The following is a 56,250-nucleotide window of genomic DNA, read 5'->3' on the forward strand; positions in this document are numbered from 1 at the left end:
AAACCCGGGGCGGTTCAGGTCTAATCTCGGTCCAGAGGCTAGGAAGTATAGTCCAATATTAACTAGAAGAACCCGGTCTAGTGACCATATCGAAGCCGGATAGGTTCGAAATCAAACTGCCACTTTTGATAAGTTCTATCTACATTGTCAGTCGTTAACGACTGGTCAGAAGGCAACGTCATCGTAGCTTTCCTCAGCGCCTATGACCTTATCGAAAACGGCGAGATCCTCGTCGTTTAGGCCTTTGTGCGAGCCTAAGACGTCGAGATAGACGAAGGTCGTTTCGTAACTTTTGTGCCCTAGGTATTTTTGCACTTTTCTTAGGGGGTCTCCGAAGACGCTTTGTAAATTTCCGGTGTTGACGCCCCCTTGATCTTCTCGACTTCGCGACTCGCCTCGGAGGCTGATAACGTCCTCCTTATCAGCGAACTGAGAAGGTATACCGCACTGGTGTGCCGCAATGTCTTCGGCGTCGCTTTGACCCCGGAACGCGCCTCGGCGCGACGAAAGACATCCCCCCATCCGATCGTGCCTATTGGAAGCCCTTCCTGGTTCAACCAGAAATGGCCAGGATCCTCGACGTATTTACCGCTTTCGATCGCTCGGGCGACCTGATCCTCTCGAAGTAAATCGCTGTACAAGCGCATACTGTCGACGGCTGTCTTAGAGATCCGAACCTGTCGACCCTTGTATCCTTTTGCGGCATTGGGGCTGACGTCGTAAGAGATGCTGCGACTTGGCGTATCACGAACGGCTTGACGCGTAGGCAGTTGCGCGATTCTGTACTCGTTGCCTTCTGTTAGCCGTGCTGCGGTGGTCAGGAGGAAGTTGGCGAACGCGACATTGCGCAGCCCGTACCGACCAAACGCGAGGCCGACATCCCTAAACCGCTCGAATTGCTTTAGCGTAATCAAATCGGGGTCTTCACGCGACGACTGGGCGCCCCTGTTGTACCCAGCCAAGGCAGGCGAGCTGCATGGGTTGTCGGTTCGGTACCCCTCAAGAATGACGGCGTCGAAGAGGGACTTCAGTGCCGATGCTTCGCTGTTCCATGAGATCGGTTCTATGCCTGATCCCATCCGGACGCGTTTGTAGCGAGCGAGGTCCGTCGACTTCACTGACTCAAAATCAAGGCCTTGCTCGCTGAGGAAGCGGATCAGGCGGACTGCATGCCGCCCGTAGCTAGACATGGTGGTGCGCCCGGATGTCTGGCCGGAGAACGTCCGCAACACGCCGGTTAGATAGGTGTCGATCGTCCCGTCGTTAGCAAGGATGAACGGCACGCGATCATCCACGCCAGCGGTGACCAATGCGCGCCTAGCTGTCGCCCGGAATGTTGAGCGCCAAGCGTCATCAAATCGCTTTCCGAGAACATGCTCAGGAAGGTCGAGATCCAGAAGCTCGAATCGGGTGAAAACAAGGTCCACGTGGCAGTTTCCGATGAGACACCGCAAGCTGCCACGCATTTTAGAGCACCGTCAAGGATCCACTTATCATTGCAATACGGTCCGTCTCGCACAATGAGACATTTACAAACTCTTTTACTGACAGGCGAGGCACTCGTCATAATCGGTCGTTTCGCCCAGATCGAACTTGGGCTTCTCGATCGTGTTGTCGGCCTCCACGCCGCCAGCAAAGCCGGCGCGCTGCACGCTCTTGGAGCGCAGATAATAGAGCGACTTGATGCCCAGTTCCCACGCGCGGAAGTGAAGCATCAGCAGATCCCACTTCTCGACGTCCGCCGGGATGAACAGGTTCAGCGACTGGGCCTGGTCTATATAAGGCGAACGATCGCCGGCCAGTTCCAGCAGCCAGCGCTGGTCGATCTCGAAGCTGGTCTTGAAGCAATCCTTCTCTTCCTGGCTGAGGAAGTCGAGGTGCTGCACGCTGCCGCCATGCTCGAGGATCGAGTTCCAGACGCTGTCCGCGTTCTTGCTCTTCTCGTTGAGCAGCTTCTCCAGATACGGGTTCTTCACCGCGAAGCTGCCGGACAGCGTCTTGTGGGTGTAGATGTTGGCCGGGATCGGCTCGATGCAGGCGGACGTGCCACCGCAGATGATCGAGATCGACGCGGTCGGCGCGATCGCCATCTTGCAGCTGAACCGCTCCATCACGCCCATGTCGGCCGCATCGGGGCAGGGGCCACGCTCGGCCGCCAGCGTCATCGATGCCTGGTTCACCTGCGCATTGATGTGCTTGAAGATGCGCAGGTTCCAGCTCTTCGCCATCGCGCCTTCCATCGGCAGGCCGCGTGCCTGGAGGAAGGAGTGGAAGCCCATGACGCCAAGGCCGACCGAGCGCTCACGCGCCGCGGAGTAAGCCGCACGCTCCATGCCCGGCTCATGCCGGTCGATATAATCCTGCAGCACATTGTCGAGGAAGCGCATCACGTCCTCGATGAACTGCTTGTCGTCCTTCCACTGGTCCCACGTCTCCAGGTTGAGCGAGGAGAGGCAGCAGACCGCGGTGCGATCATTGCCGAGATGGTCGCGGCCCGTCGGCAGCGTGATCTCGCTGCACAGGTTCGAGGTGGAGACCTTCAGGCCCAGGTCGCGGTGATGCTTGGGCATGTTCTTGTTCACGTGATCGGCGAACACGATGTACGGCTCGCCGGTCGCCAAGCGAGTCTCGACCAGCTTCTGGAACAGGCTGCGCGCATCGACCTTGCCGCGGACGGTGCCATCCTTGGGGGACTTCAGCTCCCATTCGCCGCCGTCGCGCACCGCTTCCATGAACGCGTCGGGGATCAGCACGCCGTGGTGCAGGTTCAGCGCCTTGCGGTTGAAATCGCCCGAGGGCTTACGGATCTCGAGGAACTCCTCGATCTCCGGGTGCGACACGTCGAGATAGCAGGCGGCCGAGCCGCGGCGCAGCGAACCCTGGCTGATCGCCAGCGTCAGGCTGTCCATCACGCGCACGAAGGGGATGATGCCGCTGGTCTTGCCGTTGAGGCCGACCGGCTCACCGATGCCGCGCACATTGCCCCAATAGGTGCCGATGCCGCCGCCGCGCGACGCGAGCCAGACATTCTCGTTCCAGGTGTCGACGATGCCGTTCAGGCTGTCGGGCACGGAATTGAGGTAGCAGCTGATCGGCAGCCCGCGCCCGGTGCCGCCGTTCGACAGCACGGGCGTCGCCGGCATGAACCACAGGCGGCTGATGTAATCGTAGATGCGCTGCGCATGCGCGGCATCATCGGCGTAGGCGCTCGCGACGCGCACGAAGAGATCCTGATAGGATTCGCCCGGCAACAGGTAGCGATCCTGCAGCGTGTCCTTGCCGAAATCGGTCAACAGCGCATCGCGCGAATGATCGACCTCGATCGGGTACGGCTTGCGCAACGCACCCTTGGTCGCGCTCGCTTCCGCTGCGCCCGTGCCCTCGGCACTTGCTACTAAGGTGTCGGTTGCCATGTTCGCCTCGTTCGCGTCTCTAAAATCCATCGCCGCCGTTCCCCCAGTTGAGCTCGTCCGAATCGGAGGCGAGCCATCATGCTACACCCGAACGCGCTTCACTAAGAACAAAAAGGGATCAATGTGGGTGCCTCGCCCGCATGTCCGTTCCCTTCAGCGGCAGAGCGGCCGCTATCTGTTCTACCAGCACTAGCGCCCGCCGTAGCAGTCTACCCCCACAGATTGTGGCAGAGCGCGCGAAGAGGCAAGGGGGAAGGTGGTCTCGAAGCGGCCATTTGAGTGCCGCTCCGTCGCCTCGCCATGCGGCGACGCGTGGACTTCCGCGGGGTTCGCGAATTGCAAGGCTGAAGGTCGCGAGGGAAAAATTTTCCCGGGCTTGTGGCGCGGCGCCGGACATGCGGCCGGGGCGGGTCTAACGCGCCGCTCGCGCTCCCGAGCAGCGCAGAACTGCGGCGCTCAGCCTGCCTTGCGCAGCGTGCGCGGCTGCGCCGGCGACAGGCGCTCCATGTCGAAATGGCGGGCGAATTCCAGCCCGGCGCGGTCCTCGTCGACCCAGCGGATCACGGCGGGGAACATCTCCTCCTCGACCAGCTCGATCCGCACCTCGGCGCCGACCGCCTCTTCCGGAAAGTCGACGCCGTCGATCATCACCCCGGTCGCCGACAGGTTGCGGATCCGCACCTCACCGGTGTCGCTGCCGACCTCGAGCCGCGCCGATCGCAGCACGGTAGACCGCGCGGCGCGGCTGACGCGATGGCCAACCGCAAGCGCTGCGCCGTCCTGTTCGCGGAACAGCGCCAGCATCTCAGCGGCGCGGCCGGGGCGGCCATAGACGAAGCCCTGGATGTGGCTGCAGCCAAGGTCTCGGATCAGCGCGATCTCGTCCTGCTGCTCGACGCCCTCGGCGGTGGTTTCCATCCCCAGCGTCTCTGCCAGAGTCACGATCGCGCGGATGATCGCCGCGTTGCGGTTACCGGCCTGGATCGCACCGCGCACGAAGCTCTGGTCGATCTTGATCTTGTCGAATGGCGCCTTCTTCAGATAGCCGAGCGAGGAATAGCCGGTGCCGAAATCGTCGAGCGCCAGGCGAACCCCGATCCCCTTCAGCGCCCGGAACATGTGGCTGGAGGAGGAATCGTCGGTCAGGAAGACGCTTTCGGTGATTTCCAGCTCCAGTCGGCTGGCGGCGAGACCGGCGGAGGCAATCGCGCTGGTGACGATCGCCGGCAGCGCGGGATTGGCGAACTGGATCGCCGAGACGTTGACGGCGATGCGGACCGGGTCGGGCCATTGCGCCGCTTCCGCGCAGGCGGTGCGCAGGACCCACTCGCCGATCGCCTCAATCATCCCGCATTCCTCCGCGATCGGGATGAAGTCGGCCGGGCTGACCGCGCCGCGGATCGGATGCACCCAACGCAGCAGCGCTTCATAGCCGACCACGCGCTCGCTGCTGGTTGAAACGACGGGCTGATAGACAAGGTGGAATTCGTCGTTGGCGAGCGCCTGGCGAAGGTCGTCCTCCAGCCGCTTGCGGTTCTGCGCGCCGGCCAGCATCTCCTCGCGGAAGAAGCGTGAAACGCCGCGGCCGTCCGCCTTGGCGGCGTAGAGCGCGAGGTCGGCATTGCGGATCAACGTCTCGCTGTCATTGCCATGTTCGGGCGCGATGGCGATGCCGATCGAACAGCCGATCGACACTGACGAGCCGCCCAGGAAATAGGGCTGCGACAAGGCGGCGATGATCTGCTGCGCCAGCGCGCCCAGACGTTCGCGATTGCCCTCGCGCGGCAGGACGACCTGAAACTCGTCGCCGCCCAGGCGCCCGACGAGGCCCGCGTCGCCGACGCTCTGCTGCAGCCGATGGGCGACCTGTTTCAGCAGTTCGTCGCCCATCTGGTGGCCGAGCGTGTCGTTCACCGCCTTGAACCGGTCGAGGTCGAGCAGCAGCAGCGCGTTGGTGCTGCGTGCGCCCGTGACTGGCGCCAGCGTCTGATCGAGCGACAGGCGCATCCGCTGGCGATTGGCGAGGCCGGTCAGGCTGTCGAACAGTGCCAGCCGCGTGATCTCCGCATCGGCACGACGCTTTTCGGTGAGGTCGGAGCCGAAGCCGATGAAGCCGTGGAATCGGCCAAGATCGTCCAGCAGCGGCCGGCCGGAGATCGACCACCATCGGTCGCCGCCCGCCTCGAACGCGGGGCGCACCGAATAATCGGAGAAGCTGGTGCGCGCCGACAGGTGAAAGGTCAGCGTCCGCTCGGTATCCGCCATGGTCGAATCGACGCGGAAAACCTCCACCAGCCGCTGGCCCAGCGGCATGAAGCCAAGCGTCTGCAACTCGTTGACCAGCTTGCCGCTGAGGTGAACCAGGCAGCCATAACGGTCGGTCTGCCAGAACCAGCCCGTGCTGTGGCTTTCATATTCCGCGATCAGCCGGACCGCGAGGACTCGGTCACGCTCCTCCTGCTCGCGCGTGCCCAGCGCCCGATGATCGCGCCGCGCCATGCGCAACACGCCGGCCAGCAACAAGGTGGCGAGCACGATCGCGGCGGCCGACGCTGCGCCCAGTCCCGCGTTCACCGGCACCAGCATCGCCAGCGTGAGCGCCAGGGCGAGCGAGGCGACGCGCACAGAATGAAGCACAATCGCCGCCATGATGATCGCGCCGAAGCAGGTGACGAAGGCGGTGACCTGAAGCGATCCGCCGGGCAGATGCTGTATCACCGCAAGCTGCAGCGACAGCGCCGCGGACAGTAAAGCGACCAGAGTCGTCAGGATCGTCACGCGGCGATGCGGCGGCAGCGCCCGGGCGGCGGGGAGGGCAAGCAATCCCCAGATCATCAGCGGCAGGACCGCGAGCAGCGGCAGCAGCCCCACGGTGCGCGCAGTGGGCGTGCCGCTCAGGCCAAGCGCCAGCGCCAGCCCGGCCGTACCCAGCAGCAGCACCGCGGCAACGACGGGCCACAAGGCGGCGACGTCATTGAGCCGTTTTTCGGTCGCCTCGTTGATCGCGTCATGGCCGGTGGCGACAAGCCCCAGCGCCTCAGCGAGGCGGGGCTGCTCCGGCGCGAGCGGGCGCGGTGTACGGCGTACGAATCCCATTCCGCCGACCCTAGGGGGAGAGGATTGGCAAAACGTTTATGGCTTGTGGTGCCCGCACGCCCCGTTGCGCGGCGCATTCTGAGGCCATAGTGCAGCGCGTCATGACCACGACGATCCGCGCCGCAGACCTGATCGAGAGCGTTGCCGATGCGCTCCAGTTCATCAGTTACTATCACCCGATGGATTACATCCGCGCCTTGGGCGACGCCTATGAGGCGGAGCAGGGCCCTGCCGCGAAGGACGCGATCGCGCAGATCCTGACCAACAGCCGCATGTGCGCGGAAGGCCACCGGCCGATCTGCCAGGACACCGGCATCGTCAACGTGTTCGTCAAATGGGGCATGGACTGCCGCATCGACGACACCAATCGCTCGATGCAGGAAATCGTCGATGAGGGCGTGCGCCGGGCATATCTGAACCCGGAGAACAAGCTGCGCGCCTCCGTCCTCGCCGATCCCGCCTTCACCCGCCGCAACACCAAGGACAACACGCCCTGCGTGCTCCACGTCGAGATGGTGCCGGGCAGCAAGGTTTCGGTCGACGTCGCGGCCAAGGGCGGCGGCAGCGAAAACAAGTCCAAGTTCAAGATGATGAACCCCAGCGACTCGATCGTCGACTGGGTGCTGGAGATGCTGCCGCAGATGGGCGCCGGCTGGTGCCCTCCGGGCATGCTCGGCATCGGCATCGGCGGCACGGCGGAGCATTGCGTGCTCCTCGCCAAGAAGGCGCTGATGGAGCCGATCGATATGGGCCCGCTGAAGGCACGCGGCCCGAAGAATGATATCGAGGCGCTGCGCATCGAGATCTTCGACAAGGTCAATGCGCTGGGCATCGGTGCGCAGGGCCTCGGCGGGCTGTCGACCATCCTCGACGTGAAGATCATGGACGCGCCGTGCCATGCCGCGGGCAAGCCGGTGGCGATGATCCCGAACTGCGCCGCCACCCGCCACGCGCATTTCACGCTCGACGGCAGCGGCCCGGCATATCTCGAGACGCCGAAACTCGACGAATGGCCCAAGGTCAACTGGACGCCGGACAAGGCCGCGATCCGCGTCGATCTCGATACGCTGACGCCCGAGATGGTCCGCTCGTGGAAGCAGGGCGATCGCCTGCTCCTGAACGGCAAGATGCTGACCGGGCGTGACGCCGCGCACAAGCGGATCAAGGACATGCTCGACGCCGGCGAGGAGCTGCCGGTCGAGTTCAAGGGCCGCGTGATCTATTACGTCGGCCCGGTCGATCCGGTCGGCGAGGAAGTGGTCGGCCCGGCCGGCCCCACGACCGCCACGCGGATGGACAAGTTCACGCGCATGATGCTCGACCAGGGCCTGCTCGCGATGGTCGGTAAGGCCGAGCGCGGGCCGGCGGCGACCGATGCGATCAAGGACGCCCAGAGCGCCTATCTGATGGCGGTCGGCGGTGCGGCCTATCTCGTCGCGCGCGCGATCAAGGGATCGAAGGTGGTCGGCTTCGAGGATCTCGGGATGGAGGCGATCTACGAGTTCGAGGTGGAGGACTTCCCGGTCACCGTCGCGGTCGACAGCGAAGGCAACAACGTCCACCAGCTCGCCCCACTCGTGTGGCGCGAGAAGATCGCCCGCGAGGGCCTGCTCCAGCCGGCATAAGGACGCAGCAGCTACAGGAGACGGCGTCATGAGCACGCGGCATCTGGTCGATCCCGAACTGTTGCCGCTGCTCGACCTGTGGCCGGCCGTGACCATGTCGGCGGAGGTGCTGGAGCAGGCGCGCAGCTGGCCCGCCCCGCCGCAGGCCGCTGACGATGACGGCGTGGTGATGGAGCGGATCAGCGTGCCCGGCCCGGCCGGCGCACCCGATCTCGGTCTCGTCATCTTCCGCCCGGCCGAGCCGGTGCCGAATGCCGGCGGCATCTGCCACATGCACGGCGGCGGCTTCGTGCTCGGCGCGCCGGAGGGCAGCGCCGCGCGGCTGCGCCCGATGGTCGCCGCGCTTGGCTGCGTCATCGTCTCAGTCGATTATCGCCTCGCGCCGGAGACGCCGTTCCCCGGCCCGATCGAGGATTGCTACGCCGGCCTCGCCTGGACCTTCGCCAATGCCGCGCGCCTCCGCATCGATCCGGCGCGGATCGGCGTGATGGGCGAAAGCGCCGGCGGTGGGCTGGCAGCCGCGCTGGCGCTGCTCGCCCGCGACCGCTGCGACTATCGCCTCGCCTTCCAGCACTTGCTTTATCCGATGATCGACGATCGCACCGGCGTGATCGAAGGCGACCCGCTGACCGGCGAGTTCATCTGGAGCCGCGAGAGCAACCGCTTTGGCTGGCAGGCGATGCTTGGCCAAGCGCCGGGCGGGGAGGGCGTCTCACCCTATGCCGCCGCGGCGCGCGCGGAGGACCTCACCGGCCTGCCGCCCACCTATATCGCGACGGGGAGCCTCGATCTCTTCCGCGACGAGAACATCGCCTACGCCCAGCGCCTCCTTGCCGCCGGCGTGCCGACCGAATTCCACATCTGGCCCGGCGCCATCCACGGCTTCGACGGCGCCCCCGACGCAGCGATCACGCGCGAGGCGAACCAGTCCCGAATTGCCGCGCTGCGTCGGGTGTTAAAACGCTAACTTCCGGGCCTCGGCACCGACCGTGAAGGTCCGCTTCGGGGTGGTTAGCTGCCCGTCCGCTTTGGACGGTCCTTGGCCATCCCGCCGCAAGGCGCAGCGTCGTTCTGTCTTCCTGCTTGGACGACGAGCCGGATGCTTCGGCCGCCCACATTGACCGAGGGCAGCACAGATACCTTCTTGGCGCTGTCGAACCGAAGCGCGAGCGTTGAAGCGTTCAGCCAATGAAGGTCGACGCCGTAGGCACATTCACTGCGCGTCGCCCCGTATAGGGTTCCTGCGGAGACCGGCCGTTCGCCTTGGTGATCGGCAGGGTGTAGTTCGACCACATAGCCGAACGAAGTTGTCGCGCCTCCGTTTGTTTCCAAGAGGATCGCGTGGGTGCGCCGATCAGGTGAGTTGGCCCAAGCGACCTCCTCGCGCGACGGCTGTCCGAAAAGCCCACCGCAGCCGCTAAGGATCATGGCAATGAGGACAGCAGCGCTTCGCATCATCAGGAACCTATCGGTTCGTCCAGCGGCAGCAAGTGGGCGCTTCCTGCCGGTCCGCTTTCACGAGCGGTGACGGTTATCAAGCATTGCAGCAACTGATCGGTACGCACCAGTCGCGCCGAACCACTTCGCCGCTTCGGGCTTGTCCCAACCTCGCGGCTGCCGCACAGATCGGCGGATGGTTTCCATGACATGGCGGCGCCCGGGGCGGCGGCGGAGTGACGCGCGGGGCGTGGCCTGATGCTCGTCCTGGCCGGCATCGCGATCATCGCGCTCGGCTTCCTGCTGCGCTTCAATCCGATGCTGGTGATTGCTGCCTCCGCGCTCGTCACGGGGCTAGCCGCGGGGATCGATCCGGTCGCCATCCTCGCCGCGTTCGGCAAGGCGTTCAACGACACGCGCTACGTCACCGCCATCTATATCGTGCTTCCCGTCATCGGCCTGCTTGAACGCAATGGCCTGCAGGCGCGCGCGCGTTCGCTGGTGGGCGGGCTGAAGGGGCTGACGACCGGAAGGCTGCTGATGGCCTATCTCGCCTTCCGCCAGATCACCGCCGCGCTTGGCCTTACCTCCGTCGCCGGGCCCGCGCAGACCGTCCGCCCGCTGATCGCCCCGATGGCGGAGGCGGCGGCGGGGGAGGCGCATGATCCCGAAAAGGTGAAGGCCATGGCCGCCGCGACCGACAATATCGGGCTGTTCTTCGGCGAGGATATCTTCATCGCGATCGGATCGATCCTGCTGATGAAGGGCGTGCTGGAAGGCTACGGCATCTTCGTCGAGCCGCTGCACATGTCCGTCTGGGCGATCCCCACCGCGATTGCCGCCTTCGCCATCCACGGCACGCGGTTGTGGCTGCTCGATCGAAAGGCGCGGCGCGCATGATCGGGCTGAACTTCGTCTATCTCGTCGCCGGGCTGACGTTCCTCGCCTTTGCGATCCTCTCGTTAAGCGAGCGGCGCTGGGCCAATACCGGCTTCTACGCGCTGGTGGCGACGAGCTTCCTCGTCGGCGACTGGCTGGGCGACATTGGCAATGGCGTGCTCGTCCTCGCGCTGGTGGCGATCGCCGCGAGCGGGCGGATGAAGCGGCGCGTACCGGCGGGGGAGCCAGCAGCGCGTGGCGCGATGGTGTTCGTGCCCGCATTGGTGATCCCGGCGACCGCGCTGATCGGCACCTTCGTCTTCAAGCAATTCCCGGCGGTGTTCGACGGCAAGCAGGCGACACTGGTGGCGCTGGCGGCAGGCGTGCTGCTGGCGCTGGCGCTTTGCTACGCTTGGCTCCGGCCCGCCCCCGCCGAGCCGTTCCGCGCTGGCCGTGCATTGATGGACGATATCGGCTGGGCCGCGGTGCTGCCGCAGATGCTGGCGAGCCTCGGCGCGGTGTTCGCGCTGGCGGGCGTCGGTGAGGTGGTCGGCCGGCTGGTCGGCGTCGCCATCCCCACCGGCAGCGTGCTCGGCGCGGTGCTTGCCTTCGGGCTTGGCATGGCGCTGTTCACGATGGTGATGGGCAATGCCTTCGCGGCCTTCCCGGTGATGGCGGCGGCGGTGGGCATTCCGCTGCTGGTGCAGGCCTATGGCGCGGATCCCGCGCCGGTCGCGGCGGTTGGCATGCTGGCGGGCTTCTGCGGCACGCTGATGACGCCGATGGCGGCGAACTTCAATCTCGTCCCCGCCGCGCTTCTTGAGCTGAAGGATCGCAACGGCGTGATCCGCGCGCAGGTGCCCACAGCGCTGTCGCTGCTCGTGTTCAATGTGCTTTTGTTGTGGTGGATCGTTGCATGACCCTGACGCCCGATGTCGCCGCCGGCTTCGCCCGGCTCACGCTGGGCCATGTCGGGCAGCGTTATCCCTTCAAGCTCGATCAGGTGCTGACTGGGCCGGAGGATCTGCGCGAACCGCATGAGATTCACCCGATCTTCCACGGCAGCTTCGATTGGCACAGCTGCGTCCATGGCTGGTGGCAGCTGCTGACGATCGCTCGGCTGTTTCCCGATCTGCCGGAGGTGGCGGAGGTCCGCCGCCGCGCGGACGAAATGCTGGTGCCCCACAAGGTGGCCGGCGAACTGGCGGTGCTCACGCGGCCCTACGCAGCCGGGTTCGAACGGCCGTACGGCTGGGCCTGGGCGCTGGCGCTGCACGGCGAAGCGGTGCGGCATGACGCCGCCTGGGGCGCGGCGCTGGAGCCGCTGGCGCGTGCCTTTGCCGAGCGGTTTCACCAGCACCTGCCCAAGCTCACCTATCCGATCCGCATCGGCACCCATTTCAACACCGCCTTCGCGCTGACGCTCGCGCGCGATTGGGCGCTCGACCATGATCCCGCGCTGGTGACGCTGATCGACATGCGCGCCCGCGACTGGTTCGGCGAGGATCGCGGCTGCCAGGCATGGGAGCCGGGCGGGGACGAGTTCCTGTCCTCGGCCCTTTGCGAGGCATTGCTGATGAGCCGCGTGCTGGGTGACGGCTTCGCCGGCTGGTTCGATGTCTTCCTGCCGGATGCCGTCGCCGGTCGCCCGCAGAGCCTGTTCACGCCGGCCATGGTTTCGGATCGCAGCGACGGGAAGATCGCGCATCTCGACGGGCTCAATCTCAGCCGCGCCTGGTGCTGGCGCTCGATCGCCGCCGCGCTGCCGGCTCATCCCATCGCGCCGGTGGCGCGCGCCGCGGCGGACGATCATCTTGCCGCCAGCCTGCCGCACCTTGCCGACGATTACATGGGCACGCACTGGTTGGCGACATTCGCGCTTCTCGCACTCACTGTTTGAAAGGGGCTGGCGCCAAGGCGCCGCTCGTGCGAACCCGATCTTCGAATCGTTGTAAGCGGGAGAGGGAAATGGCGCTGAAGACGCGCGTCACCGAGATGCTCGGGATCGAGAAGCCGATCATCCAGGCGGCGATGGGCTGGATCGCGCGGTCACACCTGTCGTCGGCCGTGTCGAACGCCGGCGGCATGGGGATCATCGAGACGTCGTCGGGTGAGCTCGATGCTGTGCGCGACGAGATCCTCAAGATGCGGCAGCTGACCGACAAGCCGTTCGGCGTGAACGTCGCCCAGGCGTTCGTCCGCGATCCGGGCATCATCCAGTTCGTGATCGATCAGGGCATCCGCTTCGTCACCACCTCCGCCGGGGACCCGATGAAATATACCGCCATGCTGAAGGCGGCGGGACTCACCGTGTTCCACGTCGTGCCCAACCTCGCCGGTGCGCTCCGCGCGGTCGAGGCCGGCGTCGACGGCCTGATCGTAGAGGGTGGCGAGGGCGGCGGGTTCAAGAACCCGAAGGACGTTTCCACCATGGTGCTGGTGCCGCAGGTGGTCGAGGCCGTCGACGTGCCGGTCGTCGCCGCGGGTGGGATCATGGACGGGCGCACCATGGCAGCGGCGTTCGCGCTGGGCGCGGAGGGCGTGCTGATGGGCACGCGCATCCTCTCCTCCGCCGAAAGCCCGGTGCACGAAAATTGGAAGACGGCGATCGTCGAGGCGGATTCCACCGACACCGTGTTCCTCAACCGCAGCGGCCCGGGCCCAGCGCTCCGCGCATTGCGTACCGAGCGCACGACCCGGATCGAGAAGGAAGGGACGCCCAACATCTTCGGCGAGTTCGCCGACACCCAGGCGGTCTATTTCGGCGGCGACCTGGAGGCGGGCATCGCGCTCACCGGCCAAGTGGCGGGCCGCATCCGCGAGGTGAAGCCGGTCGCGCAGATCTTCGACGAGACGATGGCGGAATATGAAGCGACGGTCGCGCGCCTGCCGCGGTCCGCGTGAGGGGAGAGGAAGAATGAGCGAAGACGTAACCTATGAAGTGTCCGAAGGCGTCGCCACGCTGACGCTGAACCGCCCGGAGCGGATGAACACCATCTCCGGCCCGATGCTGGACGAACTCACCCGCTTGCTGGTGAAGGCGGGCGAGGATCGCGTGGTGCGGGTGATCGTGCTGACCGGCACGGGGCGCGCCTTCTGCGCTGGGCTCGATCTCAACGCGGCATCGAAGGGGGAGGGGATCGGTTCATCGTCGGCCACCTTCGGCGCGACGATCGACCTCCGCAACACGCCGCCGACCGTGCTCCACGCGCTCGACAAGCCGGTGATCGCCGCGCTCAACGGCTCGGCCGCCGGCTATGGTATGGACCTGGCGCTCGGCTGCGACATCCGCGTCATGGCGTCGGAGGCAAAGCTCGCCGCGGCGTTCGTGAAGCGCGGTGTCCTCCCCGAATCGGGCGGCACCTGGTTCCTGCCGCGCATGATCGGCTGGGCCAAGGCGGCTGAGATCGTCTTTACCGGCCGCACGCTGTCGGCGGAGGATTGCCTCAAGGAGCGGCTCGTCAACGAAGTCGTGCCGGCCGATCAGGTCGCCACGCGCGCGCGCGAGCTGGCGCTGGAGATCGCCGCCAACGCGCCGATGGCGGTGCAGGGCGCCAAGCGACTGATGCGCATGGGGATGGAGGAAACCTTCGATACCCATGTGCAGCACGTATATCTGCAGCTGCTGCCGCTGTTCCAGAGCCAGGATTTCCGCGAGGGCATGGCAAGCTTCCTCGAAAAGCGTCCGGCAAAGTTCACCGGCAAGTAACGCCCCGGGCGCGGCGCCGCGGTCATCATCCCGCGGCGCCGATCGCCCGCATTAACGATGATGATTGATCGATCGCTTACCATCGGCGGGCACGAGCGCCCGTATGCGCCACGATCGTTCCTTCCATCGCACCACGCGCCGCGCCGCCAAGCCGATTTCCTTCTGGCCCGCGCCGCGCCGACGGCGGAAGCTGCCGTTTGCGGCCGCACTTGTCCTCGCGATCGCCACTGGCCTTGCCACCGGCGTCTGGTTCGTTCCCGAGCCCGGCACGCCGGCCACCGCTAACACATCAGCGATTCGCCACTTTTCGCTCTGCCATCGCGGCGGCGGCGAGAATTGCGTCGTGGATGGGGACACCATCTGGATCGGCGGCGAAAAGGTGCGCCTTGCCGATATCGACACACCCGAAACGCACCCGCCTCGCTGCGCCCAGGAGGCGGCGCTCGGCGATCAGGCGACACGACGATTGCAGGAACTGCTCAACGCCGGCCCCGTCACGCTGGCTGACGCCGATCGCCCGACCGATCGTTACGGCCGCCGGCTGGCGATCGTCACGCGTGACGGCCAGTCGCTGGGCGATACGCTGATCGCCGAGGGGCTGGCGCGCCCGTGGGAAGGACGCCGCCGCCCCTGGTGCAGCTGATTGGCTGCGTCCAGAGGCTCAGCCGCGCAGCCGCTCGTGGTGGCGGATCACTTCGTCGATGATGAAGCGCAGGAACTTCTCGCTGAATTCGGGGTCCAGCTCGGCCTCCTCCGCCAGCGCGCGGAGTCGTGCGATCTGCGCTTCCTCGCGACCCGGATCAGCCGGGGGCAGCCCCGCCTCCGCCTTGTGACGACCCACCGCTTGCGTCACCTTGAACCGCTCGGCGAGCAGGCAGACGAGCGCCGCATCGATATTGTCGATGCTTTTACGATAACCTCTCAGCACTTCGTCCGTCATTCGCGCCCTCCCATGGCGTTCCCCGCAGTTGCGGCCTTGCCCGCGCGTCCGTAGAGGCTGTCGCAGATGAGCGCCACCGTCCAACGCCTTGCCGGCACCCAGCCGTCGCTAGACCCGATGATTCACCTCGTCGCGGATGACATGCTTCGCGTGAATGACGCGATCCGCAACCGGATGACGTCAGAGATCCCGTTGATCCCCGAACTTGCCGGTCATTTGATCGCCGGTGGGGGCAAACGGATGCGCCCGATGCTGACGCTCGCGAGCGCGCGGCTCGTCGGCTATTCGGGAAGCAGGCATCACGGGCTCGCCGCCGCGGTTGAGTTCATCCACACCGCCACGCTGCTGCACGACGATGTCGTCGACGGCTCCGACCTTCGCCGGGGCAAGCGCACGGCCAATACGATCTGGGGCAATCCGGCGAGCGTGCTGGTGGGCGATTTCCTGTTCTCCCGCTCGTTCGAGCTGATGGTGGAATCGGGCAGCCTGCGCGCGCTGAAGATCCTGTCCAACGCCAGCGCCGTGATCGCCGAGGGTGAGGTCAATCAGCTGACCGCCGCACGCCGCGTCGATCTCGCCGAGGACCGTTATCTCGAGATCATCAACGCCAAGACGGCGGCGCTGTTCGCCGCGGCCTGCCGTATCGCCGCAGTCGTCGCTGATCGGCCCGAAGCGGAGGAAACGGCGCTCGACGCTTATGGCCGCAACCTTGGCATCGCGTTCCAGCTGGTCGACGACGCGATCGACTATACGTCGGACGCGGGGACGATGGGCAAGGACGCGGGCGACGATTTCCGCGAGGGCAAGATGACCCTGCCGGTCATCCTCGCCTATGCCCGCGGCGATGCGGAGCAGCGCGCCTTCTGGAAGGACGCGGTGGAGGGGCGCCGCGACAGCGACGAGGATTTCGCCCAGGCGATCGCGCTGGTCCAGTCGAGCCACTCGGTGGCCGACACCATGGCGCGCGCCCGCCATTACGGGCAGCAGGCGATCGACGCGATCGCCCCGTTCCCGGCCGGCGCGGCGAAGGACGCGATGATCGAGGCGGTCGAATTCGCGGTGGCGCGCGCCTATTGATCGATGGCGTCGGCGGGGTCAGCGCCCCGCTGGCGATCAGACCGACCCGTGCGGCTCCAGCACGCAGGGGTTCTCCCCGGTTTCGACCTGCAACGTCGCATGGCCGATGTTGAACCGATCGTGCAGCATGTCCTGTGCCTCCGCGAGGAAGGTGTCGCCCGGATGACCGGCGGGCATCAGCAGATGCGCGGTCAGGACCGGCTCAGTCGTCGACATGGGCCAGATATGCAGGTCATGCACCTGGGACACGCCCGGCAGTTCGGCCAGCGCGGCCTGTACCCGATCATAATCGATCGCGCGCGGCACCGCGGCGAGGCTCATCTCCACCGTCTCGCGCAGCAGCCCCCAGGTCTGCCAGAAGATCAGCGCTGCGATGACGATGCTGACGATCGGATCGATCCAGCCGAAGCCGGACAGCCAGATGCCGATCCCCGCGACCACCACGCCGGCCGATACCGCCGCATCGGCGAGCATGTGGAGATAGGCGCCGCGAATGTTGACGTCGCCCTTGCGCCCGCGCGCAAACAGCCAGGCGGTCAGGCCATTGATCAGGATGCCGACCGCCGCCACCGCCGAAACCGTCAGGCCCGGCACCGGGGCGGGATCGGCAAAGCGCTGCGCCGCCTCCAGCACGATCGCGCCAAGCGCGACGAGCAGCAGCAATGCGTTGGCGAGGGCGGCGAGGATCGTCGATCCCTTCAAGCCATAGGTGAATCGCTTCGACGGCGGGGTGCGGGCCAGCGCCGCGCCCCCCCAGGCCACGGCCAGGCCGAGAACATCCGACAGATTATGCCCGGCGTCCGCCAGCAGCGCGACTGAGCCCGTCCACAGCCCGGCGCCCGCCTCCGCCACGACATAGACCAGGTTGAGCCCGATCCCGATCGCGAACGCCCGGTCCCAGGAGGCGGGAGGGGCGGGGTGATGATGGTGACCATGGCCATGAGCGTGCCCGTGGTCATGAGCGTGCCCATGCCCATGCCCATGCCCATGCCCATGCCCATCATCATGAGAGCCAGCGGCGGCGGAGCCGTGGCCGCGCGTGTGTGCGTGGCCGTGATGATGCGCGTGACCCATGGTGCCAATCTAGCAGTGGCTCCCGGACGTGACCAGAACAGGCGCAGTGCACGATTGCCCACGCCGCCTTAACATATAGGCTGTACAGCCAACGCGATGCTTCGTGTCCTGACCCTGTCCAGCCTCTTCCCCGATGAGACGCGCCCCAATTTCGGCGTCTTCGTGGAACGCCAGACGTTGGGGCTGGCCGCCGCAGAGGATGTGACGGTGCGGGTCGTCGCGCCGGTCGGCCTGCCGCCGTGGCCGCTGCGCCGCCATCGACATTATCGCGCACCGGCGTCGCTTCCGCGCGCGGAGACGTGGAAGGGCCTGCACGTCGTGCGGCCACGTTTCACGACTTGGCCGGGAACGAAGGGTCGCTTCCATGTCGCGGCGTTAATACGCGCGCTGGCGCCTTTGCTCGACGACATGCGGCGCGACTTCCCGTTCGACGTGATCGATGCTTCCTTCTTCTTCCCCGACGGGCCTGCCGCGCTCGCGATGGGGCGGCGGTATGACGTGCCCGTGTCGATCAAGGCGCGCGGCGCGGACATTCACTTCTGGGGGACTCAGCCTGCCACCCGCGCTTCGGTGCTGGCCGCCGGGCAGGGGACGGACGGGCTGCTCGCGGTATCTGGCGCGATGCGCGACGACATGGTCGCGCTCGGCATGCCGGGGGACCGGATCCGCGTGCATCATACCGGGGTTGATCTCGAACGGTTTGCGCCGGTCGACCGGGCAGCGGCGAAGGCAAGCATCGGCGTCGATGGGCCGCTCATCATCTCGGTCGGCGCGCTGATCCCGCGCAAGGGGCATGACATCGTCGTGGAGGCGATGCAGCATGTGCCGGGCGCAACGCTGTTGATCGCCGGGTCGGGGCCGGAGCATGCCGCGCTCGAGGAGGTCGCCCGCCACGCGGGTGTTGCCGCTCGCGTGCGCCTGCTGGGATCGGTGCCGCACGCCGATCTGCCCGCGCTGATCGCGGCGGCGGACGTCATGGCGCTCGCTTCTTCGTCGGAAGGATTGGCCAATGCCTGGGTGGAGGCGCTGGCCTGCGGTACGCCGATCGTGATCACGGCCGCCGGCGGCGCGGGTGAGGTGGTGACGGCCGCCAGCGCCGGGCGGGTCGTCGCGCGAACGCCGGCGGCATTTGCGGAAGGGATCAACGATCTTCTCGCCGCATCCCTGCCAGCGGACGAGGTGCGCGCTCATGCGGCGCGGTTCACATGGGCGGCGAACACGGCTGCATTGCGCGATCACCTGCTGCGGCTGGTGGCAAAGCGGCGCGAGCAGGCGGGCTGACGGGCGAGCCAAAAGAAAAGCCGCGGCGCCCCCCGACGCCGCGGCCTCTTTCCCCACGAATGGGAAGCGTCAGGCGACCTTGGCGGGCACCTCGTCCAGTTCGCGCAGCACGTAGCCGCGGCCCCAGACGGTTTCGATGTAATTTTCGCCCTCGCACGCCATGCTGAGCTTTTTGCGCAGCTTGCAGATGAAGACGTCGATGATCTTGAGTTCGGGCTCGTCCATGCCGCCATAGAGATGGTTGAGGAACATCTCCTTGGTCAGCGTCGTGCCCTTGCGGAGCGACAGCAGCTCCAGCATCGCATATTCCTTGCCCGTCAGGTGGACGCGCGCGCCGTCGACCTCGACGGTCTTGGCATCGAGGTTCACCGACAGCTTGCCGGTCTTGATCACCGACTGCGAATGGCCCTTGGAGCGGCGGATCACGGCATGGATTCGCGCCACCAGTTCCTCGCGGTGGAACGGCTTGGTCACATAGTCATCCGCACCGAAGCCGAAGCTGCGGATCTTGGAATCCATCTCGTTCACGCCCGACAGGATCAGCACCGGCGTCGACACCCGCGCCACGCGCAGTTTTTTCAGCACGTCGTAGCCGTGCATGTCCGGCAGGTTCAGGTCGAGCAGGATGATGTCGTAATCGTAGAGCTTTCCGAGGTCCAAACCCTCTTCGCCCAGATCCGTAGAATAGACGTTGAAGCCTTCCGCAGAAAGCATCAGGTCGATGGCCTTGGCGGTCGTCGGCTCGTCCTCGATCAACAGCACGCGCATACGTCAGTCCCCCGTTTGCGAGCGTGTGGCTGAGCGACACACCCCAAGCGATCCATTAACCATTCAACATCTGAACGCAAAAGGTAAATAAGACATTAATCCAGCTTTTCCGGCGAGTCGCGTTCATTGCCGGCTGAATCGAACAAGGTGCGATGCCGGCTGCGGGGGATGTCCTCGCCCAGTGTGTCGCGCAGATAGAGGCTGCGGATCAACGTATAGATCACGACCAGCAGCGCGGCCGAAAAGAACAGGCCGAACAATCCGAACACCGCCCCGATCGCCAGCACCGAGAACAAGGTAATCGCCGGAGGGATGGCCACCACGCGGCTGGTGACAAAGGGGGTGATGAAGTTGGTCTGGATCACCCGCACTGCGGCAAAGACACCCAGTGCCCAAAGCACATGGCTGACCGACTGGGTCGCCGCCAGGCCGAGCGCCGGGATCATCGCCGCCACCGGGCCGACATAGGGGATAAACTCGCTCAGCCCCGACAACAGCCCCAGCGCCGCGGCGGACGGCACCTCCAGCCACCACAGGCCGAGCCCGACGAGCACCCCCATGCTCGTCATCTGGATCAGTTGCGCGCGCAGCCACAGGCGCAGCGTCGATGCCGTGTCGCCCAGCGCGTCCTCCACGACGGCGCGCTTGGAGGGCGGCATCAGCAGCAGAAAGCCGCGCTCGTACACCTTGGGATCGACCGCGAAGAAGATCGCGCCGACCAGGACCAGGAGCGCGTTGATCGCCAGTTGGCCCGCCCCTTCGGCAAGGCCACCGATGTCCTGCGCCACGCGGCTGCCCGCAAAGGCGGCGCGCACCGCGTCCACCACCTTGGCTCCGACTGGCGAAATCGACAGCTGATCACCGATCTCGTCCAGGATGCCGGGCAGGCGGGTCACCAGCACGTTGACCTGCGTGCGGAACTCCACCCCGAACAGCCAGCCCAGAAAGACGATCAGCGCCAGCACGGTGAGGATCGCAGCGACCAGGGCGGGCCGGGCCGGTACGCGTAGCCGTTCATTGTAGATCTCGGCGATCGCGTGAATGACGATCGCGCCGAGGACCGATCCAAAGGCGAGGATCAGCAGATCCCCGATGAAGTACAGCGTGGCTGCCAGCGCTATGACGCCAAGCGTCAGGAACAGGCGGCGAATGAAACGCGCGTCGTCGTCATCGGGGGATAGCCGGCTCATGCACTGCAAAGTCTGGCAGCAGCGGCCCGGTTCCGCCAGCCGGCCCGATTGGTCAGCGGCGACCGCCCGGCTGCACCTTGGGTTCGCTGGCAAGCCATTGCGCGAGCGACAGTTCGCTGGTGGGGCGAGTCTCGGCGCTCATCCCGTTTTCCATCATCTCCAGCGCCCAATGCGCGCGCTTCTCATGCTGCGAGGCGACCGCGTTGCGCGGAACCCACAGGTCATATTCGCGCATGTGCGCGTCGGCGGCGGTGAAAAGGACGCAGATATCCGCCGCCACGCCGATCAGGACGAGCCGCGACACGCCCAGCCGCGGCAGCAGGGCGGGCAGCGTGGTGGCGTAAAAGCCGGAGGATTCGGGCTTGATGACGAAGTAATCGTCGGGTTGCGGCCTCAACTGGTCGAGCAGGTCGCCGCCCTTGCTGTCCGCGACATGCGCGATCAGTTGATGCGGTTCATCGTGCCAGCGGCCATAATTGTCATTGACGAAGATGACGGGGACCTTTGCTTCGGCCGCCTGGCGTCTAAGCGAGGTAACCGGTTCCATCATTGCGGCAACAGCGTGCTTCAGGGCGTCTCCGCCATTGAAATCAAAGGTATTCAGTAGGTCGATGGCCAGGATGGCGGCGTTGCTGCTCATGTCGTTCACCGTAACCGCGGTACCATGGCGAACAACGATATAGATCAGGATAAGTTGATTTTATCTGCAGCGATCACGCGCGGATCTCCCAAAAGGAAAACGCCCGGATCGTTTCCGATCCGGGCGCCTGCGTGACGATTGCTCGTCAGCCCCCTTGTGCTACCGCCCGCGCGCCTCAACTGGGAGGCGGGGCAGAAAGCTTCCCCGAACCACGGCCTTTGCCTGTGTGCCAGTGGCTCGTTGCTACGTGCTCCTTGGTGGCGCGTCCACGAAAATGAACCGCAGCTAAACAGATTGATCGGGGCGTGTGATGATTCCGCAACAGCAACATTGCCAGTGCCGGCCCGCGCCGATACAGCGCGCGACATGATCCTGTCGCGCTACGAACGAATGATCGCGCGGCGCTATCTGCTTCCCGGGCGCGGTGAACGCTTCATTGTCCTCGTGGCTGGGTTCAGCCTCGGCGCGGTGATGCTGGGTGTCGCGGCGCTCGTGATCGTGATGAGCGTCATGAATGGCTTTCGGGCCGAACTTTTCGACAAGATTGTCGGCTTGAACGGCCATGCGGTGGTGCAGGGCGTCGGCGGGCGGCTGACCGACTGGCGGGAGGTCATCCGGGAGGCTGATGCGACCCCGGGTATCGTCAGCGCCGTGCCGCTGGTCGAGCAGCCGTTGATGTCGACCTATAACGGGCGCGTGGAGGCGGTCCTGGTACGCGGGATGCGCGTTCAGGACATCCGCTCCAACACGACGATCGGCAGCAAGGTCATCACCGGTACGCTCAGCTCGCTCACGCCTGGTGCGGGGCGCGTCGCGATCGGGTCGCGGCTGGCGGAATCGCTCGGCGCCACGGTGGGGTCGGAGATCACGCTGATCAACCCGGCGGGCCAGACGACCCCGTTCGGCACCGTGCCGCGCTACGTCAATTACACTGTGTCGGCGGTGTTCGAGATCGGCGTGTACGATTTCGACAAGGCCTATGTGATCATGCCGATGGAGGATGCGCAGACGCTGCTGCTGCTCGGCGACGCGGTGGGGATGATCGAGCTGGAGACGGTGGACGCCGATCGGGTCGGGCAGATCCTGGCGCCGCTGGCGGAGAAGGTCAGCCGTTTTGCCGTGATCAGCGACTGGCGCCAGATGAATGCCCAATTGTTCGAGGCGCTGGCGGTGGAGCGGATCGCGATGTTCGTGGTGCTGTGCATCATCATCCTGGTCGCGGCGTTCAACATCGCTTCCTCGCTGATCATGCTGGTGCGCGCGAAGACCCGCGACATCGCCATCCTGCGCACGATGGGCGCGACACGCGGCGCGATGATGCGCATCTTCATGACCGTGGGCGTGACGATTGGTGCGCTTGGCATCATCGCGGGCCTGATCCTGGGCGCGTTGTTCCTGTTCTATCGTCAGGCGGTGGTGAACTTCGTGCAGTTCGTCACGGGCCAGGAATTGTGGGATCCATCGATCCGCTACCTCACCGAATTGCCGTCAAAGCCCGACCCGGTGGAGATTGTCGCCATCGTGCTGATCACGGCGCTGATGACGCTGCTTGCCACCGTCTATCCGGCTTACAAGGCGGCAAGCACCGATCCTGTCCAGGTGCTGCGTTATGAGTGATGGGCCGATGACCGCCGTCCTGCAAACCGAGGGGCTGTCGCGCAGCTTCACCCAGGGCGGTGAGACGATCGAGGTGCTTCGCGGCGTCAACCTGGCGGTCGCGCCGGGGGAGATCGTCGCGCTGCTCGGGCCCTCCGGTTCGGGCAAGTCCACGCTGCTGCAGGCGGTCGGACTGCTCGAGGGTGGCTTCGACGGGTCGATCCGCATTGCCGGCGAGGAGGCCGCACGGCTCGACGCCAACGGGCGCACGCAGGTGCGGCGCGACCGGCTGGGCTTCGTCTACCAGTTTCATCACCTGCTGCCCGATTTCAACGCGGTTGAGAATGTCGTCCTGCCGCAGCTGATCCATGGTGCCACGACGGAGGCTGCGAACGATCGTGCCGCTGCGCTGCTCACTGCGCTGGGGCTCGGCCACCGCCTGACGCACCGCCCCAGCCAATTGTCGGGCGGCGAGCAGCAGCGCGTCGCGGTGGCGCGCGCGCTGGCCAACCGCCCGGCGCTGATCCTCGCTGACGAGCCGACCGGCAATCTCGACGAACATACCGCCGATCGCGTGCTGGGCGAATTCCTGCGGCTGGTGCGCGAGGAAGGATCGGCGGCGCTGATTGCGACCCATAATGAACGGCTGGCCGGCCGGATGGACCGTGTCGTGCGGCTGCACGAAGGGGTGATCGAGCCTGCTTGAGTCGCGCCGTATTGAGAGACGCTGCCCGGGCAAACCGGCGGTGAACAGGGAGTGGGGCTGATGACTGCGATCACCGATTTCGAGGTGAAGACCGCTGAGGGCGGCATGGCGTCGCTGGCCGATTACCGTGGCAAGGTGCTGCTGATCGTCAACACGGCCTCCAAATGCGGCTTCACCCCGCAATATGAGGGGCTGGAGGCGCTGCATCGCGACTATGCGGCGCGCGGGTTCGAGGTGCTGGCCTTTCCCTGCAACCAGTTCGGCGCGCAGGAGCCGGGCGATGCCGCGGAGATCGCGAACTTCTGCTCACTCACCTATGACGTGACCTTCCCCGTGTTCGCGAAGATCGAGGTCAACGGCCCCAACGCCGATCCCCTGTTCGAGCGGCTGAAGGCGGAGGCGCCCGGCGTGCTCGGCTCCAAGGCGATCAAGTGGAATTTCACCAAGTTCCTGGTCGATCGCGATGGGGCGGTGGTGCATCGTTATGCGCCCACCACCAAGCCGGAGGACATCCGGCGCGATATCGAGAAGCTGCTCTGACGCGGCGCTCCGCTCGGCTCTTCACCCGGGAAAGGTGAAGGCCGATGCGTTGCTGCGATGATCGATGCCGGCCATGATCGCGGTGATCCCGCCGAGCAGGAAGCTGATCCCCAGGATGAACCCGGGCAGCGTCAGCGCCGACATGGGTACCGTCGCCACGATCAGCATGGCCAGCAGGATGTTGACGATCCCCAGCGCGATCATCAGCCAGCGTTGCCGCCGCACGCGAACGCCGAACACGATCTCCATCACACCGCGCACCATCAGCCAGGCGGCGACCACCACGGTCAGTGAAATGGCGCCCGTCAGCGGCTGCACCACCATGATCCCGCCTGCGACAAGCGACAGCAGGCCCAGCAGGATCGAATAGACCCGGCTGTCCGATCCCGTGCCGCGTATGCCGGCGATCAGCGAGAACACGCCCGATACGATGAAGGCGAAGGCGATCACCATCGTCGCGGCGAGTGTCGCCGGGAAGGGCCAGACAAGGGCGGAAATGCCAAGCAGGGTCGACACCACGCCATAGGCGACGAGCCAGCCCCAGCCGCCCCCCACTCTGCCAGTGTTGCCAAGGAACGTTTCGCGTTGCCGAGTGTCGGTCATGGCTGGATGCTCCTGATCCTGCGCGTCGATGAAAGCGCACAGTGCCATCTGCGGTTCCGCTGGTCGAATCAGGACAATTACGGTAGCCTCAGGCGATGCCGCATTCCGGGTTCGTTCCGCTTCGCATCTTCTCCTCCTACACCATGCTCGACGGGGCGATCGAGCCGAAGGAAATTGCCAAGCGGGCCGCCAAGCGCGGCTTCCCCGCCGCCGCGCTCACCGATCGCAACGGGCTGTACGCGGCCATGGCCTTTTCCGACGCGGCCTTTGGAGAGGGCGTGCAGCCGGTCATCGGCACCATGCTGGGCGTGGCGCGCCCGGACCTGCCGGAGGGCGTGGCGCCGATGGTCGACTGGCTGGCGCTCTATGCCCAAAACGAGCGCGGTTACGACAATCTTTGTGAACTTGTGAGTCGCGCCCACCTCGATCGCCCCATCGATCTGGCGCCGCACGTCGACCTGGCGACGCTCGCGCGCTTCACCGACGGCCTGGTCGCGCTGACCGCTGGCGGCGAGGGAACGCTGGCGCGGCTGTTCGCCGAGGATCAGCCGGCACGTGCACTCGCCTACGCCGAGCGGCTGGCCGCGCTGTTCGGCGACCGGCTGTATGTCGAGATCAGCCGGCGCGGCAATGAGGTGGAGGAGCGCGCCGAGGCGGCGCTGATCGACCTTGCCTATGACAAGGACCTGCCACTCGTCGCCACCAACCCATGCTGCTTCGCCGAGCAGGGGTTCGGGCCGGCGCATGACGCCATGTTGTGCATCGCCAATTCGACCTATGTCGAAAGCGAGGATCGTCCGCGCAGTTCGCCCGACGCCTGGATGAAGCCGGCGGAGGAGATGAAGGCCCTGTTCACCGATCTGCCGGAGGCGATCGCTAATACGCTGGTGGTGGCGCAGCGCTGCGCCGTCGCGGCGCCCAAGCGCAAGCCGATCCTCCCCAGCCTCGCCGGCGACCGCGAGGGCGAGGCAGCGATGCTACGCGAACGGTCGCACGCCGGCCTCGACGCGCGCCTGAAGCGCATCGCGGAACTGGCTACCGAACCGCTCGAGGACGGGTGGCAGGAGAATTACCGCAAGCGGCTCGACTTCGAGCTCGACGTCATCATCCAGATGGGGTTTCCGGGCTACTTCCTGATCGTTGCCGACTTCATCCAATGGGCAAAGTCGAACGACATTCCTGTGGGTCCGGGGCGTGGTTCGGGCGCAGGCTCGGTCGTCGCCTGGGCGCTGACGATCACCGATCTTGATCCGCTTCAGCTCGGGCTGCTGTTCGAACGTTTCCTCAACCCGGAACGCGTCTCGATGCCGGACTTCGACATCGACTTCTGCGAAACGCGGCGCGGCGAAGTAATCCGGTACGTGCAGGAGAAGTACGGCCGCGATCAGGTGGCGCAGATCATCACCTTCGGTAAGCTGAAGGCCCGCGCCGTGCTAAAGGACACCGGCCGCGTGCTGCAGATGAGCTATGGCCAGGTCGATCGCCTCGCCAAGCTGGTCCCCAACCATCCGACCGATCCCTGGACGCTGAAGCGGGCGATCGACGGGGTGGCGGAACTGCACCGGGAATATGCCAACGACAATCAGGTCCGGCACCTCCTCGACTTGGCGATGCAGCTTGAAGGCTTGCCGCGACATTCGTCGACGCACGCCGCGGGTGTGGTGATCGGCGACCGCCCCCTCTCGCAGCTGGTGCCGCTCTACCGCGATCCGCGATCGGACATGCCAGTCACCCAGTTCGACATGAAATATGTCGAGGGCGCGGGACTGGTGAAGTTCGACTTCCTAGGCCTGAAGACCTTGTCGGTGCTGAAGCGCGCGGTGCAATTGCTTCAGAAGCGCGGCATCCATGTCGATCTGGATGCGCTGTCCTGGGATGACGAGGCGGTCTACGCGCTGCTGCAGAAGGGCGACACCGTCGGTGTGTTCCAGCTCGAATCGGAAGGGATGCGGCGCACGCTGTCGGCCGTCCGACCGACGAACTTCGGCGACATCATCGCGCTCGTGTCGCTCTACCGCCCGGGCCCGATGGACAACATCCCGTCCTTCGGCCGACGCAAGCAGGGCACGGAGGCGATCGACTATCCGCATCCGCTGCTGGAGCCGATCCTGGCCGAAACCTACGGGATCTTCGTCTATCAGGAACAGGTCATGCAGGCCGCGCAGGTGCTGGCCGGTTACTCGCTCGGCGGCGCCGATCTGCTGCGCCGCGCCATGGGCAAGAAGATCAAGGCGGAGATGGACGCGCAGCGCGCGACCTTCGTCGAAGGCTGCGCAAACCACAACCAGATCCCCGCGGACCGCGCGAACGCCCTGTTCGACTTGATCGACAAGTTTGCCGGCTATGGCTTCAACAAGAGTCACGCGGCGGCCTACGCCCTGCTCGCGTACCAGACGGCGTGGCTGAAGGCGCATTACCCGCACGAATTCTTCGCCGCGTCGATGGCGTATGACATCCATCAGACCGACAAGCTGGCGATCTTCTGTGACGATATGCGCCGGATGCAGGTGAGGGTGCTGCCGCCTGACATCAACCACAGTCAGGCGGACTTCGACGTGGAGGTGGATGAGGATGGGCCGGCGGTGCGCTACGCGCTCGCCGCGCTGAAATCCGTTGGCGAAGGCGCGATGGAGCGACTGGTCGCGGAGCGTGATGCGGGCGGCGCGTTCACCCGGCTGGACGACTTGGCGCACCGCGTCGATCCGCGGCTGATCAACAAGCGGCAGCTGGAAACGCTCGCCGCCGCGGGCGCGTTTGACGCGATCGAACCCAACCGTGCCGGTGTTCACGCGGTTGCGGAGACGATCCTTGCGGTCGCGGCGCGCACCCACGACGCGCGGATCAGCGGGCAGGGTGGGTTGTTCGGCGATGCCGAGCCTGCCGGAGATGCGATCAAGCTGCCCACGTCAGCGCGCTGGAGCATGTCGGAGCGGATGGAACAGGAGAAGGAAGCGTTCGGCTTCTACTTCTCGGCGCACCCCGTCGACCGGCATGCCCATCTGGCGAAATCGCACGGCGCGCGGCTCTATACCGCACTGGCGGAACTGGCGATCCCGGATGATGGCACCCGCGCGGGCGCGACCATGGCCGTACTGGTCGAGGACGCGCGGTGGCGAACGTCGGCGCGCGGGAAGCGCTATCTGATGGCGACGCTGAGCGACCAGAGCGGCCAGTTCGTTGCGACCTGCTTCGACGATGCGGTGGCGGCCGATCTTGAAGAGGCAGCGCGGGCGGGGGGCTGTGGCCTTGCCACGGTCGAGCTTGACCGGCGACCGGGCGAGGAAACACCGCGGGTGACGGTGAAGCGGCTGCAGCCATTCGAGACGCTCGCCTCGCAGGCGCGGTTTGTCGTTGAAGTTGCGGTAACCTCCGCGGCTGCCTTGCCCGCCTTGGCCGCCGTGCTGGAACATCAACGCGGCGCCCGCGGCGAAGTGCTCCTGCGCGCGCCCGTTGGCGAGGCTGCGGGCAGTGGCGAGGCGACGGTGCTGCTCGGGCGGGACTTTCTTCTCGACCTTGAACTGGTGCACAGGATCGAGGAACTGCCGGGCGTCAGCACCGTGACATTGCGCCAATCCGAAACCCGGCTCTCGCTGGTCGGCTGATGTCCCTCGCCGCGCTCCTCCTCGCCGCTGGCGGCGGGGAACTGCCAGAGGAGGGGCGGGAAGCGGGGCCCAGCCGGTCTGCTCGCTGTTCCAACCAACCCCGCTCGAGGCAATGCCGGAGATCAGTCCCGAGCGGCCGAACATGACCGAGAGTTCATATACGGTCGATCCGGGGCATGTTCATGAGCGCGGCGGAATATGCGCTAGCCCGTGATCGGAGCCGCACACTCGACATCCCCCGTGGAGCTGCGGCTTGGGGTTGCGGATCGGTTCAGCGGGGATCCCGACCGGGCAACAATTTTCGTGAGCGGCTCCGCACGGTTTTGATTGGTAGCGACGCTCAGCCGAACAACTCGCCCTGGGCGCCCAGCGGTGGTCGGAACAGGTCGGTCCTGAGCCCAAGGCGCTCGGCGCGACGGACGATGCCGTGCCGCCGCCGGGCGATGTCGAAGCGGGTTCGGAGGAGGTCTGCCCACGGACCTTGGCCTCGCATTCGTGAGAAGAAGGCGGGGTCATTGTCCCTGCCACCACGCAGCGAGGCGATCGTCGCCATCACCTTGGCCGCGCGATCGGGGAAGTGTTCGTCGAGCCACGCGCGGAACAGCGGAGCGACCTCCCAAGGCAGCCGCACGGGGATGAACGACACATCCAGCGCGCCAGCCGCTGCGGCACGCGCGACGATCGTCTCCACCTCATGATCGGTGATGGCGGGAATAACGGGGGCCATGTTGACGTAGGTGGGAATGCCTGCCGCCGTCAGCTTCGTGACCGCGGCGAGGCGGCGTTCGGGATGCGGCGCACGGGGTTCGATCGTCATGGCGATCCGTGGATCGAGCGAAGTGACGGAGATGGCGACGCTGACCAAATTGCGCTCGGCCATCGGGGCGAGCAGGTCGATGTCGCGCACCACGCGGTCAGATTTGGTCGTGATTACAAGCGGATGGCTGTAGGCCGAAAGCACCTCGATGATGCCGCGCATGATCTGCCAGTGCGCCTCGATCGGCTGATAGGGATCGGTGTTGGTGCCCAGCGCAATGGGGGCGCAGCGGTAGGAGGGTTTGGCAAGTTCCTCGCGCAGCAGGCGGGGTGCGTCAGGTTTGGCGAAGAGTTTGGTTTCGAAATCGATGCCGGGCGATAGATCATGGAAGGCATGGGTGGGACGGGCGAAACAATAGATGCAGCCGTGTTCGCAGCCGACATAGGGATTGATGCTGCGGTCGAACGGAATATCGGGGCTTTTATTGTGTGAAATGATCGTCTTGGGGGACAGTTGCTGGACGGTGGTGCGGACGGGTAGGGGCGGGCCGTCGATCATGTCGCGCATGTCGAGCCAGTCGCCGTCGGCCTCTCGCGCGGCGAGGTTGAAGCGATCGCTGACCGGGTTGATGGTCGCGCCGCGATGGGGGCGTGGTTTGCGCATGATCGTCCGAACCACGATATAGCGGAACAAAGACGGAACATAAAGCGCTGAAGTCGGCGAAGGCCGGCCTGTCTCCGGCTAAATTCGGCCAGCGATCGCCCGAGCGTGGCCAGCAGTCGGGAAGAACCGCCCCGCGGTGATCAGGTCAGCGCCAGCGGCCGGTTTCCATCCAGCGCAGCAACGGCTTGAGCGGCGCGATCCAGATGATGCCGGCCACCACGTAGAACAGCGCCTGCACCAGCGCGTGCCATTCGCCGACGGTGCCGGAAAGGCTGACGATCAGCGCGCACCAGACGGTGATGAGAAGGAGGATGGCAAGCATCCCCACCGGCTTGCGCCAGGACGGCGTCATGACGTGATCCATTCCTGTTCGGTGATGATCGCGTGGAGCGGGACGTCCCACGGATCGACCGGGAGCCGTTCGACCTCCTGCACCGAAAAGGCAACCCCGATGCGGTGCGCATTCGGGTAGGCGGCAAAGGCGCGATCGTAATGGCCGGCACCCTGGCCGAGCCGGGCGAGCGTCCGATCGAACGCGACCAATGGTGTGAGGATCAGGTCGGGCACCAGTTCGGGCGCATCGGCGTCGGGCTGGCGAAGGCGGAACGGGCCGGTCGCGAGCGGCGCGTCATGCTGCCATTCGAGGAAGCGAAGCGGTGTTTCGCGATCAATCACATGCGGCAGCGCGATCCGGCATCCCGCCGCGCGCGCCGCGCTGACCAGGGCGGTGGGATCCGCCTCGCTGCCGACGGGCACATAGCTGGCGACGATCATTCCCGGCGCGAGCAACGCGGTGAAGGGCGGTGGCGGTGCGATGATCGGCGGATGGCGGCCGAGCGCCTGGCGCGCAGATCGGGCGGCGCGGCGCAGCGCCTGCTTGTCCAGCGGCGCGTCGTTCATGATGCACGGGGGCGGGTGACGGGACCGCCATGGCCGTTTGCCGGGATATCCACTGACGCCCAGTACGTCAGGTGGGGACCATGTGCGTCGGGCCAGGGCCCGGGCAGGGACAGCCCCCATGGATGATGAATAGCCTCAGGGATAAGTCTAGGCTCGTACCGGGCAGTACCCGTCACGACCAAACTAGTCATTCGGGGCGGGTTGCTCAAGGGCCTCCGCCAATCCTTCCAACCGTTCGGCGATTGCGACGAGCGTATCGAGGTCGACCGCCTCGGCCTGCGCGCTGTCGGATGCGACGGACGGCGTCGCCAGCTGGGCCGCCTGATCGTTGAACTGCGCGGTTTGCGCATCGAGCAGCGCGGATTGTTCCTCCAGCTGCGACGCCTGCGCATCGAGCAGCGCCGATTGCTCCTCGATCTGGACGGATTGTGCCTCCAGCCGGGTGGCCTGATCGGCGAGCTGCGCCTGCGCCTCGCTCACCTCGTCGGCGAGCATCAGCGCGGTGAGGAGCAGCGCCTGCGGGACGCCGCCGTCGCCGGCCGCACGCAGCGCCTGCGGCCAGCGTTCCGCCACGATCCGGCCGAGGCGCTGCACCTCCGCCTCGCCGCCCTCACGGGTGTTGACCGTCCAGCGCGTGCCGCCGATGTCGAGGGAGACGCGCGCCATCAGCGATCGCCCTCCGGCGCGGCATTGCCGGTGCTGTCCTGATCGGTGGCGTCCTGCGCGGCGACCAGTGCGTCGATCGCGGCGACCGCCTGCGCGACCTCGCCACGCAAGGCGGCGTGCCGCTTGCGCAATGTCTCGGTCTGCTGCTCACGGCTGTCCATGGCCGCCTCGATGCGCCTGATCGCGGCATGAATCCGCGTCACAGCGTCGTTTTGTGTCATGGGACCGGATTAGGATCGCGGTGCCGCAACGGCAACCCCCGGGCTTGTGCGCGTAACCCACAGCTGGCGGCCGTCCGGTTGACGCATCATGCTTCTCTTGCGACAGCGCGCCAAAATCTGAACGAGAGGTGAGTCGGCATTATGACGAAGGTTGCGATCAACGGCTTCGGCCGCATCGGACGCTTGGTGGCACGTGCGATGCTGGAGCGCGGCGGCAGCGATCTCGAACTGGTGGCGATCAACGATCTCGCCGATGCCAAGTCCAACGCATGGCTGTTCAGCCGTGACAGCGTTCACGGCAAGTATCCGGGCACCGTCGAGGCGGTCGGCAACGACCTGGTCATCGACGGCAAGCACATCCGCGTGACCGCGGAGCGCGACCCGGCGAACCTGCCGCACAAGGAACTGGGCGTCGACCTGGTGCTGGAATGCACCGGCTTCTTCACCGATCGCGCATCGTGCGAAAAGCACATTGCGGCAGGCGCCAAGAAGGTGCTGATTTCCGCGCCCGGCAAGCATGTCGACCTGACCGTCGTTTATGGCGTCAACCATGACAAGCTGGAGGCCGGCCACACGATCGTGTCCAACGCATCGTGCACCACCAACTGCCTGGCGCCGGTCGCCAAGGTGCTGAACGATGCCATCGGCATCGAGCGTGGCCTGATGACCACCGTTCACGCCTATACCAACGACCAGAAGATCCTCGACCAGATCCACCCGGACCTGCGCCGCGCACGCGCCGCGGCGATGAGCATGATCCCGACCACCACGGGCGCGGCGCGCGCGGTGGGCGAGGTGCTGCCGGAGCTGAAGGGCAAGCTGGACGGTTCGGCGATCCGCGTGCCGGTGCCGGACGGCAGCCTGGTCGACCTGACCTTCACGCCGAAGCGCGACACCAGCGTCGAGGAAGTCAACGCGCTGCTGAAGGCGGCGGCGGAAGGCCCGATGGAGGGCGTGCTGCACTTCTCCGACGAGCCGCTGGTGTCGATCGACATCGTTCACACGCCTTATTCGTCGACCGTCGATAGCCTGGAGACGGCAGTGATCGACGGCAAGCTGGTCCGCGTGGTCAGCTGGTACGACAATGAATGGGGCTTCTCGAACCGCATGGTCGACACCGCGACCCTGATGGCGAAGCTGGGCTGATCCGTCGGGCCGCCCCGGCGCCACGCCGGGGTGGTCACGCGATACGCGCATGGCAAACGGGATCCTTGTTGGAATCGCGCGCCATGCGCGATCGCGAGCACCCATGGAGGTGTTGACCAATGCCGAGGTGACGCCCGAGGGCGGCATCGTCGGTGATTTTCGCGGCGCGATGAAGGGCAAGCCGTACAAGCGGCAGATCACCCTGATCGAGCGCGGCGACTGGGACCGGGCGATGGCGGAAGTCGCGCACGCCATCGGCTGGGAAGAGCGGCGCGCGAACCTGCTGGTCGATGGGTTCGACCTGCCGCAGACGGCGGGCTGCCGGGTGCGGATCGGCGCGGACGTGATCCTGGAGATCACGCGTGAATGCGATCCGTGCGAGCGGATGGAAGCGCTGGCCGACGGGCTGCGCGCGGCGCTGACCCCCGATTGGCGCGGCGGTGCGTGCGCGATGGTGATAAAGGGCGGCCATATTGCCGTCGGTGATGCAATCAGGATCGAGGAATCATGGCCAAGTCATTCCGGACGCTCGACGACATCGGTGACATCCGCGGAAAGCGCGTACTCGTCCGCGAGGACCTGAACGTTCCCTTCGCCGACGGGCAGGTGACCGACGACACGCGGCTGCGCGCCACCGTGGCGACGGTCAGCGAGCTGGCCGACAAGGGCGCGATCGTGCTGATCCTGGCGCATTTCGGCCGGCCCAAGGGCGTGCCGAGCCCCGAATTGTCACTGGCGCAGATCGTGAAGCCCTATGAGGCGGTGCTGGGCCGCCCGGTGCGCTATATCGACTGGGAAGGCGATGCGGCGAATGTCGCGATGCTCCAGCCGGGCGATATCGCGGTGCTGGAGAATACGCGCTTCTTCGGCGGCGAGGAAAAGAACGATCCGGCGGTGGTCGATCGCTTTGCCGCGCTGGGCGACATCTACGTCAACGACGCCTTTTCGGCGGCGCACCGTGCGCACGCCTCGACCGAGGGGCTGGCGCACAAGCTGCCGGCCTATGCCGGGCGGGCGATGGAGGCGGAGCTGGACGCGTTGCAAAAGGCGCTGGGCGAGCCGGAGCATCCGGTGGCCGCGGTGGTCGGCGGGGCCAAGGTGTCGACCAAGCTGGCGGTGCTGAAGCACCTCGTTGGCAAGGTCGATCACCTGATCATCGGCGGCGGGATGGCCAACACCTTCCTGGCGGCGCGCGGCGTCAATGTCGGCAAGAGCCTGTGCGAGCATGACCTGACCGGCACCGCCGACGAGATCATGGAAGCGGCCGATCGCGCCGGCTGCACCGTGCATTTGCCCTATGACGTGGTGGTCGCCAAGGAGTTCAAGCCGAACCCGCCGACGCGCACGGTAAACGTGCATGAGGTGGCCGCGGACGAGATGATCCTCGACGTCGGGCCCGCCGCGGTCGAGGCGCTGGGCGACGTGCTGAAGAATTGCCGCACCCTGGTGTGGAACGGGCCGCTGGGCGCGTTCGAGACGCCGCCGTTCGATGCGGCGACGGTGGCGCTGGCCAAGACGGCGGCGGCGCTGACGGTTGACGGCAGCCTGGTATCGGTCGCCGGCGGCGGCGACACGGTGGCGGCGCTGAACCATGCCGGCGTGGCGGACGATTTCACCTTCGTCTCGACCGCTGGCGGCGCGTTCCTGGAGTGGATGGAAGGGCGCGAGCTGCCGGGTGTTGCGGCGCTGATGCGCTGACGAAACTGATGCGCTGACGAGACTGGCCGCTCCCCGGACATGATCCGGGGAGCGGCCGATCGGTCAGGCCGCGAGCGCGGCCGGCCGTTCCACGCCGCGGATCATGTCGGCGGCCTTCTCCGCGATCATGATCGTCGGTGCATTGGTGTTCGATCCCACCAGCGTCGGCATGACCGAAGCGTCGACCACGCGAAGGCCAGTGAGGCCGCGCACGCGCAGTTTCTCATCGACCACCGCCATCGGATCGCCATCGGTGCCCATCTTGCACGTGCCGACGGGGTGGTAGATCGTTTCGGCATTGGCGCGGATCCAGGCGTCGATCTGGTCGTCGGACTGGATATCGCGGCCGGGCGCATATTCGGCGCCGCGATAGGGATCGAGCGCCGCCTGATAGGCGATCTCCCGCCCCATATGGACGCAATCGCGCATGACGCGGCGGTCCACCTCACTCGCGAGGTAATTGGCGTAGATCAGCGGATCGGCGGTCGGATCATCCGAGCCGATGGTGATGCGGCCGCGGCTCTCCGGGCGCAGCTGGCACAAATGGAGCGAGAAGCCGTCCGATTTGATGCGCGTCTTGCCGTGATCCTTCATGATCGCGAGCACGCCGTGGATCTGCACGTCGGGGCGCGACAGCCCCTCGCGCGAGCAGAGGAAGGCGCCGGATTCCAGGAACTGCTGACGCCCGAGGCCGGTGCCGCGCAGGAGATATTCGAGGCCGACGCGAAGCTGGCCCAGCCCCTTGGTCTGTGAGTAGGCGGTGAGCAGGCCCTTGCTGTGCCAGCTCATGATGATGTCGAGATGGTCCTGCAGATTCTCGCCGACGCCGGGGAGGTCGTGGACCGGGCGTACGCCGACCTCGCGCAGCTGCGCGGCGTTGCCGATGCCGGAGAGCTGGAGGATCTGCGGGCTCTGCACCGCGCCGGCGCACAGGATCGCCTCGCCCGCGACCTCGACCCGTTCGGGCTGGCTGCCGTGGAGGTAGGTGACCGCGACCGCCCGGCCGCCCGCGACGACGATGCCGGTGGTGCGCGCGTCGGTGATGACGGTCAGGTTCTTGCGGTGCTGCACCGGGCGCAGATAGGCGGCGGCGGTGGACCAGCGCTGGCCATTGGCGATCGTCAGGTCGTAGCGGCCGAAGCCTTCCTGGTCGGCGCCGTTGAAATTGTCGCACGAGCGGTAGCCGGCCTGCACCCCGGCGTCGACCAGCGCGTCGTGGAACGGGCTGTCGCTCTCACCCGGCGAGACAGTGAGCGGGCCGTCCGCGCCGTGATGCTCGCCGCCGCGGTGATGCCCCTCCAGCTTGCGGAAATAGGGCAGGACGTCGGACCAGGACCAGCCGGTCAGCCCCATCTGGCGCCATTCGTCGAAATCCTGCGGGTGGCCGCGGGTATAGACCATGCCGTTGATCGAGGAGGATCCGCCCAGCCCCTTGCCGCGCGGCCACCACAGGCGGCGGTTGTCGAGATGCGGTTCGGGCTCGGTCCAGAAGCCCCAATTGTGCTTGCCCTTGGCCTTGATCAGGCTGCCGACGCCGGCCGGCATCCTGACCAGCAATTCCTTGTTGGGGCCGCCCGCCTCGAGCAGGCAGACACTGACCGCGGGATCCTCACTGAGCCGTGCCGCCAGCGCACAGCCGGCCGAACCCCCGCCGATGATGACGTAATCGAAACCGGGCATCTTGCCTCTCCACTTTTTTCTGTTCTGCGATCCCGTTGGGCGGGATTCTTGTTGGCTTGATGATGCTATTGAAGTCGCGGTGGCGATGCCAGCCCGGACGTGGCCCGTTCAGGGCACGAGGACGATCTTTCCCACCATGTCGCTGCGCGCCATCGCGTCGAACGCGGCGCGCCAGTCGGCCAGCGGATATTCGGCATGGACGCGCGGGCGGATGCGGCCTTCGCTGGCGAGCGCCCAGATCGCTTCCTGATTCTCGCGGCCCTTGTCGGGGAATTGCCGGCCATATTCGCCGGCACGCACGCCGATGACGGAGAAGCCCTTGATGAGCGGCATGTTGGTCGAGACCCTGGCGATGCGGCCGGAGGTGAAGCCGACCACGCACAGCCGGCCGCCAAAGGCGATCGAGCGGACCGATTCGTCGAACACGTCACCGCCAACCGGATCGTAGATCACGTCAGCGCCGCCGCCGGTGAGTTCCTTCACCGCGTCGCGAAAACCGGGCGCGGGGAGGGTGGCGTCGACGCCATATTCCTCCGCCAGCACGGCGAGCTTCTCGGGCGAGCGGGAGGTGGCGATGACGCGCGCGCCGAGCCCCTTGGCGAGATCGACCGCCGCCAACCCGACGCCGCCGGTCGCCCCGTGGACGAGCACCCATTCGCCCGCCTGTACCTTCGCCAGCCGGACGAGCGCGACATAAGCGGTGAGATAGGCAGCGCCGACGCCGGCGGCCTGGGCAAAGGAGAGGTGCGGCGGCTTGGGACGGACCGCGGCGGCATCGACCAGCACCATATCGGCAAAGCCGCCGAGCCGCGTGCCGGCCACGACTGCGTCGCCCGGGGTGAAGCCGTCGCCGTCGATGACCTCTCCTGCCACCTCCATGCCGGGGGCGAAGGGGAGCGGTGGTTTCAGCTGATATTCGCCCCGGGTCATCAACAGGTCGGGGAAGTTCAGTGCCGCCGCCTTGACTCGGATCAGCACCTTGCCCGGCGTGGCGACGGGATCGGGCACGTCACGAAGCGCGGTGCCCGACAGGTCAGGCGAAAGCTGTGAGACGACCAATGCCCTCACGGACGCGCCACCAGGATGTCGAGCAGGGATTCGAACAGGCTCGACATTTCAAGGTGCGGGGCGTGCACCTTGCTGAGGCCGAGGGTGATGAGGCCGTAGGCGCGTATCTCCGCCTCCTCGCGGCTGAAGCCGGTCGCCATGAGGTTGCGGGCGAGGAAATCGAGCATCAGTTCGTCATGGCGTTCCACCGCGACACGGGCGCGCGGGTCGCTTTCCGCCCAGGCGCGCATCGCCACCGCGATTCGCGACGAGCCGCGCCGGCGCACGGTCTGCCCGAGCAGCCGGATGCGGTCGATCGGTTCGGGCGTGGCGCGTTCGAGCGCGGCGATGAGATCGCTGACCTGATCCTCCGCGAAATAGGCCGCGAGCTTCCCCTGGTAATCATCGAAGTCGCGGAAATGGTGATAGAAGCTGCCGGTCGAGACCTTCAGCTCCTCCGCCAAGGGGCGCAGCTTGAGCGCGCGCAGCCCGCCGCGGCGCAGCAGCGACTGACCCGCCTCCAGCCAATCGCGTGGCGTGAGATCGGTTGAGCGCGGCGCAACCACCGGTGCTGAAGCGGCGGGCGGCACGCTTGACATCCTGTCTACCATAACGAAGGTTATGCCGGAAATCCGCGCCGGTAAAGGGCCGGTCGGGGTGAGATTCTTGGAGAGGTTTGGAAGCAATGGCCGACGCTTACATCATCGACGCCGTCCGTACGCCGCGCGGGATCGGGAAGCAGGGCAAGGGCGCGCTGGCGCACATGCACCCGCAGCATCTCGCCGCCACCGTGCTGAAGGCGTTGAAGGAGCGCAACAACCTGAACACCGCCGAAGTGGACGACATCATCTGGTCGACCAGCTCACAGCGCGGCAAGCAGGGCGGGGACATGGGCCGCATGGCGGCGCTCGACGCGGGCTATGACGTCAAGGCGTCGGGCACGACCCTCGATCGCTTCTGCGGCGGCGGCATCACCGCGGTGAACTTCGCTGCGGCGCAGATCATGAGCGGCATGGAAGACCTCGTCATCGCCGGCGGCACCGAGATGATGAGCCTGACCGCGGCGATGAGCCAGGAGGACATGGAAAGCGGCAAGCCGCCGCTGGGCATGGGCTCGGGCAACGAGCGGCTGAACCTGAGCCACCCGCAGTCGCACCAGGGCATTTGCGGCGACGCGATCGCCAGCATGGAAGGCTTCACCCGCGAGCAGCTCGACAATGCCGGCCTGGAAAGCCAGCAGAAGGCCGCCAAGGCGATCGCCGAGGGCCGGTTCAACAAGTCGATCGTGCCGGTGCTGGACGACGAGGGCAATGTGGTCCTCGACCATGACGAATTCCCGCGTCCGCAGACCACGGCGGAAGGGCTCGCCAGCCTGAAGCCGTCGTTCGCGGCGCTGGCCGACATGCCGTACAACAAGGCGGGCGACACGTTCCGCAAGCAGATCAACCGCAAGTATCCGGACCTGGAGATCCAGCATTTCCACCATGCCGGCAATTCGTCGGGCGTGGTCGACGGCGCGGCGGCAGTGCTGCTGGCGTCCAAGGAATATGCCGAGAAGATGGGCTGGAAGCCGCGCGCGCGGATCGTGGCGATGGCGAACGTCGGCGATGATCCCACGCTGATGCTGAACGCGCCGGTGCCGGCGGCGAAGAAGGTGCTGGAGAAGGCGGGCCTCACGAAGGAGGACATCGACCTCTGGGAAATCAACGAGGCCTTCGCGGTGGTTTCCGAGAAGTTCATCCGCGACCTGGAACTGCCGCGTGACAAGGTGAACGTGAACGGCGGTTCGATTGCGCTCGGCCACCCGATCGGCGCGACCGGATCGATCCTGATCGGCACCATCGTCGACGAGCTGGAGCGCCAGGAAAAGCGCTATGGCCTCGTCACCATGTGTGCCGCAGGTGGCATGGCGCCGGCGATCATCGTCGAACGCCTGGCCGCCTGATCACAGCAGAAGCAAGACCGCGAGCGGGCCGAGAGCGCCCGCCGCGGCGGAGAGAATGATGACGCACCCGTACAAACATGCCGCCGCCACGCCCGACAAAGCCGCCTATGTGATGGCGGGGACCGGCGAGACGGTCACTTTCGCCCAGCTCGATGCGCGCGCGAACCAGGGTGCGCATCTGATCCGATCGCTGGGCCTGAAGCGGGGCGACGCGATGGCGATGATGATGGACAATTCGCCGCGCTATTTCGAGGTCGCCTGGGCGGCCGAGCGCGCCGGCGTCTATCTCACCTGCATCTCGTCCAAGCTGATGGCCGGCGAGGCGGAATATATCGTCCGTGACGGCGACTGCCGCGTGTTCATCGCGTCCAAGGGGTGCGCCGCCTGTGCGGAGGCCGTGCTGCCGCTGATCGGCGATCTGGTCCATTACATGGTCGACGGTACGATCGAGGGTTATCAGAGCTGGGAAGAGGCCTGCGCCAGCCAGCCGACCACGCCGATCGCCGATCCGTCGCCGGGGCAGATCATGCTGTATTCCTCCGGCACGACCGGCAAGCCCAAGGGCGTCCGCTTCGCATTGCCCGAAGAGCCCTATGGCGAGAATGTCTCCCCGCTGATGATGATCGGGCAGGGGCTGTACGGCTTCAACCCGGACATGGTCTATCTGTCGCCCGCGCCGCTGTATCACGCCGCGCCGCTGCGCTGGTCGATGGCGGTGCAGCAGTTGGGCGGCACCGTGGTGGTGATGGAACGCTACGATCCCGAAAAGGCGCTGGAGGCGATCGAGACGTACAAGGTGACCCATGCGCAATGGGTGCCGACGCACTTCATCCGTATGCTGAAGCTGCCCGAGGACGTGCGGCGGAAGTACGACGTCTCCTCGTTGAAGGCGGTGTGGCATGCCGCCGCGCCGTGCCCGATCCCCGTCAAGGAGGCGATGATCGAGTGGTGGGGCCCGATCATCGGCGAATATTATGCCGGGACCGAGGGTAATGGTTTCCACAACATCCTGTCGCCCGAGTGGCTGACGCACAAGGGATCGGTCGGTCGCAACCTGACCACGATCACCCACATCTGCGACGAGGACGGCAACGAAGTGCCGCCGCGGACCGAGGGCACGATCTATTTCGAGGCGCCGGTGACGGACCTGAACCCGACCGGTGCCGCGCCGTTCAGCTATCACAACGATCCCGAGAAGACGAAGGACAGCACCAACGCCAAGGGCTGGACCACGCTAGGCGATGTGGGCTGGATGGACGAGGAGGGGTATCTCTACCTCACCGACCGCAAGAGCTTCATGATCATTTCGGGCGGGGTGAACATCTATCCGGCCGAGATCGAGAATTTGCTGATCACGCATCCCAAGGTCGCCGATGTGGCGGTGATCGGCGCGCCGCACGAGGAGATGGGCGAGCAGGTGGTCGCGGTGATCCAGCCCAAGGATCCGGGCGCGAATGAGGAAGCATTGGCGAGCGAGCTGGCGGAGTTCGCCCGCGCGAACCTCAGTCACGTCAAATGCCCGCGGCGGTGGGATTTCCGCGCCGAGTTGCCGCGGCATGACACGGGCAAGCTATACAAGCGGCTGCTACGCGACGAATATTGGGGCAAGACGAAGCCCGCCGAGACAGCGCCGGCCCCTTCGGAGCAGGCGGCATGAGCTTCAACTTCGGTGACCTGATCGAGGCGGTGGAAGCCGCAGTGCCGGGTGACCGGGTGGCGCTGGCCCATGGCGAGCAGGTGATCGACTGGGACGGGCTGCGGGTCCAGTCGAACAACCTGGCGCGCGCGCTGATCGACCGCGGGCTGAAGCCGGGCGACCGCTTCGCCTTCTACGCCTATAATTCGGCCGATTATCTGGTCGCGCTGATGGCGTGCTGGAAGGCGCGGGGGACTCACGTCAACGTCAACTACCGCTATGTGGCGGAGGAGCTGGCGTACATCCTCGCCGACAGCGACGCGACGGTGCTGGTCTATGATGCGCGGCTGCGCGATTGCGTGGCCGATGTGGTGGACCGCTCGCCGCATGTGCGCAGCTATGTCGAGATCGGCGGCGATCCCGGAAGTCTGCCGCCCTTCGCCGAGGCGTTCGAGGATCTGGTCGCCGGCGATGGCGCGCCGGTGCAAATCGCGCGCGATCCGCAGGACCGGTTCTTCATCTACACCGGCGGCACTACGGGGATGCCGAAGGGCGTGGTGTGGAGCCATGCCGACCTGAACGCGATCGCGCATGGCGCGGCGGCGGCGGCGGGGCTGCCGGTGCCGACCACGGTCGAGGAAGCGGCGGCGATGGCGGCGGCGAACCCCGATTATCCGCGCACCGTCTGCGGCCCGCCGCTGATGCACGGGACTGGGCTGCTGACGTCCTATGGCTCGCTGCTCGCGGGCGGGTTCGTCGCGACGTTGCCGAGCCGCAGCTTCCAGCCGGAAGAGGCGCTGGACGCGATCCACCGCTGGCAGGCGAACCGGCTGGTGGTGGTGGGCGACGCCTTTGCACGGCCGATCCTGGAGGCGCTGGACGCCGAGCCCGGCCGGTGGGACGTGTCGGCGATGCGGCTGATCAACTCGTCCGGCGTGATGTGGACGCAGGGCGTGAAGGACGGGCTGATCCGGCACATGCCCGAGGCGACGTGCCAGGACAATTTCAGCTCCTCCGAGGCAATCGGCATGGGCGTGTCGCTGACCACCAAGGACGGGACGGTCGAGACGGCCAAGTTCGTGGTCGGCCCGCGGTGCCGCGTGCTCGACGATGACGACAAGGATGTGGTGCCGGGGTCGGGCGTCACCGGCAAGGTCGTGCTGGGGCCGCCCAACCCGGTGGAATATCACAAGGACCCGGAGAAGAGCGCGCGCACGTTCCGGCTGATCGACGGGGTGCGCTACACCGTGTCGGGCGATTATGCGCAGGTTGCGGAGGATGGCAGCGTCATCCTGCTGGGCCGTGGTTCCGCCTGCATCAATTCGGCCGGCGAGAAGATCTTCCCCGAGGAAGTCGAGGAGGCGCTGAAGCTGTGCCCGAAGGTGGACGACGCGCTGGTGTTCGGCGTGCCCGATCCGAAATGGGGGCAGGCGGTTGCGGCCGTCGTGCAGTCGACCGGCTTTGACGAGGATGCCGCGCGCGACGTGCTGCGCCAGCGGCTGGCGGGGTACAAGCTGCCCAAGACGATCATCGCCACCGACCAGTCGCTCCGCGCGCCCAATGGCAAGGCGGATTATGCCAAGGCAAAGGCGCTGGCGGGCGTTGCCTGACAGGGTTGGGCGGGGCGTTGCGCCTGTGCGCAGGGCCGCCCCGCCAGTCATTGCCATGTAACGGCGCGGGCGGCGCCAATCCTTTCATAATGCTGTCTGCTGCATTCAGCCGGTATTCGCCACGGCTCGCCTAATGGTTCGTCATAGGCAGGGCCGGCGAAGTGTGCCGGCGATGGAGTAATCAAAGATGGCCAGGAAGTTCATGGCGGCACTGATGGCGGCCGCGGCGCTGGTTCCGGGTATCGCGACCGCGCAGGATCGTGGCGGCGACCGCGGCGGTGATCGCGGGCGGCGTGCCGAGCGCCCGCAGTCGGGCGGCGGCTGGCAGGGTCGCCAGGGCGGGCAGCCTGGCGGCAGCTGGCAGCAGCGGCAGGGTGGCCAGCCCGGTGGCGGCGGGCGTCAGCGCGCGGAGCGGCCGACCCCGGCGCAACGTCCCGCACCGGCCCAGCGCCCCGCGCGGCCCGATGGCGGACGGGCGGACGCATGGCAACGTGCGCAGCAGCAGGCGCCGACTCGCAATTACCGGCCGATCCGTCCGCAGCAGGGCGCGCAGGCGCCGCGCCCGGAGCAGGTCCGTCCGGACCGCAATGCGGGACGTGACCGCGAGGCGTGGCAGCGCAACCGCCAGGCGGAGGCGCAGCGTAACTGGGCACGCAGCGGCGCGGACTGGAATGACCAGGCCCGCGATTCCGCCCGCCGTGCCCAGTGGAACGAGCAGCGCCGCTGGGATGGCCAGCGCGGCCGTGATGATCGCGACGGTTGGCAGCGCAACAGCTGGCGTGCGGGGAATTTCGACCGTGGCTATCGCAACGATCGAAATTGGGACCGCAACTGGGACCGCAATCGGGATCGGGGCGGGTGGAACCGCGACTGGCGGCGCGACAGCCGCTATGACTGGGCACGCTGGCGCAACAGCAACCGCAACGCCTTCCGCCTGCCGCGCTATTATGCGCCCTATGGCTGGAACCAGGGGTATCGCCCGTTCGGCATCGGTGCGGTCCTGACCGCCGGGCTGTTCGCGCAAAGTTACTGGATCAACGATCCCTGGGCCTATCGCCTGCCGGAGGCGTATGACGATTTCCGCTGGGTGCGCTATTACAATGATGCGCTGCTGGTGGACGTTTACACCGGCGAAGTGGTCGACGTGATCCAGAACATCTTCTGGTAAGAAAATGGGGCGGGTGGCCGAGCCATCCGCCCCGTTCTTTGGGTAATCGAGGACCGTTCAGGCGTCGATGCTGGTGCCGAGCGACGCGTTGACCAGGCCCCCGTCGACGACGAGCGTATCGCCTACCACATAATCGCTGGCGCGGCTGGCGAGGAAGATCGCGGCGCCGGCCATGTCATCGAAATTGCCGATCCGGCGCATCGGAATGCCCTTTGCGACCGTGTCGCCATGGTCGCGCGCGGCGCGGTTCATCTCGCTGGCGAAGGCGCCGGGGGCGAGGCTGGTGACGATGATGCCGTCCTTGATCAGCCGCGCCGCCATCCGCTTCGTCAGATAGATCAGCGCCGCCTTGGAGGCGTGATAGCTGTAGGTATCCCACGGATTGAGGCGCAGGCCGTCGATCGAGGTGATGTTGATCACCTTTGACGGGGCGTCATGGCTGGCCTTCACCTTCAGCAACTCATGCAGCGACTGGGTGAGGAAGAAGGGCGACTTGACGTTCAGGTCCATGACCTTGTCCCAGCCGGCCTCCGGAAACTCCTCGAACGGGACGCCCCAGGCCGCGCCCGCATTGTTGACCAGGACGTCGAGATGGTCCTCCCGCTCGGCCAGCGCCTTGGCCAGCGCGCGGCAGCCGTCGACCGTCGAGACGTCCATCGGCAGCGGGATGCAGTTGGGGCCGAGCTCGGCCGCGGTTTCCTCGCACGCTGCCGCCTTGCGCGACGAGATATAGACCTTCGCGCCCTGTTCGATGAACGCCTTGGCAATGATCTTGCCGATGCCGCGGCTGCCGCCGGTGACCAGCGCGGTGCGCCCTTCCAGGCTGAAAAGATTGTTCAGGCTCATCGTGATCCCTCCTCGTTTGCGGTGGGGCTAGCGAGCGCGCCGAAAGACGGCAAGCGGCCTACCGCTTTTTCGAACAGGTTATGATTGACGAAGGGCAGCGCCATACTATGCTGCCGAAAACAGAAAGACAGGACGAGAGGATGCGCTTTTCGGGTAAGCGTGCCGTGGTGACAGGCGGCGCGTCCGGCATCGGACGTGCGACTGCGCTGCGGCTGGCGGAAGAAGGAGCCGAGGTCTGGATCGGCGACATCGACGAGGAAGGTGGCGAGGAGCTGGCGAGCACCTCCAACGGCAAGATCCATTTCCGACGATGCGACGTCACCAACGAAGGTGACATCAAGGCGCTGATCGAGGCGCCGGGTGAGCTGGACGTCCTGTTCAACAATGCCGGCGCCGGCGGGGCGCCGGAAAAGATCGACGAAATGCCGGCCGATGGCTGGGACCGCACCCAATCATTGCTGCTGCGATCGGTGGCGCTGGGCATCCGATATGCCGCGCCGCTGATGGCGAAGCGCGGCGGCGGGGCGATCGTCAACACCTCAAGCGTCTCTGCCCTGGGCACCGGCTATGCGCCGATCGCTTATTCCACCGCCAAGGCCGGGGTGCTGCACCTGTCGAAGCTGGCCGCCGCGGACCTTGCCAAGAACAATATCCGCGTCAACGCGGTAATCCCCGGCTTCATCACCACCAACATCTTCACCCGGCACCTGAACGTGCCGGCCGACAAGCTGGAGCTGGCGAACCAGGCGATCGCGCAGGTGGCCGCGCACGCGCAGCCGGTGAAGCGGGCGGGGCGGCCGGAGGATATCGCCGCGGCGGTCGCGTTCCTGCTGAGCGACGAGGCCGGGTTCGTCACGGGCACACATCTGGTCGTCGACGGCGGCATCACCATCGGCACACGGCAAAGCTGGGATCCCGAACAGCCCGGGCTGTTCGCGGCGCTGGAGGCATTTCAATGAACGCCACAATCGCGAGTACCGCCAGCGTCGCGGTGCCCAGTCCGGCGCCGGCGCGTCGCCTGCGCCCGGGAACGATGGCCAGCTATGGCTTCGGCGCCGCGGCCTATGGCGTGAAGGATTCGGGCTTCGGCACGTTCCTCCTGCTGTTCTACAACCAGGTGATCGGGGTGCCGGCCGCGACGGTCGGCTTCGTCATCATGCTGGCGCTGATCATCGACGCCTTTGTCGATCCGACCATCGGGTTCCTGTCCGATCGCACGCGTACGCGCTGGGGCCGGCGGCATCCCTGGCTGTACGGATCGGCGCTGCCGATCATGCTGGGCTGGATCCTGCTGTGGAACCCGCCGCAATCGTCGCAGGCGGCGACGCTCGGCTGGCTGTTCGCGGTCGCCGTGCTCGTGCGCAGCGCCGTCAGCGCCTATGAAGTGCCGAGCCAGGCGATGGCCGCGGAGCTGAGCGCCGATTATGACGAACGGACGCGGATCATGGCCTATCGCTACCTGTTCGGCTGGGCCGGCGGGCTGGTGATGCTCATCGCGGCCTATTGGGTGTTCCTGTCGCCGACGCCGGAATATCCCAACGGCCTGCTCAATCCCGCGGGGTACAAGGGATTTGCCGTCGCCGGCGCGATCTTCATGGGGATCGCCATCCTGACGTCGGCGATGGGCACCCATCGCGAGATCCCGAACCTTCCGTCGCCGGTGATCGAGAAGCAGACGCTGAAGCAGAATTTCGCCGACCTGTTCCAGACGCTGAACAACAAGGCATTCGTGATCCTGATGATCGCCGGCCTGTTCGTGTTCACCAACCAGGGCATCACCTACGCGATCTCCAACTATCTCTACACCTATGTGTGGGGGTTCACGACGGTCAGCTTCCTGGGGCTGACGGTGCCGACCTTCGTGCCGCTGAGCATGGTGTTGTTCGGCGGCGTGCTGGTGGCGTTTGTCGTCGCGCCGCGGATCGGGGCGGTGACGAGCAAGCCCAAGGCGGCGTCGACCGCAGCGATCCTGGCGATCATCATCGGCACCACGCCTTATTGGCTGCGGCTGGCCGGCATGTTCCCGGGGCCGGAGAACCCGATGATGCTGCCGCTGCTGTTCGGCATGCTGGCGGCGGGGACGGCGGCGAGCGTGACGGCGCACATCCTGGGCGCATCGATGATGGCCGATGTGGTGGAGGATTCGGAGCAGCGCACCGGGCGACGTTCCGAGGGCGTGTTCTTTGCGGGCAGCTTCTTCATCCAGAAGTGCACCAGCGGCGTGGGGATCTTTGCCACCGGACTGATCCTGGCGGCGGCGAACTTCCCGGCGAAGGCGGTGCCGGGGCAGGTGCCGGTCGCGGTGCTGGATCGCCTGACGATTATCTACATCATCTGCGCCACGGTGCTCGCGCTGATCGCGGCGTTCACCTACCGCGCCTTCCCCTTCGGGCGGGCGGAGCATACCGCGCGGCTGGAGGCGCTCCGGATGCAGGCGCTGGACGCGGAGCGGATCGACCCGGTGCCGTAAGCACCTGCGCCAGCGATGAGGTGGAGGAGCCCTCGGGATCATCCCGGGGGCTCTTCTTTCTGCGTCGAATCCAATCGGAGTAAATGCAGGCGGAAACGGCGGTTTTTCAGCCTGCGGAAGCGTGAGAAGCGGCGGGCGGCCGCCGCCGGATGGTTAAAATACGGGTAGTTTTGCTGTTCGTCGGCGCCGCAACACCGTTCATCGGAATTGGTTCCCGCAACTATTGGTATTCAGCGGAACCCCCCGTAGCTGGACTGCAACGAACGTCGGTTTGGCCGGGGGGTCGCAGTGAATTTCAAGTCTTTGACGGCGCGTTTGGCGCTGGTGGTGTCGTGCGGCCTGATGACCGCGACCGCAGCCAATGCACAGTTCTGGCAGTGCGCACCTTACGCCCGTGAGATCTCTGGCATTCAGATTCACGGCAACGCCAATACCTGGTGGGGCCAGGCTGCCGGTCGCTACGAGCGCGGCAATACGCCCAAGGTCGGCGCGGTGCTTTCCTTCCAGTCGACCCGCCGCATGCGCGTCGGCCATGTCGCGATGGTCAGCCAGGTCGTCAGCGATCGCGAAGTGCGCCTGACCCACGCCAATTGGTCGCGCCGTGGCAAGATCGAGCGCGATGTGCGCGCGATCGACGTGTCCCCGGCCGGTGACTGGAGCATGGTCAAGGTGTGGTATGCGCCCAATGGCGGCCTTGGCACGTCCGACTATCCGACCAACGGCTTCATCTATGCCGATGGCGTTGCCGGTGCGCCGGTGATCCAGGCCGGCAAGGGCGAGGGTGCCGACGAGACGCGGCTGGCCAATCTGGCGATCGCATCGGCCGCATCGGTGCCGGTCAGCGGCGGCGTTTCGGTTTCGGACTGATCCCGGGCGGGCGCCAGAGCGCCCGTTCCTGACCGCCTGCGGCGCCTATCAGGCGGCGCGAAACTGTAGCGCGACCCCGTTCATGCAATAGCGCTTCCCCGTCGGCGGCGGGCCATCGTCGAAGACGTGACCAAGGTGGCCGCCGCAGCGGGCGCAATGCACCTCCGTCCGCGGGATGCCGAGCGAGAAATCCCGCCGCGTTCCCACCGCATGGCGCAGCGGCGCATAGAAGCTGGGCCAGCCGGTGCCGCTGTCGAATTTGGTGCGCGAGGAAAACAGCGGCTGGCCACAACCCCCACAACGAAAGATCCCGGGGCGCTTCTCGCGATCCAGCGGGCTGGAGAAGGGGCGCTCGGTCGCCTCCTGCCGCAGCACGCGATAGGCCGCGGGCGACAGGCGCTGGCGCCATTGTTCGTCGCTGAAGCGGACGGGGAAGCTTTCCGCGGCGGCGGGTGAGGCGCGGCAGGCGCCGAGTGCCGTTGCCGCGGCTCCCGCGCCGAGCACAGCCAGCATCTGCCGTCGATCGAGCGTCTGCCACATGGGTTTCGATATAGTGCGGGCAGGCGCGGCATCACAGGGGCTGGGAAGCGCGCGTCCAGCGTCAGGTGATCGGGCGAGGAGCCCAGGTGCCGGCGTTACTGGAATGCTGGCGGGTGCCTGTTTCGCTGCCACGATGCCCGACGGCCGGGGTGCGCGCTGATCCGGGGGACCACAGCTACTCGTCCGCAACGCCCTGGCATGGTAGATGTCGGCCATGCTGGATCCGTTGTCCCCGTCTGCCCTGATCGCCGACCTCGCCACCAAAGCGCGCGCGGCGCAGCGCGTGCTGTCGCGCACCAGCACGGAGGAGCGGCGCGCCGGCGTGCGTCAGGTCGGGCAGGCGCTGCGAGCGGCGTCCGAAGACATTCTGCACGCCAATCGACAGGACGTTGCGCGAGCGGAGGCGGCGGGGCTGTCGGGGGCGATGCTGGATCGTCTGCGGCTGGACCCGGCGCGGGTCGCGGCGATGGCGGATGCGGTCGAAGCGGTGGCCGGGCTACCCGATCCCGTCGGCCAGATCATCGACACGGCAACGCGCCCCAACGGGCTGCGCCTGTCGCGCGTGCGCGTACCGATCGGGGTGATCGGCATCATCTACGAAAGCCGGCCCAACGTGACCGCCGATGCCGCCGCGCTGTGCGTGATGTCGGGCAATGCCGTGCTGCTGCGCGGGGGATCGGAGGCGCGTGACAGCAATGCCGCGATCCATCAGGCCTTCTGCGAGGGGCTGGCGGCGGGCGGTCTGCCGGCCGATGCGGTGCAGCGTGTCGCCACGACCGATCGCGCGGCGGTGGGCGCGATGCTGGCGGCGGACGGGTTGATCGACATGATCGTGCCGCGCGGCGGAAAAAGCCTGGTCGCACGCGTCCAGGCGGAGGCGCGGGTGCCGGTTCTGGCGCATCTCGACGGGATCAACCACCTGTTCATCCACCGATCCGCTGATCCGGTGATGGCAACCCGGATCGTGGTCGATGCGAAGATGCGGCGCACCGGCATTTGCGGGGCGACCGAGACGTTGCTGATCGACGCTGGCTACCCCGAGCCGGGTGCGCTGATCGCCGCGCTGGCGGCGGCGGGGTGCGAGGTGCGGGGCGACGAGCGGATCGCGTCGGTTGCCGATGTTGTCCCGGCGACCGAGGAGGATTGGGACACCGAATATCTCGACGCGATCTGTTCGGTCGCGATGGTCGATGGGCTTGAGGGCGCGCTGGCGCATATCGCCCGGCACAGTTCGCACCATACCGATGCGATCGTCGCGTCGGACGAGGCGGTGGCAGAGCAGTTCCTGGCCGAAGTCGACTCCGCGATCGTGCTGTGGAATGCGTCGACGCAGTTCGCCGACGGCGGCGAGTTCGGGCTGGGCGCCGAGATCGGCATCGCGACCGGCCGGCTTCATGCGCGCGGGCCGGTCGCGCTGGAGGGGCTGACGACCTACAAATGGGTCGGCGTGGGGACGGGGCAGGTGCGCGGCTGAACGTCAGCGCCCGCCGATCCAGCGGAAGAAGCGCGGCACCGGCGCGTTGCGGCTCATCCAGGCGCTATATTCCTGATAGGCGGGGTCGGCCGACAGGTGCCGCTCCTCCGTCCGGGCACGCCAGTAATAGACGCCGCTGACCGCCGCGAGGATCAGCGTGGCACGCGCCGCGTCGGCCAGCGAGCCGGTCGAGAGCAGCGGGATCGTCGAGACCCACCAGAACAGGTTTTTGGTCAGATAGGCCGGGTGGCGTGACCAGGCGTAGGGACCATGCGTCAGGATGCCGCGGTGCGTCAGGTTGGAGAAGCGCAGGCCGAAGGCGACCGTCGCCCAGGCGTAGATGCCGGTGAGCAGCACCAGCAGCGCGCCGACGAGCGCGAGCAGGACGGGATATCCCTGAAGCCAATAGGTCCAGTCGGCGGTGCCCGGGTGATAATCGAGCGGGCCGCCGGCATCCATGAGGATGAAGGGGGGATAGCAGATCAGCGCCGCGGCCCAGCCGGCGGCGTAGGGATTCGCGCTGCGGATATGCGCGTCGAGCGGCCGCATGGTGAGGATGTAGCCCACCGTCGCGAATGCCACGTCGATCACGAACATGAAGGTGATGAGCCAATTGGCGAGGCGCACCGGATCCGCGAGGATGCCGAAGGTCGGCGTCTGGATGAACTCGGCAAAACCGGGCGGGACGATGGCGAGCATGAACGCCAGGAAAAAGGCCTTCACCCCCCAGGCGCGCAGGTGGCCGTAGATCACGTCCGGTTCCGGCCGGGCAGTGTTGGTGAGCCATGCGCCGAGCGCCCAGGCGCCATCGCGTGGCTCGACCAGATAGCGGTCGAGCCACAGGACATAGGGTATCGACAGCAGGAAGAGGGCGGGGGCGGCGGTGCCGAGGCACCACATGGCGAAGGCGAAATTGCCCTCCCAGTAGAACCGGCAGGTCGCGTAGATGAGCGCGATGCCCGCCCAGGTCGCCCACAGGCCGGCGAGTTTGACGAGGCTGACATCGATGGTGTCGCGCCACGGCCGCGCCGCTGCCCAGTCGATCCCGGTCGACGAACGGCGATGGACCTTGTCGACGAAGATCGACCAGACGATCATCGGGATGCCGCAGGCGAGCAGGTTGACCAGCGCGGCATAAGGCCCGTCCATGCCGTAGGCGCGGGCAATCGCGATCCAGACGATCACCCCGGCGAGCCCGGCAAGCCCGACGCCATGCGACACGGCGGACGCCGGGCGGGGCTCGGCGCGGCCGGCAGCGGCAACGATGGAATCGGCGATCATGCCACCACAATAGCGCAACAATGGTAAGCGGCGCATGAAGGAAGGCCCTCGCGCGATGGAGCGGGGGCGACTACATCGCGCACCATGTATCAGTTCGACATTGCAGCCGGCGACAAGGCCGAGCTTTACCGTGACATCCTGTCGGCGCTGGACGCGCTGACCGCCGACGAGCCGGACGCGATCGCCAACATGGCCAATGCCGCGGCGCTGCTGTGGCAATATCTGCCCGACCTGAACTGGTCCGGCTTCTACCGCATGGTGGACGACACGCTGGTGCTGGGGCCGTTCCAGGGCAAGCCGGCGTGCATTCGTATCGCGGTCGGCGCGGGGGTGTGCGGCGCCGCGGCGGCGACGCGCGAGACCCAGCTGGTGGCCGATGTTCACGCCTTCCCGGGCCATATCGCCTGTGATGCGGCAAGCGCGTCAGAACTGGTGGTCCCGATTATTCATGAGGGCCGACTGGTCGGCGTGCTTGACCTCGACAGCCCCATTCCCGGGCGGTTCGACGCGCAGGATGCGCGAGGGTGCGAGGCGATCGTCGCGTTACTGGCGCCGCGGATCGCCTGAGACGAACGATGGTCGCGCCACGGTACCTGTTCCGGATGCATCATTCCGGGACATTGGCCATTGTGGCTAGTCCTTATCCATTTTGATATCATTCTTCCTGACGAGCGTCGGCAGTTGCCTTGCCGGTTGAATGAGTTCTGGGAGAATGGACGATGCGCGCACTCTTGGCGACGGCGGCGATCCTGTCGATCGCGACGAGCGCGGCGGCTGGCAGTCCCGATCGCCCCGACCTGCGCGCCGCCGCCGCCGAGCGACCGAGCGGCCCGCGTGTGCCGCCGCCCCCGGGAAGCCGCCGCTCGGCCGAGGCGCGGCGTGATGCCAGCGCGTCGCAGGCCGCGGTCACGTCACCGTCGCGCTGGGGCGAGCGGTCCGAGGGACGCTGGTGGGCCGGGCATCGCGCGCCGGGTGGCTGGGACGCTTATCGCCGGCCGCTGCGGGGCTGGGCCTTGCCGACCTATTGGCTGTCGCCCGATTGGCGGGTGAACGACTGGGCCACCTATGGCTTGCCGCGGCCGCCGGAGGGCTATGTCTGGTCGCGTTATTATGACGACGCGGTGATGATCGATGCGCGCGGATCGGTGCACGACACGATCGGCGGCGTCGATTGGGACCAGTTTGACGATGTGCTGGTCGATTATGCCGATGTCGGCGCGATGCCGGGATATGACCGATTGGCCTATGCCGCCCCGCCACCGCCACCGCCACCGACCCGGCCGTCGTCGTCGCAGGGTGCGCCCTATGATGCACCGCGCCGAGCGGCAGCGCGCACACCCGAACCCGCCCCGGCGCAACGGACGGTCACGAGCGTTGGCGCAGGGCAGGTCGCGGGCACTGGTCAGCCTGCGGCACCCTATCGCGCGCCGGCGCCCCGCTACGGCGCGGACTATCCGGTTCCGGGAGCAGGCTATTCGGCGGCGACCGGTGGCTATCCTCCGGCCGTGGCAACGCGTGCGCCGGCCTCTTCGCCGGCAGCCGCTCCGCCCCCCGTGCAGCAGGTAACGGGTGCGGCGCCCGTCGTGGTGACGGCGGCACCGGGCACGCGGGTGCTCAGCACGACCACCACGACGCCGACGCCCGGCTATTATGCCAACGGCTATTATTATCCGGGGACGAGCATCACGACGATCACGGTGCAGGGGCAGCCGGTGACGACGACGACCACCACCACGTCGCCAAGCCAGGGGCGCCGCTGAGATTGACGCCCGCGCCGCCGCGTCTCGCAGGGGCGACGCGGGTGGATCAGCTCAGCCGGTCGATTGCCTCGCGATCGAGGTTGCCGGGGATGATCATCAGCGGTACCGGCAGCGTGCCGGCCTGACCTGCGAAGTGGGTGACGAGCGGTCCGGGCGGCCCGTCGGCGGCCGCGCCAAGCACCAGCGCGGCGACTTCGCGATTGGCGGCCAGCATCTCCCGGATGATCTTGGGACCATCGCCCTGCCGCACGGTAATGGAGGGGCGAAGGCCCGATTCCTCCAGCAAGGTACCGGCGGCCTTGGCCACCAGCCCCTCGGCATGGCGGCGGGCCTCATCCTCGATCGTGGCCTGCACGCCGCCAAAGGCGATGAACTCCTGCTGTTCGACGAGGGCGAGGATTTCCACGCCGCCGCCGGTCTTCACGGCGCGCCGGGCGGAGAAGCGAAGCGCGATCTCTGCCTCCGGGGTTTCATCAATCACGGTCAGATAGATGCGCATTATATTGTCTTCGCCCCTGTAAGGCGTCACTTATCCGCCTGCGGGGTTGACCGCGCAAGGCCTCGGCGCAAGAGACGGGCGCCCCGCCAGGAACCGCTGAGGACCTTCATGTCGATCGAGATCAAAATGCCCGCGCTGTCCCCCACGATGGAGGAAGGCACGCTGGCGAAATGGCTGGTGAAGGAGGGCGACTCCGTCAAGGCGGGCGACCTCATGGCCGAAATCGAGACCGACAAGGCGACGATGGAGTTCGAGGCCGTCGACGAGGGCGTCGTCGGCAAGCTGGTGGTTCCCGAGGGTACCGATGGCGTGAAGGTCGGCACGGTCATCATGCTGCTCGACGGTGAGGGCGAGGAAAGCGCGCCGGCGAAGAAGGACGCTGCCGCCGAGACCGCCGCCCCGGCGCCGAAGAAGGAGCAGGTCGACGCACCGGTCGATCGCGAAACCGGCGAGAAGGTGTCCGCAGAAAACCCCGAGAACAAGCGGCCGGCCGCTGAGGCCCAGGCTCCGGTCCAGGCATCAGCACAGCCGCAGGCCGCTGCCGCGCCGCGCCGCGATGGCGAGCGCGTGAAGGCCAGCCCACTGGCGCGCCGCATCGCCGCCGAGAAGGGCGTGGACCTGGCGACGTTGGCGGGATCGGGGCCGAACGGCCGGATCGTAAAGGCCGATGTGGAAGGCGCGCAGCCGGCGGCCGCGGCTGCGCCTTCGCAGGCCGCCAGCGCGCCAACCGCCGCGCCGGCCGCTGCACCTGCCCCGGCCCAGATCCCCGACATCCCGCATGAGACGACCAAGCTCAGCAACATGCGCAAGACGATTGCGCGCCGCCTGACCGAGTCGAAGCAGCAGGTGCCGCACATCTACCTCACCGTGGACGTGCGCCTCGACAAGCTGCTGAAGCTGCGGGCCGAGCTGAACGAGAGCCTGGGCGCGCGCGGCGTGAAGCTGTCGGTCAACGACCTGATGATCAAGGCCCTGGCCGCGGCGCTGGTGCAGGTGCCCAAGTGCAACGTGATGTACACCCCGAACGAGCTGGTCACGTTCAAGCGCGCCGACATCTCGGTCGCGGTGTCGACGCCGGAAGGGCTGATCACACCGGTGATCACCGAGGCCGATACCGCGTCGCTGTCGTCGATCTCCACCCGGATGAAGGATCTGGCCGCGCGTGCGCGCGACAAGAAGCTGAAGCCGGAGGAATTCACCGGCGGCACCGCGTCACTGAGCAACATGGGCATGTACGGGATCAAGCAGTTCGAGGCGGTGATTAATCCGCCTCAGGGCATGATCCTGGCGGTGGGTGCGGGCGAGAAGCGCCCGTACATCATCGACGACGCACTGGGCATCGCGACCGTGATGAGCGCGACCGGCAGCTTCGACCATCGTGCGATCGATGGTTCGGATGGTGCCGAACTGATGCAGGCGTTCAAGGCGCTGTGCGAAAACCCGCTGGGCATGCTGGCCTGAGATGAACCGCGCGGCGGCCGTCGAGCTGATCTATCTGGCGATCGCGCTGGTGGCGACGCAGGCGGTCTTTCGCGCGGCGATCTGGTCCTATCCGCAGGGCGCCGACTCGCTGGAGCCGGTGAGCTGGGCGGTGATGCTGGCATTGCTGGCGATGAGCGTGCCGGCGTTGATGAAAGCCGCGCGCAAACCAAGGAACTGAAAAGTGGCAGACACTTATGATCTCGTCGTCCTCGGCTCGGGGCCAGGCGGCTATGTCGCTGCGATCCGCGCCGCGCAGCTCGGGCTGAAGGTCGCGATCGTCGAGCGTGAACTGCTGGGTGGCATCTGCCTCAACTGGGGGTGCATCCCGACCAAGGCGCTGCTGCGGTCGGCCGAGGTGTTTCACCTGATGGGCCATGCCAAGGATTATGGCCTGAAGGCGGAGGGCATCGTCGCTGACCTGGATGCGGTGGTGAAGCGGTCGCGCGGCGTTGCCAAGCAGCTCAACCAGGGCGTCACGCACCTGATGAAGAAGAACAAGATCGCGGTCTACATGGGCACGGGCAAGCTGACGGGGAAGAACAAGCTGACCGTCACCGCCGAGGACGGCAAGGCGACCGAGATCGGCTATAAGAACATCATCGTCGCCACCGGCGCGCGGGCGCGCGACCTGCCGTTCGCCATGGCCGATGGCAAGCGGATCTGGACCTATCGCCACGCGATGACGCCGACCGAGATGCCCAGCAAGCTGCTGGTCATCGGATCGGGCGCGATCGGGATCGAGTTCGCCAGTTTCTACAACGACATGGGCGCGGACGTGACGGTCGTCGAGATGCTCGACCGGCTGGTGCCGGTCGAGGATGCGGACATTTCCGCGCATCTGGAAAAGTCGCTGAAGAAGCAGGGCATGACGATCATGACCTCCGCCGGGGTCAGCGCGCTGGACGTCAGCGACAAGGGCGTGACTGCCAGGCTGAAGGACGCATCGGGCAAGGAAGTGACTGCCGAATTCAGCCATGTGATCGTGGCGGTCGGGATCGTGCCGAATACCGCAGACATCGGCCTGAAGGAGTTGGGCGTCGAGATGGACGAGCGCGGCTTCCTGAAGACCGATGCGATGTGCCGCACCAACGTTTCGGGCGTCTGGGCGATCGGCGACATCACCGCGCCGCCGTGGCTGGCGCACAAGGCGAGCCATGAGGGCGTGATCGCGGCAGAGGCGATCGCGGGCGGGCACCCGCATGCGATGGACCCGCGCAACATCCCGGGCTGCACCTATTGCCGGCCGCAGATCGCCAGCGTCGGGCTGACCGAGGCGAAGGCGAAGGAGGCCGGCTATGAGGTGAAGGTTGGCAACTTCCCCTTCATCGGCAACGGCAAGGCGATCGCGCTGGGCGAGCCGGAAGGCTTCGTGAAGACGGTGTTCGATGCCAAGACCGGCGAACTGCTGGGCGCGCACATGATTGGCGCCGAAGTGACCGAGATGATCCAGGGCTACACGATTGGCAAGACGATGGAGACGACCGAGGCGGAACTGATGGAGACGGTGTTCCCGCACCCGACGATCAGCGAGGCGATGCATGAATCGGTGCTGAGCGCCTACGGCCGCGCGCTGCACATCTGATCGCCATCCCGGAATCGAAAAGGGGCGGTGGAGGACGAAACCTCCACCGCCCCTTTTTTCATGAGCCAGCGGTCAGCGGCTGAGGAAGGTCAGCAGATCCTCCGTCAGGCGCTCGCTTTCGGTGGCGAACAGCCCG

General features: G+C 66.5%; 53 protein-coding genes (1 of these 53 only partly in view). 30 read left to right on the forward strand and 23 right to left on the reverse strand.

Going from position 1 to position 56,250, the window contains the following annotated elements:
* Positions 1-320 precede the first annotated feature (320 nt).
* The 3 genes from XM50_RS03905 to XM50_RS03915 all read right to left on the reverse strand — a co-directional run bounded on the left by XM50_RS03905 (position 321) and on the right by XM50_RS03915 (position 6,509).
* On the reverse strand, positions 321-1,427 hold the full coding sequence (locus XM50_RS03905) for a tyrosine-type recombinase/integrase (protein ID WP_197075334.1): 1,107 nt from the start codon (positions 1,425-1,427) through the stop codon (positions 321-323).
* Between the two features lie 114 nt (positions 1,428-1,541).
* On the reverse strand, positions 1,542-3,413 hold the full coding sequence (locus XM50_RS03910) for a ribonucleoside-diphosphate reductase subunit alpha (protein ID WP_417158922.1): 1,872 nt from the start codon (positions 3,411-3,413) through the stop codon (positions 1,542-1,544).
* A gap of 456 nt (positions 3,414-3,869) precedes the next feature.
* Entirely contained in the window at positions 3,870-6,509 is a 2,640-nt protein-coding gene (locus XM50_RS03915) for an EAL domain-containing protein (protein WP_082102692.1), read from the reverse strand.
* A gap of 101 nt (positions 6,510-6,610) precedes the next feature.
* Here XM50_RS03915 and XM50_RS03920 point away from each other — a divergent pair, with 101 nt between their 5' ends.
* Complete coding sequence (locus tag XM50_RS03920) at positions 6,611-8,134, forward strand: fumarate hydratase (RefSeq protein WP_046407530.1); 1,524 nt, start codon at positions 6,611-6,613, stop codon at positions 8,132-8,134.
* A gap of 28 nt (positions 8,135-8,162) precedes the next feature.
* On the forward strand, positions 8,163-9,101 hold the full coding sequence (locus XM50_RS03925; protein WP_046407531.1) for an alpha/beta hydrolase: 939 nt from the start codon (positions 8,163-8,165) through the stop codon (positions 9,099-9,101).
* Positions 9,102-9,145: 44 nt separating this feature from the next.
* On the opposite strand, the gene XM50_RS19945 is transcribed toward XM50_RS03925, so the two are convergent.
* Complete coding sequence (locus XM50_RS19945; protein ID WP_156167119.1) at positions 9,146-9,592, reverse strand: hypothetical protein; 447 nt, start codon at positions 9,590-9,592, stop codon at positions 9,146-9,148.
* Between the two features lie 237 nt (positions 9,593-9,829).
* Here XM50_RS19945 and XM50_RS03930 point away from each other — a divergent pair, with 237 nt between their 5' ends.
* From XM50_RS03930 to XM50_RS03955, 6 genes are all read left to right on the forward strand, one after another.
* Positions 9,830-10,471, forward strand: a complete 642-nt coding sequence (locus tag XM50_RS03930) for a DUF969 domain-containing protein (protein ID WP_046407532.1) — start codon at positions 9,830-9,832, stop codon at positions 10,469-10,471.
* Positions 10,468-11,370 carry a DUF979 domain-containing protein gene (locus XM50_RS03935; protein ID WP_046407534.1) on the forward strand — a complete coding sequence of 301 codons (903 nt, stop codon included), beginning with the start codon at positions 10,468-10,470 and terminating at the stop codon, positions 11,368-11,370. The genes XM50_RS03930 and XM50_RS03935 overlap by 4 nt, the downstream gene beginning before the upstream one ends.
* Entirely contained in the window at positions 11,367-12,350 is a 984-nt protein-coding gene (locus XM50_RS03940; RefSeq protein WP_046407535.1) for a DUF2891 domain-containing protein, read from the forward strand. The genes XM50_RS03935 and XM50_RS03940 overlap by 4 nt, the downstream gene beginning before the upstream one ends.
* Before the next feature lie 68 nt (positions 12,351-12,418).
* Positions 12,419-13,354 carry an NAD(P)H-dependent flavin oxidoreductase gene (locus XM50_RS03945; protein ID WP_046407536.1) on the forward strand — a complete coding sequence of 312 codons (936 nt, stop codon included), beginning with the start codon at positions 12,419-12,421 and terminating at the stop codon, positions 13,352-13,354.
* Positions 13,355-13,367: 13 nt separating this feature from the next.
* A complete protein-coding gene (locus XM50_RS03950) occupies positions 13,368-14,159 on the forward strand; it encodes an enoyl-CoA hydratase/isomerase family protein (protein WP_046407537.1) in 792 nt (263 codons plus the stop codon).
* A 103-nt stretch (positions 14,160-14,262) separates the two neighbouring features.
* Positions 14,263-14,802, forward strand: a complete 540-nt coding sequence (locus XM50_RS03955) for a thermonuclease family protein (protein ID WP_082102693.1) — start codon at positions 14,263-14,265, stop codon at positions 14,800-14,802.
* An 18-nt stretch (positions 14,803-14,820) separates the two neighbouring features.
* Here XM50_RS03955 and XM50_RS03960 read toward each other — a convergent pair whose 3' ends face one another.
* On the reverse strand, positions 14,821-15,099 hold the full coding sequence (locus XM50_RS03960; protein WP_046407539.1) for a chorismate mutase: 279 nt from the start codon (positions 15,097-15,099) through the stop codon (positions 14,821-14,823).
* Between the two features lie 66 nt (positions 15,100-15,165).
* Here XM50_RS03960 and XM50_RS03965 point away from each other — a divergent pair, with 66 nt between their 5' ends.
* The gene (locus XM50_RS03965; protein ID WP_046407540.1) at positions 15,166-16,176 is read left to right on the forward strand and encodes a polyprenyl synthetase family protein; all 1,011 of its coding nucleotides are present in this window, start codon (positions 15,166-15,168) and stop codon (positions 16,174-16,176) included.
* Positions 16,177-16,212: 36 nt separating this feature from the next.
* Here the strand turns inward: XM50_RS03965 and XM50_RS03970 are convergent, their stop codons facing one another.
* Positions 16,213-17,250, reverse strand: a complete 1,038-nt coding sequence (locus tag XM50_RS03970) for a cation diffusion facilitator family transporter (RefSeq protein ID WP_046407541.1) — start codon at positions 17,248-17,250, stop codon at positions 16,213-16,215.
* Between the two features lie 96 nt (positions 17,251-17,346).
* Between XM50_RS03970 and XM50_RS03975 the strand changes: the two genes are divergently transcribed.
* On the forward strand, positions 17,347-18,531 hold the full coding sequence (locus XM50_RS03975; protein WP_046407543.1) for a glycosyltransferase: 1,185 nt from the start codon (positions 17,347-17,349) through the stop codon (positions 18,529-18,531).
* 69 nt (positions 18,532-18,600) lie between these two features.
* On the opposite strand, the gene ctrA is transcribed toward XM50_RS03975, so the two are convergent.
* The 3 genes from ctrA to XM50_RS03990 all read right to left on the reverse strand — a co-directional run bounded on the left by ctrA (position 18,601) and on the right by XM50_RS03990 (position 21,129).
* On the reverse strand, positions 18,601-19,299 hold the full coding sequence (ctrA, locus tag XM50_RS03980; protein ID WP_046407544.1) for a response regulator transcription factor CtrA: 699 nt from the start codon (positions 19,297-19,299) through the stop codon (positions 18,601-18,603).
* A 95-nt stretch (positions 19,300-19,394) separates the two neighbouring features.
* On the reverse strand, positions 19,395-20,489 hold the full coding sequence (locus tag XM50_RS03985; protein ID WP_046407546.1) for an AI-2E family transporter: 1,095 nt from the start codon (positions 20,487-20,489) through the stop codon (positions 19,395-19,397).
* Between the two features lie 52 nt (positions 20,490-20,541).
* The gene (locus XM50_RS03990; RefSeq protein ID WP_046407611.1) at positions 20,542-21,129 is read right to left on the reverse strand and encodes an isochorismatase family cysteine hydrolase; all 588 of its coding nucleotides are present in this window, start codon (positions 21,127-21,129) and stop codon (positions 20,542-20,544) included.
* Between the two features lie 366 nt (positions 21,130-21,495).
* Between XM50_RS03990 and XM50_RS03995 the strand changes: the two genes are divergently transcribed.
* Genes XM50_RS03995 through XM50_RS04005 form a run of 3 tightly spaced genes read left to right on the forward strand, consistent with a single transcriptional unit; the run spans position 21,496 to position 23,971 of the window.
* Positions 21,496-22,746, forward strand: a complete 1,251-nt coding sequence (locus XM50_RS03995) for a lipoprotein-releasing ABC transporter permease subunit (RefSeq protein ID WP_046407613.1) — start codon at positions 21,496-21,498, stop codon at positions 22,744-22,746.
* Positions 22,747-22,753: 7 nt separating this feature from the next.
* Positions 22,754-23,431, forward strand: coding sequence for an ABC transporter ATP-binding protein (locus tag XM50_RS04000; protein WP_046407547.1), 678 nt, complete (start codon positions 22,754-22,756; stop codon positions 23,429-23,431).
* Between the two features lie 60 nt (positions 23,432-23,491).
* Positions 23,492-23,971 (forward strand): glutathione peroxidase, encoded by a 480-nt coding sequence (locus tag XM50_RS04005; RefSeq protein ID WP_046407549.1) that lies wholly within the window; start codon positions 23,492-23,494, stop codon positions 23,969-23,971.
* A gap of 21 nt (positions 23,972-23,992) precedes the next feature.
* Here XM50_RS04005 and XM50_RS04010 read toward each other — a convergent pair whose 3' ends face one another.
* Entirely contained in the window at positions 23,993-24,574 is a 582-nt protein-coding gene (locus XM50_RS04010; RefSeq protein ID WP_046407614.1) for an HdeD family acid-resistance protein, read from the reverse strand.
* Positions 24,575-24,669: 95 nt separating this feature from the next.
* Here XM50_RS04010 and dnaE point away from each other — a divergent pair, with 95 nt between their 5' ends.
* Positions 24,670-28,176 (forward strand): DNA polymerase III subunit alpha, encoded by a 3,507-nt coding sequence (gene dnaE, locus XM50_RS04015; protein ID WP_046407550.1) that lies wholly within the window; start codon positions 24,670-24,672, stop codon positions 28,174-28,176.
* 340 nt (positions 28,177-28,516) lie between these two features.
* Here the strand turns inward: dnaE and XM50_RS04020 are convergent, their stop codons facing one another.
* The 5 genes from XM50_RS04020 to XM50_RS04040 form a co-directional block, all read right to left on the reverse strand.
* On the reverse strand, positions 28,517-29,596 hold the full coding sequence (locus XM50_RS04020) for a PA0069 family radical SAM protein (protein ID WP_046407616.1): 1,080 nt from the start codon (positions 29,594-29,596) through the stop codon (positions 28,517-28,519).
* 145 nt (positions 29,597-29,741) lie between these two features.
* Positions 29,742-29,948 (reverse strand): DUF2842 domain-containing protein, encoded by a 207-nt coding sequence (locus XM50_RS04025; RefSeq protein WP_046407552.1) that lies wholly within the window; start codon positions 29,946-29,948, stop codon positions 29,742-29,744.
* Positions 29,945-30,496: a 5-formyltetrahydrofolate cyclo-ligase gene (locus XM50_RS04030; RefSeq protein WP_046407553.1), complete on the reverse strand. Its 552-nt coding sequence runs from the start codon at positions 30,494-30,496 to the stop codon at positions 29,945-29,947. The genes XM50_RS04025 and XM50_RS04030 overlap by 4 nt, the downstream gene beginning before the upstream one ends.
* 183 nt (positions 30,497-30,679) lie before the next feature.
* Complete coding sequence (zapA, locus tag XM50_RS19100) at positions 30,680-31,162, reverse strand: cell division protein ZapA (RefSeq protein WP_052742411.1); 483 nt, start codon at positions 31,160-31,162, stop codon at positions 30,680-30,682.
* The gene (locus tag XM50_RS04040) at positions 31,162-31,365 is read right to left on the reverse strand and encodes a hypothetical protein (protein ID WP_156167121.1); all 204 of its coding nucleotides are present in this window, start codon (positions 31,363-31,365) and stop codon (positions 31,162-31,164) included. The genes zapA and XM50_RS04040 overlap by 1 nt, the downstream gene beginning before the upstream one ends.
* A gap of 159 nt (positions 31,366-31,524) precedes the next feature.
* On the opposite strand from XM50_RS04040, the gene gap reads away from it, so the two are divergent.
* The 3 genes from gap to XM50_RS04055 all read left to right on the forward strand — a co-directional run bounded on the left by gap (position 31,525) and on the right by XM50_RS04055 (position 34,227).
* A complete protein-coding gene (gene gap / locus XM50_RS04045) occupies positions 31,525-32,529 on the forward strand; it encodes a type I glyceraldehyde-3-phosphate dehydrogenase (protein ID WP_046407557.1) in 1,005 nt (334 codons plus the stop codon).
* 103 nt (positions 32,530-32,632) lie between these two features.
* Positions 32,633-33,112: an MOSC domain-containing protein gene (locus XM50_RS04050; protein WP_331386555.1), complete on the forward strand. Its 480-nt coding sequence runs from the start codon at positions 32,633-32,635 to the stop codon at positions 33,110-33,112.
* Positions 33,037-34,227 carry a phosphoglycerate kinase gene (locus tag XM50_RS04055; protein ID WP_046407562.1) on the forward strand — a complete coding sequence of 397 codons (1,191 nt, stop codon included), beginning with the start codon at positions 33,037-33,039 and terminating at the stop codon, positions 34,225-34,227. The genes XM50_RS04050 and XM50_RS04055 overlap by 76 nt, the downstream gene beginning before the upstream one ends.
* 63 nt (positions 34,228-34,290) lie before the next feature.
* Here the strand turns inward: XM50_RS04055 and XM50_RS04060 are convergent, their stop codons facing one another.
* From XM50_RS04060 to XM50_RS04070, 3 genes are all read right to left on the reverse strand, one after another.
* Positions 34,291-35,907, reverse strand: coding sequence for a choline dehydrogenase (locus XM50_RS04060; protein WP_046407563.1), 1,617 nt, complete (start codon positions 35,905-35,907; stop codon positions 34,291-34,293).
* Positions 35,908-36,015: 108 nt separating this feature from the next.
* Entirely contained in the window at positions 36,016-36,975 is a 960-nt protein-coding gene (locus XM50_RS04065; RefSeq protein WP_046407566.1) for an NADPH:quinone oxidoreductase family protein, read from the reverse strand.
* Positions 36,972-37,544, reverse strand: coding sequence for a TetR/AcrR family transcriptional regulator (locus tag XM50_RS04070; RefSeq protein ID WP_231621846.1), 573 nt, complete (start codon positions 37,542-37,544; stop codon positions 36,972-36,974). The genes XM50_RS04065 and XM50_RS04070 overlap by 4 nt, the downstream gene beginning before the upstream one ends.
* 95 nt (positions 37,545-37,639) lie before the next feature.
* On the opposite strand from XM50_RS04070, the gene XM50_RS04075 reads away from it, so the two are divergent.
* The 4 genes from XM50_RS04075 (at position 37,640) to XM50_RS04090 (ending at position 43,313) form a co-directional block, all read left to right on the forward strand.
* Positions 37,640-38,899 (forward strand): acetyl-CoA C-acetyltransferase, encoded by a 1,260-nt coding sequence (locus tag XM50_RS04075; protein ID WP_046407569.1) that lies wholly within the window; start codon positions 37,640-37,642, stop codon positions 38,897-38,899.
* Between the two features lie 58 nt (positions 38,900-38,957).
* Positions 38,958-40,556, forward strand: a complete 1,599-nt coding sequence (locus XM50_RS04080) for an acyl-CoA synthetase (protein ID WP_046407570.1) — start codon at positions 38,958-38,960, stop codon at positions 40,554-40,556.
* Positions 40,553-42,145 (forward strand): AMP-binding protein, encoded by a 1,593-nt coding sequence (locus tag XM50_RS04085; RefSeq protein WP_046407571.1) that lies wholly within the window; start codon positions 40,553-40,555, stop codon positions 42,143-42,145. Before XM50_RS04080 ends, XM50_RS04085 begins: the two co-directional genes overlap by 4 nt.
* A gap of 187 nt (positions 42,146-42,332) precedes the next feature.
* On the forward strand, positions 42,333-43,313 hold the full coding sequence (locus tag XM50_RS04090) for an RcnB family protein (protein ID WP_046407572.1): 981 nt from the start codon (positions 42,333-42,335) through the stop codon (positions 43,311-43,313).
* Between the two features lie 57 nt (positions 43,314-43,370).
* Here the strand turns inward: XM50_RS04090 and XM50_RS04095 are convergent, their stop codons facing one another.
* Entirely contained in the window at positions 43,371-44,159 is a 789-nt protein-coding gene (locus tag XM50_RS04095; protein ID WP_046407573.1) for an SDR family oxidoreductase, read from the reverse strand.
* Between the two features lie 140 nt (positions 44,160-44,299).
* On the opposite strand from XM50_RS04095, the gene XM50_RS04100 reads away from it, so the two are divergent.
* The 3 genes from XM50_RS04100 to XM50_RS04110 all read left to right on the forward strand — a co-directional run bounded on the left by XM50_RS04100 (position 44,300) and on the right by XM50_RS04110 (position 47,496).
* Positions 44,300-45,118, forward strand: a complete 819-nt coding sequence (locus XM50_RS04100; RefSeq protein WP_046407574.1) for an SDR family NAD(P)-dependent oxidoreductase — start codon at positions 44,300-44,302, stop codon at positions 45,116-45,118.
* Positions 45,115-46,629, forward strand: a complete 1,515-nt coding sequence (locus tag XM50_RS04105) for an MFS transporter (protein ID WP_231621847.1) — start codon at positions 45,115-45,117, stop codon at positions 46,627-46,629. The genes XM50_RS04100 and XM50_RS04105 overlap by 4 nt, the downstream gene beginning before the upstream one ends.
* Before the next feature lie 342 nt (positions 46,630-46,971).
* Positions 46,972-47,496, forward strand: a complete 525-nt coding sequence (locus XM50_RS04110; protein ID WP_197075346.1) for a CHAP domain-containing protein — start codon at positions 46,972-46,974, stop codon at positions 47,494-47,496.
* 48 nt (positions 47,497-47,544) lie between these two features.
* Here the strand turns inward: XM50_RS04110 and msrB are convergent, their stop codons facing one another.
* Entirely contained in the window at positions 47,545-48,036 is a 492-nt protein-coding gene (gene msrB / locus XM50_RS04115) for a peptide-methionine (R)-S-oxide reductase MsrB (RefSeq protein ID WP_046407578.1), read from the reverse strand.
* Between the two features lie 214 nt (positions 48,037-48,250).
* Here msrB and XM50_RS04120 point away from each other — a divergent pair, with 214 nt between their 5' ends.
* Entirely contained in the window at positions 48,251-49,510 is a 1,260-nt protein-coding gene (locus tag XM50_RS04120; RefSeq protein WP_046407621.1) for a glutamate-5-semialdehyde dehydrogenase, read from the forward strand.
* A 3-nt stretch (positions 49,511-49,513) separates the two neighbouring features.
* Here the strand turns inward: XM50_RS04120 and XM50_RS04125 are convergent, their stop codons facing one another.
* A complete protein-coding gene (locus tag XM50_RS04125; RefSeq protein ID WP_046407580.1) occupies positions 49,514-50,791 on the reverse strand; it encodes a methyltransferase family protein in 1,278 nt (425 codons plus the stop codon).
* Positions 50,792-50,875: 84 nt separating this feature from the next.
* Here XM50_RS04125 and XM50_RS04130 point away from each other — a divergent pair, with 84 nt between their 5' ends.
* Complete coding sequence (locus tag XM50_RS04130; RefSeq protein ID WP_046407582.1) at positions 50,876-51,358, forward strand: GAF domain-containing protein; 483 nt, start codon at positions 50,876-50,878, stop codon at positions 51,356-51,358.
* Between the two features lie 152 nt (positions 51,359-51,510).
* Positions 51,511-52,551, forward strand: a complete 1,041-nt coding sequence (locus XM50_RS19105; protein ID WP_082102694.1) for an RcnB family protein — start codon at positions 51,511-51,513, stop codon at positions 52,549-52,551.
* Positions 52,552-52,597: 46 nt separating this feature from the next.
* On the opposite strand, the gene XM50_RS04140 is transcribed toward XM50_RS19105, so the two are convergent.
* Positions 52,598-53,050 (reverse strand): universal stress protein, encoded by a 453-nt coding sequence (locus tag XM50_RS04140; protein ID WP_046407584.1) that lies wholly within the window; start codon positions 53,048-53,050, stop codon positions 52,598-52,600.
* A 108-nt stretch (positions 53,051-53,158) separates the two neighbouring features.
* Between XM50_RS04140 and XM50_RS04145 the strand changes: the two genes are divergently transcribed.
* From XM50_RS04145 to lpdA, 3 genes are read left to right on the forward strand one after another with little or no spacing between them, the layout of a single operon-like run.
* A complete protein-coding gene (locus XM50_RS04145) occupies positions 53,159-54,511 on the forward strand; it encodes a pyruvate dehydrogenase complex dihydrolipoamide acetyltransferase (RefSeq protein WP_046407586.1) in 1,353 nt (450 codons plus the stop codon).
* A gap of 1 nt (position 54,512) precedes the next feature.
* Positions 54,513-54,710, forward strand: a complete 198-nt coding sequence (locus XM50_RS04150; RefSeq protein WP_046407588.1) for a hypothetical protein — start codon at positions 54,513-54,515, stop codon at positions 54,708-54,710.
* 3 nt (positions 54,711-54,713) lie between these two features.
* Positions 54,714-56,114 carry a dihydrolipoyl dehydrogenase gene (lpdA, locus tag XM50_RS04155; protein WP_046407590.1) on the forward strand — a complete coding sequence of 467 codons (1,401 nt, stop codon included), beginning with the start codon at positions 54,714-54,716 and terminating at the stop codon, positions 56,112-56,114.
* A 72-nt stretch (positions 56,115-56,186) separates the two neighbouring features.
* Here the strand turns inward: lpdA and XM50_RS04160 are convergent, their stop codons facing one another.
* A protein-coding gene (locus XM50_RS04160; protein WP_046407592.1) for an alpha/beta fold hydrolase crosses the window boundary here: on the reverse strand, positions 56,187-56,250 show its end. 761 nt of this gene lie beyond the right edge of the window; only the last 64 of its 825 coding nucleotides appear in the window; its start codon lies off the right edge, out of view; the stop codon is at positions 56,187-56,189.

It is taken from the genome of Sphingomonas sp. Ag1 (assembly GCF_000980895.1).
GTDB classification, from domain to species: Bacteria; Pseudomonadota; Alphaproteobacteria; order Sphingomonadales; family Sphingomonadaceae; genus Sphingomonas; species Sphingomonas panaciterrae.

Excerpts from the sequence above, each read along its gene's own strand:
- XM50_RS03910 (WP_417158922.1), bottom strand. The coding sequence starts at position 3,413 with ATGGCAACCGACACCTTAGTAGCAAGTGCCGAGGGCACGGGCGCAGCG.
- XM50_RS03915 (WP_082102692.1), bottom strand. The coding sequence starts at position 6,509 with ATGGGATTCGTACGCCGTACACCGCGCCCGCTCGCGCCGGAGCAGCCC.
- XM50_RS03920 (WP_046407530.1), top strand. The coding sequence starts at position 6,611 with ATGACCACGACGATCCGCGCCGCAGACCTGATCGAGAGCGTTGCCGAT.
- XM50_RS03925 (WP_046407531.1), top strand. The coding sequence starts at position 8,163 with ATGAGCACGCGGCATCTGGTCGATCCCGAACTGTTGCCGCTGCTCGAC.
- XM50_RS19945 (WP_156167119.1), bottom strand. The coding sequence starts at position 9,592 with ATGATGCGAAGCGCTGCTGTCCTCATTGCCATGATCCTTAGCGGCTGC.
- XM50_RS03930 (WP_046407532.1), top strand. The coding sequence starts at position 9,830 with ATGCTCGTCCTGGCCGGCATCGCGATCATCGCGCTCGGCTTCCTGCTG.
- XM50_RS03935 (WP_046407534.1), top strand. The coding sequence starts at position 10,468 with ATGATCGGGCTGAACTTCGTCTATCTCGTCGCCGGGCTGACGTTCCTC.
- XM50_RS03940 (WP_046407535.1), top strand. The coding sequence starts at position 11,367 with ATGACCCTGACGCCCGATGTCGCCGCCGGCTTCGCCCGGCTCACGCTG.
- XM50_RS03945 (WP_046407536.1), top strand. The coding sequence starts at position 12,419 with ATGGCGCTGAAGACGCGCGTCACCGAGATGCTCGGGATCGAGAAGCCG.
- XM50_RS03950 (WP_046407537.1), top strand. The coding sequence starts at position 13,368 with ATGAGCGAAGACGTAACCTATGAAGTGTCCGAAGGCGTCGCCACGCTG.
- XM50_RS03955 (WP_082102693.1), top strand. The coding sequence starts at position 14,263 with ATGCGCCACGATCGTTCCTTCCATCGCACCACGCGCCGCGCCGCCAAG.
- XM50_RS03960 (WP_046407539.1), bottom strand. The coding sequence starts at position 15,099 with ATGACGGACGAAGTGCTGAGAGGTTATCGTAAAAGCATCGACAATATC.
- XM50_RS03965 (WP_046407540.1), top strand. The coding sequence starts at position 15,166 with ATGAGCGCCACCGTCCAACGCCTTGCCGGCACCCAGCCGTCGCTAGAC.
- XM50_RS03970 (WP_046407541.1), bottom strand. The coding sequence starts at position 17,250 with ATGGGTCACGCGCATCATCACGGCCACGCACACACGCGCGGCCACGGC.
- XM50_RS03975 (WP_046407543.1), top strand. The coding sequence starts at position 17,347 with ATGCTTCGTGTCCTGACCCTGTCCAGCCTCTTCCCCGATGAGACGCGC.
- ctrA (WP_046407544.1), bottom strand. The coding sequence starts at position 19,299 with ATGCGCGTGCTGTTGATCGAGGACGAGCCGACGACCGCCAAGGCCATC.
- XM50_RS03985 (WP_046407546.1), bottom strand. The coding sequence starts at position 20,489 with ATGAGCCGGCTATCCCCCGATGACGACGACGCGCGTTTCATTCGCCGC.
- XM50_RS03990 (WP_046407611.1), bottom strand. The coding sequence starts at position 21,129 with ATGAGCAGCAACGCCGCCATCCTGGCCATCGACCTACTGAATACCTTT.
- XM50_RS03995 (WP_046407613.1), top strand. The coding sequence starts at position 21,496 with ATGATCCTGTCGCGCTACGAACGAATGATCGCGCGGCGCTATCTGCTT.
- XM50_RS04000 (WP_046407547.1), top strand. The coding sequence starts at position 22,754 with ATGACCGCCGTCCTGCAAACCGAGGGGCTGTCGCGCAGCTTCACCCAG.
- XM50_RS04005 (WP_046407549.1), top strand. The coding sequence starts at position 23,492 with ATGACTGCGATCACCGATTTCGAGGTGAAGACCGCTGAGGGCGGCATG.
- XM50_RS04010 (WP_046407614.1), bottom strand. The coding sequence starts at position 24,574 with ATGACCGACACTCGGCAACGCGAAACGTTCCTTGGCAACACTGGCAGA.
- dnaE (WP_046407550.1), top strand. The coding sequence starts at position 24,670 with ATGCCGCATTCCGGGTTCGTTCCGCTTCGCATCTTCTCCTCCTACACC.
- XM50_RS04020 (WP_046407616.1), bottom strand. The coding sequence starts at position 29,596 with ATGCGCAAACCACGCCCCCATCGCGGCGCGACCATCAACCCGGTCAGC.
- XM50_RS04025 (WP_046407552.1), bottom strand. The coding sequence starts at position 29,948 with ATGACGCCGTCCTGGCGCAAGCCGGTGGGGATGCTTGCCATCCTCCTT.
- XM50_RS04030 (WP_046407553.1), bottom strand. The coding sequence starts at position 30,496 with ATGAACGACGCGCCGCTGGACAAGCAGGCGCTGCGCCGCGCCGCCCGA.
- zapA (WP_052742411.1), bottom strand. The coding sequence starts at position 31,162 with ATGGCGCGCGTCTCCCTCGACATCGGCGGCACGCGCTGGACGGTCAAC.
- gap (WP_046407557.1), top strand. The coding sequence starts at position 31,525 with ATGACGAAGGTTGCGATCAACGGCTTCGGCCGCATCGGACGCTTGGTG.
- XM50_RS04050 (WP_331386555.1), top strand. The coding sequence starts at position 32,633 with ATGGAGGTGTTGACCAATGCCGAGGTGACGCCCGAGGGCGGCATCGTC.
- XM50_RS04055 (WP_046407562.1), top strand. The coding sequence starts at position 33,037 with ATGGCCAAGTCATTCCGGACGCTCGACGACATCGGTGACATCCGCGGA.
- XM50_RS04060 (WP_046407563.1), bottom strand. The coding sequence starts at position 35,907 with ATGCCCGGTTTCGATTACGTCATCATCGGCGGGGGTTCGGCCGGCTGT.
- XM50_RS04075 (WP_046407569.1), top strand. The coding sequence starts at position 37,640 with ATGGCCGACGCTTACATCATCGACGCCGTCCGTACGCCGCGCGGGATC.
- XM50_RS04080 (WP_046407570.1), top strand. The coding sequence starts at position 38,958 with ATGACGCACCCGTACAAACATGCCGCCGCCACGCCCGACAAAGCCGCC.
- XM50_RS04085 (WP_046407571.1), top strand. The coding sequence starts at position 40,553 with ATGAGCTTCAACTTCGGTGACCTGATCGAGGCGGTGGAAGCCGCAGTG.
- XM50_RS04090 (WP_046407572.1), top strand. The coding sequence starts at position 42,333 with ATGGCCAGGAAGTTCATGGCGGCACTGATGGCGGCCGCGGCGCTGGTT.
- XM50_RS04095 (WP_046407573.1), bottom strand. The coding sequence starts at position 44,159 with ATGAGCCTGAACAATCTTTTCAGCCTGGAAGGGCGCACCGCGCTGGTC.
- XM50_RS04100 (WP_046407574.1), top strand. The coding sequence starts at position 44,300 with ATGCGCTTTTCGGGTAAGCGTGCCGTGGTGACAGGCGGCGCGTCCGGC.
- XM50_RS04105 (WP_231621847.1), top strand. The coding sequence starts at position 45,115 with ATGAACGCCACAATCGCGAGTACCGCCAGCGTCGCGGTGCCCAGTCCG.
- XM50_RS04110 (WP_197075346.1), top strand. The coding sequence starts at position 46,972 with ATGACCGCGACCGCAGCCAATGCACAGTTCTGGCAGTGCGCACCTTAC.
- msrB (WP_046407578.1), bottom strand. The coding sequence starts at position 48,036 with ATGTGGCAGACGCTCGATCGACGGCAGATGCTGGCTGTGCTCGGCGCG.
- XM50_RS04120 (WP_046407621.1), top strand. The coding sequence starts at position 48,251 with ATGCTGGATCCGTTGTCCCCGTCTGCCCTGATCGCCGACCTCGCCACC.
- XM50_RS04125 (WP_046407580.1), bottom strand. The coding sequence starts at position 50,791 with ATGATCGCCGATTCCATCGTTGCCGCTGCCGGCCGCGCCGAGCCCCGC.
- XM50_RS04130 (WP_046407582.1), top strand. The coding sequence starts at position 50,876 with ATGTATCAGTTCGACATTGCAGCCGGCGACAAGGCCGAGCTTTACCGT.
- XM50_RS19105 (WP_082102694.1), top strand. The coding sequence starts at position 51,511 with ATGCGCGCACTCTTGGCGACGGCGGCGATCCTGTCGATCGCGACGAGC.
- XM50_RS04140 (WP_046407584.1), bottom strand. The coding sequence starts at position 53,050 with ATGCGCATCTATCTGACCGTGATTGATGAAACCCCGGAGGCAGAGATC.
- XM50_RS04145 (WP_046407586.1), top strand. The coding sequence starts at position 53,159 with ATGTCGATCGAGATCAAAATGCCCGCGCTGTCCCCCACGATGGAGGAA.
- XM50_RS04150 (WP_046407588.1), top strand. The coding sequence starts at position 54,513 with ATGAACCGCGCGGCGGCCGTCGAGCTGATCTATCTGGCGATCGCGCTG.